The 56,727-nt window shown below is 34.9% G+C and carries 52 protein-coding genes and 1 riboswitch (1 of these 53 cut by a window edge); of the genes, 33 read left to right on the top strand and 19 right to left on the bottom strand.

Going from position 1 to position 56,727, the window contains the following annotated elements; all coding sequences use genetic code 11:
* Positions 1-221: 221 nt before the first annotated feature.
* Both QA612_RS16135 and QA612_RS16130 read right to left on the bottom strand, forming a co-directional pair.
* On the bottom strand, positions 222-1,265 hold the full coding sequence (locus tag QA612_RS16135) for a hypothetical protein (RefSeq protein WP_278284843.1): 1,044 nt from the start codon (positions 1,263-1,265) through the stop codon (positions 222-224).
* A 222-nt stretch (positions 1,266-1,487) separates the two neighbouring features.
* Complete coding sequence (locus tag QA612_RS16130) at positions 1,488-2,090, bottom strand: TetR/AcrR family transcriptional regulator (RefSeq protein WP_278284842.1); 603 nt, start codon at positions 2,088-2,090, stop codon at positions 1,488-1,490.
* Between the two features lie 250 nt (positions 2,091-2,340).
* On the opposite strand from QA612_RS16130, the gene QA612_RS16125 reads away from it, so the two are divergent.
* Positions 2,341-2,781, top strand: coding sequence for a small multi-drug export protein (locus QA612_RS16125; RefSeq protein ID WP_278284841.1), 441 nt, complete (start codon positions 2,341-2,343; stop codon positions 2,779-2,781).
* 1,378 nt (positions 2,782-4,159) lie between these two features.
* On the opposite strand, the gene QA612_RS16120 is transcribed toward QA612_RS16125, so the two are convergent.
* The 3 genes from QA612_RS16120 to QA612_RS16110 all read right to left on the bottom strand — a co-directional run bounded on the left by QA612_RS16120 (position 4,160) and on the right by QA612_RS16110 (position 6,380).
* Complete coding sequence (locus QA612_RS16120; protein ID WP_278284840.1) at positions 4,160-4,684, bottom strand: hypothetical protein; 525 nt, start codon at positions 4,682-4,684, stop codon at positions 4,160-4,162.
* Positions 4,685-5,010: 326 nt separating this feature from the next.
* A complete protein-coding gene (locus QA612_RS16115) occupies positions 5,011-5,283 on the bottom strand; it encodes a DUF4190 domain-containing protein (RefSeq protein WP_278284839.1) in 273 nt (90 codons plus the stop codon).
* Positions 5,284-5,807: 524 nt separating this feature from the next.
* The gene (locus QA612_RS16110) at positions 5,808-6,380 is read right to left on the bottom strand and encodes a TetR/AcrR family transcriptional regulator (protein WP_278284838.1); all 573 of its coding nucleotides are present in this window, start codon (positions 6,378-6,380) and stop codon (positions 5,808-5,810) included.
* 128 nt (positions 6,381-6,508) lie between these two features.
* Between QA612_RS16110 and QA612_RS16105 the strand changes: the two genes are divergently transcribed.
* On the top strand, positions 6,509-8,584 hold the full coding sequence (locus QA612_RS16105) for an efflux RND transporter permease subunit (RefSeq protein WP_278284837.1): 2,076 nt from the start codon (positions 6,509-6,511) through the stop codon (positions 8,582-8,584).
* 2 nt (positions 8,585-8,586) lie between these two features.
* Complete coding sequence (locus tag QA612_RS16100) at positions 8,587-10,446, top strand: YhgE/Pip domain-containing protein (RefSeq protein ID WP_278284836.1); 1,860 nt, start codon at positions 8,587-8,589, stop codon at positions 10,444-10,446.
* Between the two features lie 204 nt (positions 10,447-10,650).
* Here the strand turns inward: QA612_RS16100 and QA612_RS16095 are convergent, their stop codons facing one another.
* Positions 10,651-10,965, bottom strand: coding sequence for a winged helix-turn-helix transcriptional regulator (locus QA612_RS16095; RefSeq protein WP_278284835.1), 315 nt, complete (start codon positions 10,963-10,965; stop codon positions 10,651-10,653).
* A gap of 167 nt (positions 10,966-11,132) precedes the next feature.
* Here QA612_RS16095 and QA612_RS16090 point away from each other — a divergent pair, with 167 nt between their 5' ends.
* The 3 genes from QA612_RS16090 (at position 11,133) to QA612_RS16080 (ending at position 13,585) form a co-directional block, all read left to right on the top strand.
* A complete protein-coding gene (locus QA612_RS16090; RefSeq protein ID WP_278284834.1) occupies positions 11,133-11,972 on the top strand; it encodes an aldo/keto reductase in 840 nt (279 codons plus the stop codon).
* 328 nt (positions 11,973-12,300) lie between these two features.
* Positions 12,301-12,888 (top strand): class D sortase, encoded by a 588-nt coding sequence (locus QA612_RS16085; RefSeq protein WP_278284833.1) that lies wholly within the window; start codon positions 12,301-12,303, stop codon positions 12,886-12,888.
* A gap of 292 nt (positions 12,889-13,180) precedes the next feature.
* On the top strand, positions 13,181-13,585 hold the full coding sequence (locus tag QA612_RS16080; RefSeq protein WP_278284832.1) for a response regulator: 405 nt from the start codon (positions 13,181-13,183) through the stop codon (positions 13,583-13,585).
* 120 nt (positions 13,586-13,705) lie between these two features.
* Here the strand turns inward: QA612_RS16080 and QA612_RS16075 are convergent, their stop codons facing one another.
* The gene (locus QA612_RS16075; RefSeq protein ID WP_278284831.1) at positions 13,706-13,969 is read right to left on the bottom strand and encodes a hypothetical protein; all 264 of its coding nucleotides are present in this window, start codon (positions 13,967-13,969) and stop codon (positions 13,706-13,708) included.
* Positions 13,970-14,057: 88 nt separating this feature from the next.
* Positions 14,058-15,518, bottom strand: a complete 1,461-nt coding sequence (locus QA612_RS16070) for a peptidoglycan DD-metalloendopeptidase family protein (RefSeq protein WP_278284830.1) — start codon at positions 15,516-15,518, stop codon at positions 14,058-14,060.
* A gap of 208 nt (positions 15,519-15,726) precedes the next feature.
* Here QA612_RS16070 and QA612_RS16065 point away from each other — a divergent pair, with 208 nt between their 5' ends.
* From QA612_RS16065 to QA612_RS16050, 4 genes are all read left to right on the top strand, one after another.
* On the top strand, positions 15,727-16,899 hold the full coding sequence (locus QA612_RS16065) for a YibE/F family protein (protein WP_278284829.1): 1,173 nt from the start codon (positions 15,727-15,729) through the stop codon (positions 16,897-16,899).
* Positions 16,900-17,016: 117 nt separating this feature from the next.
* Complete coding sequence (locus tag QA612_RS16060) at positions 17,017-18,021, top strand: DUF3231 family protein (RefSeq protein WP_278284828.1); 1,005 nt, start codon at positions 17,017-17,019, stop codon at positions 18,019-18,021.
* Positions 18,022-18,406: 385 nt separating this feature from the next.
* On the top strand, positions 18,407-18,553 hold the full coding sequence (locus QA612_RS16055) for a hypothetical protein (protein WP_278284827.1): 147 nt from the start codon (positions 18,407-18,409) through the stop codon (positions 18,551-18,553).
* A gap of 479 nt (positions 18,554-19,032) precedes the next feature.
* Positions 19,033-19,869, top strand: a complete 837-nt coding sequence (locus QA612_RS16050; protein WP_278284826.1) for an aldo/keto reductase — start codon at positions 19,033-19,035, stop codon at positions 19,867-19,869.
* Between the two features lie 104 nt (positions 19,870-19,973).
* Here QA612_RS16050 and paiA read toward each other — a convergent pair whose 3' ends face one another.
* Positions 19,974-20,492 carry a spermidine/spermine N(1)-acetyltransferase gene (paiA, locus tag QA612_RS16045; RefSeq protein WP_278284825.1) on the bottom strand — a complete coding sequence of 173 codons (519 nt, stop codon included), beginning with the start codon at positions 20,490-20,492 and terminating at the stop codon, positions 19,974-19,976.
* Positions 20,493-20,513: 21 nt separating this feature from the next.
* On the bottom strand, positions 20,514-20,966 hold the full coding sequence (locus QA612_RS16040; RefSeq protein ID WP_278284824.1) for a MarR family winged helix-turn-helix transcriptional regulator: 453 nt from the start codon (positions 20,964-20,966) through the stop codon (positions 20,514-20,516).
* Between the two features lie 274 nt (positions 20,967-21,240).
* On the opposite strand from QA612_RS16040, the gene QA612_RS16035 reads away from it, so the two are divergent.
* The 8 genes from QA612_RS16035 to QA612_RS16000 all read left to right on the top strand — a co-directional run bounded on the left by QA612_RS16035 (position 21,241) and on the right by QA612_RS16000 (position 32,015).
* On the top strand, positions 21,241-21,573 hold the full coding sequence (locus QA612_RS16035) for a PadR family transcriptional regulator (RefSeq protein WP_278284823.1): 333 nt from the start codon (positions 21,241-21,243) through the stop codon (positions 21,571-21,573).
* Positions 21,566-22,783, top strand: coding sequence for a DUF2812 domain-containing protein (locus QA612_RS16030; RefSeq protein WP_278284822.1), 1,218 nt, complete (start codon positions 21,566-21,568; stop codon positions 22,781-22,783). The genes QA612_RS16035 and QA612_RS16030 overlap by 8 nt, the downstream gene beginning before the upstream one ends.
* A gap of 146 nt (positions 22,784-22,929) precedes the next feature.
* Positions 22,930-23,571 carry a GTP pyrophosphokinase gene (locus QA612_RS16025; RefSeq protein WP_278284821.1) on the top strand — a complete coding sequence of 214 codons (642 nt, stop codon included), beginning with the start codon at positions 22,930-22,932 and terminating at the stop codon, positions 23,569-23,571.
* Between the two features lie 139 nt (positions 23,572-23,710).
* Positions 23,711-24,415, top strand: a complete 705-nt coding sequence (locus QA612_RS16020) for a response regulator transcription factor (RefSeq protein ID WP_481804450.1) — start codon at positions 23,711-23,713, stop codon at positions 24,413-24,415.
* Positions 24,408-25,823: a HAMP domain-containing sensor histidine kinase gene (locus QA612_RS16015; protein WP_278284819.1), complete on the top strand. Its 1,416-nt coding sequence runs from the start codon at positions 24,408-24,410 to the stop codon at positions 25,821-25,823. Before QA612_RS16020 ends, QA612_RS16015 begins: the two co-directional genes overlap by 8 nt.
* Positions 25,824-25,998: 175 nt before the next feature.
* Positions 25,999-26,466 (top strand): MarR family winged helix-turn-helix transcriptional regulator, encoded by a 468-nt coding sequence (locus QA612_RS16010; RefSeq protein WP_278284818.1) that lies wholly within the window; start codon positions 25,999-26,001, stop codon positions 26,464-26,466.
* The gene (locus QA612_RS16005) at positions 26,463-29,888 is read left to right on the top strand and encodes an efflux RND transporter permease subunit (RefSeq protein ID WP_278284817.1); all 3,426 of its coding nucleotides are present in this window, start codon (positions 26,463-26,465) and stop codon (positions 29,886-29,888) included. Before QA612_RS16010 ends, QA612_RS16005 begins: the two co-directional genes overlap by 4 nt.
* A gap of 885 nt (positions 29,889-30,773) precedes the next feature.
* A complete protein-coding gene (locus QA612_RS16000) occupies positions 30,774-32,015 on the top strand; it encodes a coiled-coil domain-containing protein (RefSeq protein WP_481804449.1) in 1,242 nt (413 codons plus the stop codon).
* A 378-nt stretch (positions 32,016-32,393) separates the two neighbouring features.
* Here the strand turns inward: QA612_RS16000 and trhA are convergent, their stop codons facing one another.
* A complete protein-coding gene (gene trhA, locus QA612_RS15995) occupies positions 32,394-33,041 on the bottom strand; it encodes a PAQR family membrane homeostasis protein TrhA (RefSeq protein ID WP_278284815.1) in 648 nt (215 codons plus the stop codon).
* A 144-nt stretch (positions 33,042-33,185) separates the two neighbouring features.
* Here trhA and QA612_RS15990 point away from each other — a divergent pair, with 144 nt between their 5' ends.
* Positions 33,186-33,773: a DUF1836 domain-containing protein gene (locus QA612_RS15990; protein ID WP_278284814.1), complete on the top strand. Its 588-nt coding sequence runs from the start codon at positions 33,186-33,188 to the stop codon at positions 33,771-33,773.
* A gap of 92 nt (positions 33,774-33,865) precedes the next feature.
* Here QA612_RS15990 and QA612_RS15985 read toward each other — a convergent pair whose 3' ends face one another.
* Complete coding sequence (locus QA612_RS15985) at positions 33,866-35,275, bottom strand: Na+/H+ antiporter NhaC family protein (RefSeq protein ID WP_278284813.1); 1,410 nt, start codon at positions 35,273-35,275, stop codon at positions 33,866-33,868.
* A gap of 186 nt (positions 35,276-35,461) precedes the next feature.
* Here QA612_RS15985 and QA612_RS15980 point away from each other — a divergent pair, with 186 nt between their 5' ends.
* Together QA612_RS15980 and QA612_RS15975 are read left to right on the top strand one after the other, a co-directional pair.
* Complete coding sequence (locus QA612_RS15980) at positions 35,462-36,466, top strand: glycosyltransferase family 4 protein (protein WP_278284811.1); 1,005 nt, start codon at positions 35,462-35,464, stop codon at positions 36,464-36,466.
* Between the two features lie 25 nt (positions 36,467-36,491).
* Positions 36,492-37,364 (top strand): pirin family protein, encoded by an 873-nt coding sequence (locus QA612_RS15975; RefSeq protein ID WP_278284810.1) that lies wholly within the window; start codon positions 36,492-36,494, stop codon positions 37,362-37,364.
* A 63-nt stretch (positions 37,365-37,427) separates the two neighbouring features.
* On the opposite strand, the gene QA612_RS15970 is transcribed toward QA612_RS15975, so the two are convergent.
* Positions 37,428-39,260 carry an LTA synthase family protein gene (locus QA612_RS15970; protein WP_278284809.1) on the bottom strand — a complete coding sequence of 611 codons (1,833 nt, stop codon included), beginning with the start codon at positions 39,258-39,260 and terminating at the stop codon, positions 37,428-37,430.
* Between the two features lie 287 nt (positions 39,261-39,547).
* Between QA612_RS15970 and QA612_RS15965 the strand changes: the two genes are divergently transcribed.
* The 3 genes from QA612_RS15965 (at position 39,548) to QA612_RS15955 (ending at position 40,974) form a co-directional block, all read left to right on the top strand.
* On the top strand, positions 39,548-39,781 hold the full coding sequence (locus QA612_RS15965) for a YozQ family protein (RefSeq protein WP_278284808.1): 234 nt from the start codon (positions 39,548-39,550) through the stop codon (positions 39,779-39,781).
* A 24-nt stretch (positions 39,782-39,805) separates the two neighbouring features.
* On the top strand, positions 39,806-40,060 hold the full coding sequence (locus QA612_RS15960; protein ID WP_278284807.1) for an alpha/beta-type small acid-soluble spore protein: 255 nt from the start codon (positions 39,806-39,808) through the stop codon (positions 40,058-40,060).
* A gap of 272 nt (positions 40,061-40,332) precedes the next feature.
* Positions 40,333-40,974, top strand: a complete 642-nt coding sequence (locus tag QA612_RS15955; RefSeq protein ID WP_278284806.1) for a GDSL-type esterase/lipase family protein — start codon at positions 40,333-40,335, stop codon at positions 40,972-40,974.
* A 90-nt stretch (positions 40,975-41,064) separates the two neighbouring features.
* Here the strand turns inward: QA612_RS15955 and QA612_RS15950 are convergent, their stop codons facing one another.
* A complete protein-coding gene (locus tag QA612_RS15950; RefSeq protein WP_278284805.1) occupies positions 41,065-41,250 on the bottom strand; it encodes an alpha/beta-type small acid-soluble spore protein in 186 nt (61 codons plus the stop codon).
* 419 nt (positions 41,251-41,669) lie between these two features.
* Between QA612_RS15950 and QA612_RS15945 the strand changes: the two genes are divergently transcribed.
* From QA612_RS15945 to secY, 8 genes are all read left to right on the top strand, one after another.
* Positions 41,670-41,792 carry a hypothetical protein gene (locus QA612_RS15945; RefSeq protein ID WP_278284804.1) on the top strand — a complete coding sequence of 41 codons (123 nt, stop codon included), beginning with the start codon at positions 41,670-41,672 and terminating at the stop codon, positions 41,790-41,792.
* A gap of 120 nt (positions 41,793-41,912) precedes the next feature.
* Entirely contained in the window at positions 41,913-43,154 is a 1,242-nt protein-coding gene (locus tag QA612_RS15940; protein ID WP_278284803.1) for an IS4 family transposase, read from the top strand.
* 372 nt (positions 43,155-43,526) lie between these two features.
* Complete coding sequence (locus QA612_RS15935) at positions 43,527-43,724, top strand: hypothetical protein (RefSeq protein ID WP_278284802.1); 198 nt, start codon at positions 43,527-43,529, stop codon at positions 43,722-43,724.
* Positions 43,725-43,837: 113 nt separating this feature from the next.
* Positions 43,838-43,966, top strand: coding sequence for a hypothetical protein (locus QA612_RS15930; RefSeq protein WP_278284801.1), 129 nt, complete (start codon positions 43,838-43,840; stop codon positions 43,964-43,966).
* Positions 43,967-44,824: 858 nt separating this feature from the next.
* A riboswitch (SAM riboswitch) is annotated at positions 44,825-44,951 on the top strand.
* A 200-nt stretch (positions 44,952-45,151) separates the two neighbouring features.
* The gene (locus QA612_RS15925) at positions 45,152-46,465 is read left to right on the top strand and encodes an O-acetylhomoserine aminocarboxypropyltransferase/cysteine synthase family protein (protein ID WP_278284800.1); all 1,314 of its coding nucleotides are present in this window, start codon (positions 45,152-45,154) and stop codon (positions 46,463-46,465) included.
* A gap of 117 nt (positions 46,466-46,582) precedes the next feature.
* Positions 46,583-47,902, top strand: coding sequence for a homoserine dehydrogenase (locus QA612_RS15920; protein ID WP_278284799.1), 1,320 nt, complete (start codon positions 46,583-46,585; stop codon positions 47,900-47,902).
* Positions 47,903-48,018: 116 nt separating this feature from the next.
* Positions 48,019-48,993, top strand: coding sequence for an aldo/keto reductase (locus QA612_RS15915; protein WP_278284798.1), 975 nt, complete (start codon positions 48,019-48,021; stop codon positions 48,991-48,993).
* Positions 48,994-49,310: 317 nt separating this feature from the next.
* Entirely contained in the window at positions 49,311-50,612 is a 1,302-nt protein-coding gene (secY, locus tag QA612_RS15910; protein ID WP_278284797.1) for a preprotein translocase subunit SecY, read from the top strand.
* A gap of 116 nt (positions 50,613-50,728) precedes the next feature.
* Here secY and QA612_RS15905 read toward each other — a convergent pair whose 3' ends face one another.
* The 5 genes from QA612_RS15905 to QA612_RS15885 all read right to left on the bottom strand — a co-directional run bounded on the left by QA612_RS15905 (position 50,729) and on the right by QA612_RS15885 (position 54,556).
* On the bottom strand, positions 50,729-51,982 hold the full coding sequence (locus QA612_RS15905) for an MFS transporter (RefSeq protein WP_278284796.1): 1,254 nt from the start codon (positions 51,980-51,982) through the stop codon (positions 50,729-50,731).
* A gap of 21 nt (positions 51,983-52,003) precedes the next feature.
* A complete protein-coding gene (locus tag QA612_RS15900) occupies positions 52,004-52,900 on the bottom strand; it encodes an ArsR/SmtB family transcription factor (protein WP_278284795.1) in 897 nt (298 codons plus the stop codon).
* Positions 52,901-53,130: 230 nt separating this feature from the next.
* Entirely contained in the window at positions 53,131-53,691 is a 561-nt protein-coding gene (locus tag QA612_RS15895) for an isoprenylcysteine carboxylmethyltransferase family protein (RefSeq protein WP_278284794.1), read from the bottom strand.
* Between the two features lie 216 nt (positions 53,692-53,907).
* Positions 53,908-54,264 (bottom strand): spore coat protein, encoded by a 357-nt coding sequence (locus QA612_RS15890; RefSeq protein WP_278284793.1) that lies wholly within the window; start codon positions 54,262-54,264, stop codon positions 53,908-53,910.
* Positions 54,265-54,280: 16 nt separating this feature from the next.
* Positions 54,281-54,556, bottom strand: a complete 276-nt coding sequence (locus tag QA612_RS15885; RefSeq protein ID WP_278284792.1) for a hypothetical protein — start codon at positions 54,554-54,556, stop codon at positions 54,281-54,283.
* Between the two features lie 819 nt (positions 54,557-55,375).
* Between QA612_RS15885 and QA612_RS15880 the strand changes: the two genes are divergently transcribed.
* Positions 55,376-56,727 carry the 5' portion of a 3-hydroxyacyl-CoA dehydrogenase/enoyl-CoA hydratase family protein gene (locus QA612_RS15880; protein WP_278284791.1) on the top strand. 1,039 nt of this gene lie beyond the right edge of the window, so the window shows 1,352 of its 2,391 coding nt (coding positions 1-1,352); its start codon is at positions 55,376-55,378; the stop codon falls past the right edge of the window.

The raw sequence follows: 56,727 nt of genomic DNA, 5'->3' as shown, positions 1-56,727 counted from the left end.
AGGGACTTTGTCCCACTTGACTTCAAGAATTTAATTTATTTGTATAACAGCTACTGCACAGTAGACTTTATACTATGAAGCAGCAATAAGGAAAAAACATTGAGATAATCCGGAAGTATTCTGCTATACAGGTTGTTTGAAAAACATATATATAGAAAGTGGAGGTAATAAAAAAGACTCTTGTAACAATTGTTACAAGAGTCTTTTATCTTAACAAATCGTCAATTTCCGATTTTCATTTTTTCTACTTTTTGAAACTCACTAATAGTATTCGTGTGATTTTGTTCACTCATATGAGAACCTAAACCATGGCGCTGGAAACGATCCCAAACCATATCAGCAGTATGGAGTCTGTTAGGCTCTTGATGATTATCATTAGTACGATGGATATCTTGTTTTTCTTGTATACCTTCAATCATTTTAGCCATTATCCTCACTCCTTCATATATTAGTTCCGGATGTAAAAAGTCTCCAACAAAACTTACTACGTTAGGTAATATAAACATATCATTTATGGCATTAAAGTTCAAATAAATACGATAATCTTCCACAAAACTTTCTTTTAGTATGTAAAGTCTATCATTTGCTGATAAACTTTCAAAACCAGGATAACGTTTTACAACATTGTCAATATAACCATTTTGATAAAACCATTGATATTGCTGGGATCGTTGCTTTAAATCTAATTGATCAAATATTCTCCAATGTAATACATGACCATACTCATGCATCAAGGATTGTGCGCAACGTTCTGGAATAGTGAGTAAACGTAAATTTTCTATGAGATGATCTTGATCATCAGGGTTCATTGACATCATTGGATCACTACTAAAAACTAGTTTATTTGCGTAATCTACATATTTATTATACTCTAGCTCTATCCTATTTTTAGTATCATCAGGTAAAAGTAATATAATTTCATTACCGTCGAGGTCCCTATACATTATAGCTGAAGAAGTGCCATCAAGGTTAGCTTTACGGAACCTGAAATATAGATTCATGACCTTTACTTCATTAAGATTAGCTCCTTTATTAAATGCAATCTTATGGCCCCCTAGTACTTCAAATTTTGGTCTTGGCGAGAAACCATAAAAAATATCTGTTTCAGAATCAATTAATTCTATTAATAAAGCTGTTTTTTCTCTTATATTCTTTACCCTTTTCTTCTCAAGTTCAAAATTATCTAAAGAGATCTTAGTCAAGTCTATTTCTCCCATACCTAATTCACCTTGTTCAACTATTTCTCCAACTAATTTAGAACCCATTTTTATGTACCCCTTCCACTAAATACCTATTCTACATTTTACAGGATTCGAGAAGTTATTAATAGGCAAGTTTATATATTTACATTTAGAAAGGTGTTTATAAAAAAGGGTTTACTATACATTTCAATCATAATATTCATTAGGATGATACTCTTCACACCCTATATGAGATGAGCTTTCTCGTTTAGGAAGTTCGGTAATAATCAATAACTTTAGACTCTTTTAATCCATTGTAGAGTGGTTAGAAACAACCGAATCAATGCATGGGTCTATTAAATCTCTAAAATATTGATCCATTTGTATTGGAGTATAGGACATATCATTTTTAACCCACCATTTTAACAAGCTGAGCAAGGTGCTGGAAATATGATTTGACAAGATTTTTATAGGTACCTTGGGTGCTTTTCCTTTAGGTAGCTTCGACTGAAGGTATTCCTCAATTCCATCATTCCAGTATGCTTCCACTTTTTCAAAAAACAAATCGCCCCCCTCTGATTTTAATAATCCTTTCATTATCTTGCTGTTCTCCTGTATATGTTCAAAAAAATCTACTACTGATATCAATCTTGGGTTTTCCTCATCATGTTCAATATAGCTCTTTATATATTGGTTAAGTATTTCCAATAAATCCTCTACACTGCTAAACAGCAATTCATCCTTGGTAGCGAAGTGTGAGTAAAAGGTTGACCTTCCTACATTAGCCCGATCAATAATTTCCTGAATAGTAATTTTACTGTACTTTTTTTCCTCCATAAGTGATGATAATGCATCGTGGATAGCTTGACGGGTTTTCCATACTCTTCTGTCGTATTCATTAGATTTCATAATACTCCTCCCTCATTTCGGACAATTTCAGTAATTTGTTTCATAACGTACATTTCTTTAAGTTTGATGATTTACTACTATATTATAAATCATTTACAATTAAATCGAACAAAATGTTCAGTAATGAATTCATTGTACATTAACTTTTGAAAGAAAGGAAGTATGTATATTTCTTTTAATTAATTATATTGTAATGACGTTTTGAAAATAGTTTACTTTGAGATTTATATTTGAAAGGAGTTATTGTTTGATGGAGATATTAAAATACATTAGTAAAGCAGCTACAACATGGTTTGCAGGTTTTTTTCCACATTTTGAAATATATCTTGCAGTTCCTGTAGGGTTATCAGTAGGGCTTAGTTGGTTTGATGCATTTCTTTGGGCATCACTTGGCAATTGGATGGTGATTCCGTTGATTGACTTTTTTTATACTTGGCTAATGAAATTTAAGTTTATGAAAAAATTTAGTGAAAAGTCTCTGAGAGGAAAATGGCGAATACGAATGGAGAAGTACGGTGCTTTTTTCATATTGGTTCTTACTCCAATTACCGGTGTTTGGGTTATAGGAATAATAGCCAAGGCTTTGAAATTTAACAGAGTACAATTATGGCTATACAGTGGTATTAGTGTAGGGGTGACAGGGTTTGTCATAGCTATATTAGCAAATATGGGGATTCAATTTTTTTCATAGTTTGATAAAAATTAGTAAATAATCTATCTGCTGGTTCTTTATCAATACCGTAAATCAAAGGGAGAACCAGCCCATCTTTGTATATAAATCAATACCCATATAGTTTCCCATATTTAACAATTATTTCTGATAATTATAATAATAAGAGAGAGATTGTTCTAATAATTGAAACTTGAGTCAATTTCATCATTCTTTATTTCATTATAAATCACGAACATTTATACTAATTGGAAAGGGGTGAATTTTAAAAATTATTTGTTTTAGTGAATTTTATGCTCCTATGTAATCACAGAAGAGGAAGATATAAAACCCTAGTATTTGTTAAACAATTTTATTATCTATTTCAAATTTAATTTCCTAAGGTGATATTGTCAAAACTTTAATAAGGGTGGTGGAAATATTAATAGTAAAAAAATATATTTTTTTGTAGTAGTTGCTGCCATAAGTATTTTAATAAATGGATATTTTATTATTAATCTATTCACTGATAAAAAAAGTAGCTTAGAAGAATATGATAGTGATCTTCAAGAATCTTATATTAATACACATTTATATTTTTATAGGGTTAAAGAAGCTGTAAATATAATACTTGAGGAAGATGATATTGCTGAAAGGATAGCTGCAAAACAAAATCTTGGTTACGCATTTTCTTATAAAGAAAACTTCTTTAATCTAGAAACATCAGCTAGAAGCCTTTCAGATAAAGATTATTATTATCAACACCATAACAGCACATCATTTATAAATGCTGTTGAACATTCCCTAAGGAGCATAGCTAATCATTCTGAATCATTATCAGAGAGTGAAAGAGACTATTTAGAATTTATATCTAACATTTTCTCTGACATTGAGGGACTTTTATTAGAATACGACAAATTATGGAATACTGACGAACCAAATCCAGAAATGACAAGTGATCATGAGTGGATAAAAATAGTACATGAGGTATTAAAAATCATTGATACAGATTATCCTTTGTTTTTTGAAGGTGAGAATATATGAGTTTGCCGTCGAAAACAGTTGAGAAGAGGGCAGAATGTAGAAACTGAATTTCGGATAGGTAATCAGTTGGAAACCTTTGATGGTGTTGATGAAGGTAATGGTAATGGTATATAAGTATTAAGGATTATTGTTAAAATCCATTCTTGCTAATTTTCATATTAAAACGGTTGAAACTTCGTAAAGAAGTAATCGTAAATGAAAGTAAGAGTTTCGATTAATACTTGCTGGGGGGGTTACTATGAAAAAAGTAATCGTGATTGTCCTATTTTTGTCATTAATGGTGTGGGCAGCTATAAGTCTCACTAGATCAGGCTGGATTTTGTAAAAAAAGAAGATAACACATGGAGAGATATAGTAAAGCCACGTGTGAAAAGATTTATTTAAAATCTCGTATGATGTACATTAGACGTTCCCGGATACCCTTTTTTTTATCTGTGATTTCTGTAGAAAGGAGGGCACCGTCTACCCACAGTTGGTATACATATAAAATGACAGCCATTATGACAAAAGCGATGAACACTTCGAAAGGTCCGTGCTTTAGATCTTTCACAATTCCTAGTGGAACGATGAGAAATTGATGCAATCCAAATGCGAAAAAGGCATCAACTGCAATATTCACTATCAAATAAAGCCATATTCGTCCATAGGTAAGAGCAAAAATCCATATGGTTCCTACTAGAAAGCTGCCATAGGTAAATGGTACGAAGGTAATCAGCCAATCGGTAATAGTCACTTTTTGTTCCAACCAACCTTGTGTATAGGCCATTTCACCATGCAATGTAAATAACAGGGCGGAAAAGGTAGCAACTGGTGTGTATCGTTTTATTATTTCCTTCTTCATCAAAACCAGTGTTAACCATGGGAGAAGGAATAGTAATCTAACGACAAGTACAGCTAACATAACAACCACCCATTCCACTTAATTTTATGAAAACTGGTGTAGGTAATTCTAAAATTCCCCAGTGACGATGCTAAATGTATTATTTTCTGAAATTTATTGCCCTATACATTGGGGATAAAAAGTAAAGTAGTGGAAAATTAATGAAAGGCATCAATATACGTGAGATGAAGAAATGGGGATATTCTAAGTATTAAAGAAAAGATTTGCTTGAGTACGGGGAAGAAAGAAGACATGAATAGGGTGTTAACCTATTCAAGGGCTATTTAAAATAATCTATGCAAAAAAAAACTCACTCATTACTTTGTAATAAGTGAGTTTCATTTTGCTTATAGGCTTCCTAGGAATCCAAGTCCTATCCAGAACATGAACTTAAGTGCAATTGTTATAATACCAAGAATTAAAGCAGCTTTAGCAACACCTTTTTTAACTTCACCTAGCATTCCAACGATACCAAAAATGATTGCTAAAATTCCAAATACATAGGGGATGAATGGAATAAGGTTTAAAACCACTCCAAGAATACCCATTACTAAACCTGCTGTAGCCAATCCGTTTGAAGGTGCTTGCTGCACAACTATTTTTTGAGTGTTTTCAGACATATATCTTCCTCCTAATATAATAATGTTCATTCGCCCTACAAAAATAGAAAGACTAAATCATCATAAAAAACATTAAACGAAACCTTCAGTTCATATACTCACTTATTAAAACGTTGACCTATCACTTTTATTTATATGTATTTACACTATGACAATAAGTATAATAGCTTAAATAAAAATGAAAATAGAAAATAAAATGACAGATAAACTCTATTACTAATTATGAGTATATTTATACAGTTGTTTCTTTTTCACTTATAGTCCTCGTTTTGATTTTTTACTAGATAAGTTCTTTTTATTATATGTAGGGAAAAATGATTAGTATAAAATCTCTATAAATTTATCATAATTTACATAAAATTTCAATATTTCATGTAAAATTGTGGCGAAAAATAGTCACAGTTCCTATGTTGTAGTCATTTGTACCTACTTAGTGGATAGTAAAATATAATATAAAATATCTGTATAAGAATCTATAATCTTCCTAATTCTACATTATCCTAACTAGAATCTTTTATTAGTAGTTACTCACTGAAAGAATCGATTCCGTTCTTCGTAAGGTTGAAAATTATATTTGCCATTTCCTTTGGAGGTTTGTCCATTCCATTACTTAGCCAGCTTTCGATTACACTAATACATCCACTTATAGCAAATAGGCTCCCGTATTTAGAGACGTCTTTGTGAATGTTTGATTCAGAGACCCAATTCTTTACGGAATGATTGTATGCCACGGTCATAATTCTATTTTTAAACGAAATATCCCCATGGTCACTAAATAAGGTTTCACACATATCCCTATTCTTAGAAACATAAAGGAGAATTTGCTCAATCATTTGTAATGCTTCTTCATCTTTATTGTTATCATAAGAATGCAGCGTTATATTCATATCCTCAATGAATTCATCCTCAATTTGCTTTAAAAGGTCATATTGATCTTGAAAGTGAGAATAATATGTAGACCGATTAATATCTGCAACTTCGCATATTTCCTTTACTGTAATTGATGAGATTGGTTTTACCTTCAAAATTTTCATTAAGCTTTCCTTTAGAACCATGCGAGTATATTTTTTCCGACGATCCATTTTTTCAGATGACATGATATTTCCCCTTTCGTTATAGTAGATATCCAACATTTTTAGATTGTACTGTTGGGTACTAAACATATTATAATAAACTGTTTGTTGAATATCCAACACGGTGTCATTATAATTGTAGAGTAGATTGAATGCAAGAGGGTGTGGTTCTGATCGACATAACAGCAAGAATAATGAAACATAAAAAAGCAATAGTAATAACATTTATGATAATAGCTATCATTTCTTCCATTGCGTTCCTTTTTGTGTCTATTAACTACAATATGGTGGACTACTTACCTGAGGAAGCTCCCTCTACTATTGCAATGGATATAGTAGAAGAGGAATTCAGCGGTTCCGTTCAAAATAATCGAGTTATGATACACGATGTTTCTGTGCAAGAAGGACTAGATTTTAAAGAGAGGCTTGCAGCCATTGATGGAGTTTTTGATGTTCTCTGGTTAGATGATGCCGTTGATTTGAAAATACCATTGGAAATGGTAGACACGGAAGTGATTGAATCTTACTACAAAGATTCGAATGCGCTGTTTTCCTTTAGTGTCCGAAGTGGTGATGAGGTTGAAGTAACGGATGCCATTTACGAACTTATTGGAGAAGAAAATGCCATGACTGGAGAAGCTTTAGATACAGCTGTTTCACAAAAAATGGCTGGTACAGAGGCTATGTATGCTGCAGCCCTTCTCGTACCTATTATTATCTTCATTTTAGTTATATCAACTACATCCTGGGTAGAACCAGTGTTTTTCCTTACTGCTATTGGTGTCTCTATCTTAATTAACTTAGGTACTAATATTTTTATAGGAGAAATATCTTTCGTTACGCAGTCTGTGGCACCAATATTACAATTAGCAGTGTCATTGGATTATGCAATTTTTCTTCTACACAGTTTTTCAGATTATCGTAAAAAAACAGATAACGTAGAAGAAGCAATGCAGCTTGCTATGAAAAAATCCTTTCCTGCAATCACTGCAAGTGCGGCAACAACCTTCTTTGGTTTTATCGCACTTACGTTTATGAAATTTGGAATTGGTGCTGATTTAGGTGTAAACCTTGTAAAAGGAATCCTTTTCAGCTTTATTAGTGTGATGGTATTTTTACCAGCACTCACTGTCCTATTTTATAAATGGATGGATAAAACGGAGCATAAACAATGGATTAGTAATTTTAATGGATTAGGAAATAAAATTGTAAAAATTAGAATACCTAGCTTAATCATTGTATTCGTCATTCTCATTCCAAGCTTTTTAGCACAAAGTAACACAAATTTTACGTATGGACTTGGTGAACAACCAGAGCATACAAGAGCCGGTGCTGATTTTAAGATCATAGAAGATGCATTTGGTGAATCTACTCCTATTGTTTTATTAGTACCTAAGGGTGATCTAGTTAAAGAGGTGGAACTTGTTCAAGACTTAACAGATTTGACAAATGTAACTAGCGTGATCGCTTATGTAGATGCAATAAGTCCTGTTATACCTCCAGAATACATGGATGTATCCATTAGAGACCAATTTTTTTCGGAAAATTACAGTCGAATTATTCTATATACAGATCTTCCTAATGAAGGAGATTTACCATTTGCTTTAGTGGAAACAGTCCAAAGCATAGCCGCTTCCTATTATGGCGATGACGTGTACTCACTTGGTGAAAGTGTAACCCTGTATGACATGAAAAAGACAGTAACGAGAGACAACACAGTTGTAAATATTTTGACGGTAGTTGCTATTGCAATTGTCTTAATTGTTACATTTAAGTCAATATCTATTCCAGTCGTCCTATTGTTGACTATACAATCAGCTGTGTGGATAAATCTTTCCGTTCCGTATTTCAGCAATACAGATCTTGTTTTTGTAGGGTACTTGATTATCAGCACGGTACAGCTTGCAGCAACAGTAGACTACGGAATTCTATTTACGGAAACATATAATGAGCATCGGAAAGAAATGCCAGCATTACGAGCAATTAAGAAAACAATAGATGAAAAAACCTTTTCCATTTTCGTCTCAGCATCCATATTATCCAGTGTAGGATTTATTTTATGGATCACTTCCTCGAATCCAATTGTATCCTCCATAGGAATACTTTTAGGTAGAGGGGCGTTGCTTGCCTTTCTTATGGTTCTTTGTTTCTTACCAGCGATGCTGTTAGTCTTTGATAAATTTATTAATAAAACGACCTATAAAGCAAATTATTTTGAGGAGAAATGATCATGAGAAAAAAACGATTACTTCTTGTTTCCATGGCGATTTTACTTTTCTTCCCTTCATTTCTTGTCCATGCAACATCGAATAACGAAAATACAGACGGAATTACGGAAGAAGAGGAAGCACTGATCGATACAGACGGGGAATTTGAATCGAAGGATGAAGTAGTATATGCCACAATGAGTGCTACAGGAGAACAACAAGAGATCTATGTAGTAAATATATTAGATGTAACGAAAGCAGGTACGATAGTTGATTATGGAAAATATAACGCTGTAACAAATCTAACCGATTTATCTGAAATAGAAGTGATAGATAACAAAGTTATTCTTCAGGCTCCAACAGGTAAATTTTATTATCAAGGAAATATGACAGATGAACAATTGCCGTGGGACTTTACTATTTCCTACTTTTTAGATGGAAAAGAGATAGAACCTGAGAAGTTATCTGGTAAAGATGGTCGGCTACAAATAATGATCAAAACCTCTGCAAACGAAGATGTGGATAAGACATTTTTTGAGCATTATTTGCTTCAAATATCACTTACCATTCCATCAGAGGTTATGAGAAATGTGGAAGCCCCAGATGCAACCATTGCAAATGCGGGGAAAAAACAGCAGATCAATTTTACAGTCATGCCTGAGCAAGAGGAAGTCCTTCGTTTTGCAGCAGATGTAACTGAATTTGAAATGGATGCCATTGAAATAGCAGGTATACCATCTTCAATGGCAATCGATGTAGATGTTAATGGGATGACAGATGATATTAAAACGTTAGCAGATGCAATACGAGAAATTAATGATGGTGTTTCGGAACTAAAATCTGGTGTGACTGATTTAAATAAAGGTGTGAGAAGCTTACGGGACGGTTCGGCTCAATACAATGATGGAATGAACGAAGTAAGTGGTGCTTCCTCAGAGTTGATTGATGGGTCTGCTCAAATTAATGAAATGATTCAGCTAATTAGTAGTTCTGTAAGCGAAGGTCTTGGAGAAATAAATATTCCAGAAATAGATGTGGATGAATTAGAGCAACTCCCAGAGGAGCTCAAAGAGTTAGCAAAAACCCTTCAAAGGATTGCTGACGAGCTAGATAACTTAGAAACGAACTATTCAGAGGCATATGACGAATTAGATCGTGCCATGGAGAACATCCCAGAATATTCTATTTCTGATGAAGAAATAGAGGAATTGTATGAAAGTGGAGTAGATAGAGAACTAATTGATCGTTTACTTGAGACGCACGAAGCTAGTGTAACAGCATTAGAAGCCTATAGAGAGGCCAGCGAAAGGTTTGACAGTATTGAAGTTTCCTTTTCCGATATTAGTAATGTTGTAAGAGAGTGGAGTGAGTCGTTAGATACTATTGCAAGTGAAATGGCTACTGCCTTGGAAGAAATGGATAATATGAATTATCTTGAGGAATTAGAGGAAGGTTTAAATGAGTTCTCCTCTGGTTATGAAGAGTTTCACTCAGGTCTAATTAGCTATACTGACGGAGTTTCTGAGTTAGCAAGGTCCTATCGTCATATCCATACTGGCATTGTGGAGTTAGCAGATGGAACAAGTGAACTTGAATCAGGAGTCGGGGAGCTTGGTGATGGAACGGATAAGTTATATGAAGCTACGTCTGATATGCCTGACCAAATGCGTGAGGAAATAGATAAAATGATTGCAGAATTTGATAGATCTGATTTTGATCCTGTATCTTTTGTATCAGACAATAACGATAAAATAAACACAGTGCAGTTTGTAATTAAAACAGAAAAGATTCAGATTGATTCAGATAAAAAAGAATCCACAGAAGAAGAGGAAGAAAAGGGCTTTTGGGCTAAATTGTTAGACTTGTTTTTCCTACGTTCATAGTAGAAGGGTAGTCCTCCAATGAAAGTGGAAATTTCACCATGGGGAAATCATAATAAGTCAAAATGAAAACCAGTGAAATTCTTGTATGTAACATAAGATGTCTACTGTAATGAACAAAACCTAGCAAATTTCTGCTAGGTTTTGTTGTTTCATCAACGAAAAGACTCTAATTAATAGAAGTTATCCAATTTTAATAAAAAGAAGTTACGCCCATTCTGATCCCCATTTTTTCATTTCCTTGAGTATTTGTCTTAAGGCATGCCCTTTTTCTGTAAGTGAATATTCTACAGTTACGGGAACGGTAGGATATACGGTCCGTGTCACAATTTGTTGTTCCTCTAAATTTCTCAATGTATCTGTTAAAGCCTTCGGACTGATTTTCTGAATGTTTTTTTGTAATTCTCCAAAGCGCTTCGTACCATTAAAAAGCTCCCTTAAAACTAGGAAAGACCATTTTCCACCAATAGCACTTAGTGCTTTTTCAATGGAGCATTCAATATGTAGTTCTTTTGTTTCCATTTCTATTTCCCCTCCTTATAATTGATACGATATAGTTACTACAAAAACTATAGTAAATAACTCCTTTTTTATTATAGCAAAAATATTTCAGTAGTTGTTATATGATAGAAGACAATTTATACTTTTGTATAGTATCAGACTTTAACATAATGAGGGAGCTGAACAGAATGGTAAAAAGCTTACAAAGTACAACGACATTACATAATGGTGTAAAGATGCCATGGTTTGGACTAGGCGTATTTAAGGTTGAAGATGGAGAAGAAGTTGTAAATTCTGTTAAGACGGCCATTGAAGCTGGCTATCGAAGCATTGATACTGCAGCAATTTATCGAAACGAAGAAGGGGTTGGTAAAGGAATAGCTGAGGCTAATGTCCCTCGTGAAGAGTTATTTATTACATCAAAGCTATGGAATTCAAACCAAGGCTATGATGAAACCTTAGCAGCTTTCGATGAAACGATGGAGAAATTAGGATTAGACTACTTAGATTTATATTTAATTCATTGGCCAACACCTGAATTAGGAAAATACGTAGAAACTTGGAAGGCTTTTGAAAAGCTTTATAAGGATGGTCGTATTCGTGCAATAGGAGTAAGTAACTTTCAGATTCACCACCTAGAGGATATTATGGCTGAGTGTGACATTGTTCCTATGGTAAATCAGGTAGAGTACCATCCTCGACTTACGCAAGGAGAACTACATGAGTTTTGTAAAAAGCATAACATTCAGCTTGAAGCATGGTCTCCACTTATGCAAGGGCAGTTATTGGATAACCCAACTTTAGAAGAAATTGCTAACAAGTATAACAAATCTACTGCTCAAATTATTTTGCGTTGGGACCTTCAAAAAGAAGTTGTTACTATTCCTAAGTCTGTAAAGCCTCATCGAATAAAAGAAAATGCTAATATCTTTGATTTTGAGCTTAGTGCAGAGGATATGGAAAAAATAAACGGTCTTAATGAAGATAAACGAGTAGGTAGGAACCCAGATGAGTTTAATGTATATTAATAGGGATACAGAGGCATAAGAAAAAAGGAAGATACTGAATTTTCGGAAAAAAATATTTTAATAATGTTGAAAAAAGCTATTACCTAGAAGAGAATTTCTCTTTAAAGGTAATAGCTTTTTTATTATTAAACTACAACAGAAAAGGGCTAAACGCATTAGCACTTTAGAATCCTATTGCATTAGCTGTAGGAGTGAAACATTGAAATGTGACATTATATAGTACTTCATAAAAACTCTATATTTAGCTGATATGATTCAAGTGAAACTATATAATGTAAGAACCTATTATGAATACAGCTAAAAAACATGTTGAAGGAGGGACTATTCGTTGGGTAAGTGGATTGGTATTACTTTGATTTTAGCAAGCATTTACTTTTTAGGTGTTGGTGGGTATCAATTTTATGAGATGAATGCAGAAAAAAATAGTGCGATGAAAGAAGCTCAGAATATTGTCTATGCTGAAAGTAGGGAAAGGGGCAATTTAGAGGATGGTTTATCCTCAATCATTGAACCGGAACGAGGAGATATTATTGGAATATTTGCAATGCCTACATTGGATGAGGAGTACCCTATTGTAGAAGGCACTGATGAGGAAGAATTAAAAAGTGGTGTGGGTCATTTTATTGGAACTGGATTTCCTGGAGAAGAGAAACAAATTTTATTATCCGGGCATAGAGATACAGTTTTTCGCAACCTAGGAGAACTACAAGTAGGAGACATAATTGAAGTGAAGATGAGCTATGGTACTTTCCAATACGTTATAGAGGAGACATTTATTGTGGATAAGGATGATCGGACAGTTATTGATTACGAGATAGATGATGAAGTATTAACTGTTTCTACATGCTATCCGTTTCGATATATTGGTGATGCACCAGAACGATATATTATTAATGCGAAACCGATTGAAGTCTAGTTTACCCTGAAAATAGATGTTATCAAACTTAATTGTATTAGCAAATAAAGGGCAGGTTAAACATTCGCTACACCCCACTTCGTGCCCCACGGTAAAGAAGACATTGTGAAGCATGAACAGATGTCACACTTATGCCTGTGGTGAAAGCGCCTGCCTGTAACGAATGAACCACCTTTGGGAGAATATTTTCATCCCCCCATGGTGCAAGTGTTTCTTGCATGAGAGATCTAGTAAAAAAGATTGACACGTTATTATTTATTTTGAGGCATTGGAAAGTGAGTTGGGGAGTGAAATGACAAAACGAATATTAATTGTTGATGATGAGAGGGAAATGAGGATGTTACTCTCTATTTGTTTGATGACTACCCCTTACATTGTTGATGTAGCTACGAATGGAAAAGAAGCGATTGATAAAATCACTTTCAATCAATATCATCTTGTTATCTTAGATATTATTATGCCAGGATCAGAAGGGTATGAACTATTAAAAACAATTAGGAGTCATACTAAGAGGCAAGTTCCCATTATTCTAATGTCTGTAATAGGAGATACAGAAAGAACAATAGAAGGGTTAAAGCTTGGTGCAGATGATTATATTGTAAAGCCATTTGACCCCATGAAACTCCTAGAAAAAATAACGTTACTTATAGATGAAAAAAGTAGGAGAGCCAATGTTGATGAATATCTTTTACCGTGAATTAAATAATCTCATCATTAATCGAATAACTTTATTGAGAAAATACTTACTAATAAAAAAAGGAATCGAGGACTAATGTCTTCGATTCCTTTACTTTAGAATTTAATAAGTGAGAGAATTTTACTTACCATTTTGATTCATCATATTACTGTTCATCATACCACCGTTGCTGTTACTGCTCATCATGCCTCCATCACCATGACAGTTATTATACATTTCTTCTAACTGCTCCTCATCTGCCTCCGGATGCATTTTTTCCATAAATGGCAGCATATCTGAAAAATTGAATGTTTTTCCCTCTTCAGAATTAGATGCTGCAAAGCCGACGGTTCCAACACTTAGAACAAGAACTGCTACAGAAAAAGCAATAAGTTTTTTCTTCATAAAACCATCTCCTTTCCTTATTATAAATTTAATTTTACCCACTACATATGAAGATGGTATGAAGAAAATAAAAATGTTCGTAAAAATTTTATCTACTAGGTAACACATCCATCGGATTTAAAAGATTACCGTTATAATAAACTTCGAAATCAAGGTGTATCCCAGTAGAAATACCGGTTGATCCCATTACACCAATTTTGCTTCCTTGACTAACCACATCTCCAACTTGAACGTTCATTGAAGCTAAATGAGCATATTGTGTTCGATATCCATTATTATGATTAATTGCTATCGTATTTCCATATCCATTAATCCAACCTACAAAAGTAACGGTCCCATTATCTGCAGCTAAAATGGAGTAATCATTAGGGCGAGCAATGTCAATTCCTTTATGAAAGCTTCCCCACCGCATTCCTTGATACGTTGTAATAACTCCACCATTTGTGGGCCAGGTAAAGTTACCAGTACCTCGAGAAGGGACCTCTTTTGTACCTTCTACAACGATTTTATCCGTTTTTTCTTTCACTATTGTTTCTTGGATTACTTCTTTCTCTTCGATTTTATTATTAGTAGTAATCATTTTGTATACCACTTCTTTACGACCTTGATTTCCCTCTTGCTTTGTGTAAGTCTCCCCTTTCCATAAGGATGAATCCTTTTCTACAATCGTGTTATATTCCATTGCCTCTTCTTCTTTTAAAAATCTAGTAATGATTACTTCTATTAAAGGTTCATTTGTCTCAATCGTTAGTTCGGTGCCTATTTGTAGCTGCTCCTCACTATGGATAGTAGGATTTATTTCTAGTAATTCCTCTATTGTCATATTATATTTCTTTGCTATTTTCCCTAGTACGTCTCCTGCTTGCACTTCATATGTATCTAACACTTCACCTCCAATAAAAATTTCTTTTTCGATTTCTCTAAAGGAGGTGACTTTTTTAGGCGAGACAGTTGTTTTTTTGAAATCAATAGATGGTTCAATGGTTATATCTTGAATAAATGATTCTCCTACTGATAGAACCTCTTCTAAATTTTCTATTTCCTCTTCCATCATATTGTCATCTACGTCAATAAATTCTTCTATAAGCTCATCTACTATTTTGTCTGTATCTGTGTCTATGGGAATATAGCCAATCACCTTATTCTTTATTTGAACCGCTTTTGCTTCCGTTACAATTTGGAAATGATCTTCTACAATACTTTTATTTATATCATTTTCAGGGGGAGGATCGCTTATGGAACGAAAAACTCTTTCCTCCACCCAACGCAGATTATTGTCAAAGGTTAAATCAATTGTGGAATACACTTGTTCATTCTTTTCTAATAATTCATTGAAAAACTGCTCTACTTCATTTTTATCAAAGAATACACCAATGTGCTCATCATCACTATACAAATGATAAACAGAATCGATGATAAATCCTTGTGCATCACTTTCGGTGAAGGACTTTGTAGGAAAAAATAATAACCCTAAGAGTAACAAGGGCAAAGGTACTATATGCTTTAAAATATTAAATCTACCTGATTTTTTATTAGTAAGTATAGCCACTTACATACCTCCATTCAAAAGTGTTTCTCTTTTAAAAACAATAGGGAGAATTTATGAAGAAAAGATGAAGTTTTAAGAACAATCATGTAACAAATCTATTAAATATATTAAAAGATAGTTACTTCATAGAAACTTAACAATTTCATGTGATAGTAATGAAGTTTAGTAAAATCACGTAAGTTAATTTCAAAGTAAAGGAAGTCTGTATATGAAAATAGTTTTTTCTGTATTATTGTTCATTTCACTATTTTTTGTAGGAGCACCACAAATTGAAGGTTTCTCCGCTAGTAACTATGATACTTTTCAACATACAAATCAGAGTACTTTTGAGACATTAAGAACGAAGGGAAAAGTTGTAGAAATAATAGAAGAAAATGAAGGAACGGATGATTTTACTGGTATGGAAATGTCATATCAGCGAGCTATAGTGGAGGTCCTTTCTGGAGATTACGAAGGGGAAACGATCATTGCAGAAAGCTATAATTACCCTGGAGATGGAGATCTTTGGGTAAAAGAGAATGATACAATCATTATCCAATTGAATTTGATGGATGGGAATGTTTTTAGTGCTGATATTGTTGACTATACAAGAGACTTCCCAAGCTATTTACTTATAGGGCTTCTAATCGCATTGCTTTTACTATTTGGTAAAAAACAAGGTGTTCGATCAATTTTGACGCTAGGGTTAACGTTATGGATTATTTTTCAATTTATGGTACCTTATCTATTTGCTGGCTATAATCCAGTTGTTTTAGCTATTATTACAGGGACCATTGTTACTGTAGCTACTTTTGTCATTATTAGTGGTTTTTCAAGAAAAACTCTTGCAGCAATCACAGGTACAATTGGTGGTCTAATTTCAGCTGCAGTTATTTCCATCATTTTCTCAAAAGTTCTGAATTTATCAGGCCTTCACGGTGAAGAGGAAAGGATGCTCTACATTACTACTTCACAGGATATTCAATTTGATTTTCAAGGTATTCTTTTAGCTGGCATAATAATTGGAGCTTTGGGAGCTGTAATGGATGTAGCTATTTCCATTGCATCGTCTATGGATGAGGTTTGGAAGACGGATAAATTAATTAAAAAGAAGCAGCTATTTACATCAGGAATGAATGTTGGAAGAGATATTATGGGGACAATGGCAAATACATTAATATTGGCTTATGTTGGTGCTGCTCTTCCTATTCTATTAGTTCTTTATGGTTTTGAAAGTCCTATGTCGGAATTAATTCATATGGAATTTTTAGCGGTAGAAATCCTAAGAACTGTGGCTGGAAGTATCGGATTGATTTTATCCATTCCAATTACTGCTTTAATTGCTGCGATGTTAATTAGAAAAAATGAGAAAAGTGAAATTCCAGAGAAAGAAGCAGCCTAGCATTCGGATGATGTGGAAAAAAAGTTTGCATATAAAATTGTATTTATAACAATCCTAATATTAATTTAAAGGTAGGTTGACAATTAGTTAAATATATTTAAGGGAGATTGTAATAATATGTCTACTAATAACATTCCGTTGACGTCTTCAGAATTGAATAATTTATGGATGTCCTATCAGGAAAAAACGATGGTGATGAGGTTCTTTGAGCATTTTCTTGAGCATGCAGATGATAAAGAAGTCCAACAATTATTGACGGAGGCATACGATGATTCTAGCGATACAGTAAGTTCAATTAAGTCTATTTTCAATAAAGAAGAAGCAGCTATCCCTATAGGTTTTACGGAAGAGGATGTAAAGGAGGGGGCGCCAAAGCTATTTGACTACCTTTATGAAATAATGTTTCTACATATGATTTCAAAAATAGAGGTTAACCTTTATGCATTATATTCTACTATGTCCTACCGTCAAGATATCCGATCATTTTTCAGTCAATTAACAGTAAGTTCACAAAAGATGTTTGATAAATGCTGCCAATTTTTGTTGGAAAAAGGTGCACTTGTTCCACCACCCTTTGTATCCATGCCAAAAGAGGCTTCCTTTGTTCGGAGTACAGACTATTTATCTGGATTTCATATAGTAAAGGAAACACGTTCACTAAATACAACAGAGCTTTCTTTAATTCATCATGCTATCGAGACCAATTTAGCAGGAATGCAGCTTATGTTAGGTTTTGCCCAAGCTTCATCAAATAAAGAGGTTAAAGATTACTTTATTAAAGGGATGAAATTATCAAAAGACATCGAGACAACTTTAGGAGAGTATTTGCGTAGAGATTATATAGAACCTCCAGCAACTCATGCAGGTAAAGCAACAAATTCAACTGTTGCTCCATTTTCACAAAAAATGATGATGTATTTAACGAATTTATTAAGTACATTTGGCCTTGGAAGCAACGCAATTGGTGGGGCATTTAGCTTGAGAAGTGATCTGCCAATGACAATGGCTAGACTCTCTACAAAGGTTTACTCCTTTGCTAAAAATGGGGGAGAAATCATGATCAAAAATGGTTGGATGGAGGAGCCGCCAAAAGTAGAGGATAGGCAGCAGTTAACAAAGTAATTAATGGGTGAAAATAAGCATTTCCAGCTACTAAAACTTATATATTTATGTTAAACGCACATGTATTGACAGTGCGTTTTTTCTTTTTCAGGAGAGAGTACCCATGCATGTTAGAATTTGCACCATGGGGAATGAAAAATGTTCTTACACTGCAATCACATCTTATGATTTTGTAACTTTGCAGTCGTTTAGTAGGGTCCTATTGTACTGCAAATTGCCTAAACGCTGTTTGCAGTCACGGAGGAAGTATCCCCCGTGCCTGCAAAGAGTAAAAAGGAGGTTTGCGGGAACGGAGGAAGTATCCCCCGTGCCTGCAAAGAGTAAAAAAGAGGTTTGCGGTCACGGAGGAAGTATCCCCCGTGCCTGCAAAGAGTAAAAAAGAGGTTTGCAGGCACAGAGGAAGGATCCATCGTTCCTGCAAAGAGTGAAAAAGAGATTTGCAGTCACAGAGGAAGTATCCCCCGTGCCTGCAAAGAGTGAAAAAGAGGTTTGCAGGCACAGAGGAAGTATCCCCCGTGCCTGCAAAGGGTGAAAAAGAGGTTTGCAGTCACGGAGGAAGTATCCCCCGTGCCTGCAAAGAGTGAAAAAGAGGTTTGTGGGAACAGAGGAAGTATCCCCCGTGCCTGCAAAGAGTGAAAAAGAGGTTTGCAGTCACAGAGGAAGTATCCCCCGTGCCTGCAAAGAGTGAATAGGAGGTTTGCAGGAACGGAGGAGTCAGCCAATGAGCCTGAAAAGGGAGCAAAGGATTAGCGAAAAGCTTCTTCCCTCATACTCTCGCGTTGAACCTATTAAGGTTAGCTATTTTCAGGGTATCTAGCCAAGTTATTAGAAAAAACAAAGTTAGTATAACGATTATATAGTAACTATACTTAGTAATAGTTACTAACAAGCCTTTCATTATATTAAAAATATTTCAGTAGTTGTTATATGGGAGAAGTAAATTTATACTTTTCTATATAAGCTAGAAAATTTCTCTAAAAGTAATAATATTAGGAGTTGGAGGAACTGGAGATGAATAACTTACAAAGCACAACCACATTACATAATGGTGTTAAAATGCCTTGGTTTGGTTTAGGGGTATTTAAAGTGAAAGAAGGAGAAGAAGTTGTTAATTCTGTGAAAACAGCAATTGAGCTAGGCTATAGAAGTATAGATACAGCATCAGCATATGGAAATGAAGAAGGTGTTGGTAGAGCAATAGCTGAATCCAATGTTCCTCGTGAAGAGCTATTTATAACTTCAAAATTAAGAAATGCAGATCAAGGATATGAAGAAACTTTAGCGGCATTTGAAAAAACAATGAGTAAATTAGGGTTAGACTATCTTGATTTATACTTAATTCATTGGCCAACTCCGAAGTATGGTACTTACATCGAGACTTGGAAAGCCTTTGAGAAACTATATAAAGATGGGCGCATACGAGCAATTGGAGTAAGTAACTTTCAAAGTCACCACCTAGAGGACATAATAAAGCAGTGTGAAATTGTTCCGATGGTAAATCAAGTGGAGTATCATCCGCGGCTTACACAAGTAGAGCTCAATGAATTTTGTAAAAAGAACAAAATTCAGTTAGAAGCATGGTCTCCATTAATGCGTGGCGAATTACTAGATCATCCGACTCTAGTTGAAATTGGGAAAAAACACGGGAAGTCTACTGCACAGGTGATTTTACGATGGGACTTACAAAATGGCGTCGTAACGATTCCAAAATCGATTAAACGTCACCGGATAGAAGAAAATGCAAATATTTTTGATTTTGAGTTAAGTGAAAGTGACATGAATAAAATCAATTCGTTAAATGAAAATAAACGAGTTGGCCAGGATCCAGATTTATTTAATAAACGATAACTTTCATTCATATAATAACAGAACATTTTAAACCCAAATAAAAGTATCTTTCCCATTGAAAAAAGGCACGAAGAATTTTCTTCGTGCCTTCTATTAATAGATTTCTAAATAAGTGTTTTAACCATTATGAAGTCCGTTTGTTCTTCCTCCCCCATATAAAAAGAGTGAGTTCCGGTTTGAACAAAGCCCATTTTCTTATAAAAAGAAATAGCATTTTCATTTTCTTCCCAAACACCTAGCCAAATTTTCTTTTTATTACGTTCCCTCGCTAATTCCAATGCTTTATTTAGTAGATATTTCCCAAGCCCTTGTTTTTGATAGTTATTTTTTATATAAACCCTCTCGATTTCAAGTGACTCCTCTCCCATTTTTTCAGACTGAGCATCGTCGGTATTGACCTTTAAATATCCAGCCACTTCATCATTAACATAAACAAAAAAGAATTCAGATGAGACAGTGGACAATTCCTTTTCCAACTGTTTTATGTTAAATGCCCTTTCTATATAGGCGTTCATATTTTCAGGTGAATTCTGATTTCTAAATGTATCCTGGAATGTTTCGACACTAACTATTTGGAGAATCTGTAAATCTTCGAGAGTACAATTTTTAATCTTTATAGTCATTTTTAATATCTCGTTCCTTCCTTAATAAGTTCTCTTGTTTCCTTTTTTTACATATTCCCAGTCTTTCTCTATATTTTTTCTTACTCGATGTAGAAGGTGGAAAAGGCTTTCTGTATCTTCATCGGAAAATCCATCTAATGCAACGTCATTTGAGTGATCATTTTCTCTTTTAATAAAAGGATAAACAGATTTTCCTTTCTCTGTAGGGAGGAGTTTTTTTATTTTTTTGTTATGTTCATCTTCCTGTTTTTCAATAAAACCATTCACTTCCAATTTCTTAATAGCACGAGCTGCTGTTGTTCGATCAACTTTTATCATCTCAGCTAACTTTTCTTGAATGATACCAGGATTTTCACATATTCGGACAAGGTACAAATACTGACCCTTTGTAAGGTCATAATCTTTAAATTCTATATTACTTATGGAATCTAATGCTCGTGCTATCATTCCAATTTCACGAAGAATTTCCTTCATATTTACCTCCTAAGCACTTTTTGTTGTAAATGCAATAAAACTTTTATACATCCAATTTAGCTGATTATTGTTGTATTTGCAACAAAAAACAAAGGTGGATGGGGAACAAGTAAACTAATTTCTAAATAAATTGTCTATTGCACTATATGTCACGTCGTGATATAGTCGTATCATGATGTATATCACATCGTGACCTATTGTGGAAATCCCTTTACGAATGCTCCTGCTTAGGTGCTGTACATTTAGGTATCTTTTTCGGAAAGAGGCGGAATAAATGAACATGGATAAAGTAATAAAAAAGTATATTCCTATGACAGAAACAGCCTATTATATTTTACTTTCATTGACTAAACCACGACACGGATATGGCATAGTAAAGCATGTGGAGGAAATTACAGGTTCTCGAATTCGGCTTGGATCAGGAACTGTGTACGGGACACTGACAAAAATGCAGAAGGATGGAATCATCACAGTATATGCAGACGGCCATAGGAAAACGGTGTATGAAGTAACGGAAACTGGAAAACAACTCATTGTGGTGGAAATGGAGAGACTGAAGGAATTACATGAAAATGCATTGAAGTATGGGGAGGCCTTTTATGATTAAAAAAGTGTTTAGACCTTTTTGGAGCTATGATGTTCAGAAAACGGAGGCATGGCTCACTGAAATGGGGGAGAAGGGCTACCAGTTTGTTGGGTTTAATCGTCATACTCGGCAATTTTTCTTTAAAGAGGAACAGCCAAGTAGGAAGATTTATGAAATTTGCTACGACAGTAAGGGGAATGGAGAGTTACCTTCCTCATTAAAGGAAGATGGTTGGGAGAAGGTAGTCCAAAAGAAAAAATGGTATGTGATGGTAAATGAAAAGACAAAAGAAGAAATAAACACCTTTTCAAACCGTGAAGGTATTATGAAACGAAATCGTATAAGCTATTTTATTTTTATAGGTATATTAGGTCTTTTTGGCTTAAATATTCTTAACTTAAGTTTCATATTCGGTGTAATATATTTTAGCAATGAGCCCTTTGAAATAACAGTGGAGGAAAGTCCCCTATGGTTCATCACATATTCGTTTTATGCCTTAGGAATAATTCTTATAATGATCTCTATTTATTCCGTTGTAAAAATAAGCAAGACCAATAAACGATTAGATTCTCTAGGACTTAAAAGTCATTCTAATGATGAAAATCAATTTGTAGAATATAATAGGCCAGTTAATAAACAACAAGAAAAAGAATGGAAGAAGGAAGGGAAGTTAGTAAAACGGAGAAAACTAAATTGGATGTATGCTCCGGATAAACTTGAAAAGTGGTTAGAAAATATGGAGGAACAAGGGTACAATCTTTATCGTGTAAATCAAACAGGGACTGTATTCTACTTCTTATTAGGCAAGCCACGAAAAATTAGCTATTGCACGGAGTATCAAAATGTATCAAAGGTAAGTTCTGAAATCATCCACAGGGACAGCGGTTGGAATCACGTGTTTTCAACAAAATATAGTATTCAAAAATGGAACATTTGGTCGAAGGAATACAACGAAGCAGAGGAAAAGCCTCAATTATATAGCGATGGAGAAATGCATCTTAAACAAGCTAGACGTATAGCAGCTACTTATACGTTCATGTTTCTCCCTTTAGTTCTTATTTATGTGTTTATTACGAAAACAAATATAGAACTGTATTTAAGAGACGACAATGGTACTACTCCAATAGAAATATTTAATTTAATTGTATTTCCAATCATCATCATCCTATTTGGATCCTATTTTATACGAACTCTACTATACTATCGACGACTAAAAAAACAATACCAATAAGCCCATTGACACAAAATCGTACGGAACCATGTTCCGTACGATTTTGTGTCAATGCGTTCATTTTGTGTTCATATTTCCATGCTATAGTTTCATTAGTGATAGAATTATTGGAGAAATGGATGTAATTAAAGGAGTATGATGAAGTAATGGAAGAATTTAAAAAGTGGAGTTCTTTTTTATTACCTTACAAGTTTGCATTAGATGAATTAAAAACGAAAATTAATATTATGGTTGAAGAAGCAAAATATATGAAAGATTACAGCATGATTGAACATATTAAAACGAGACTAAAATCTCCGAAAAGTATTATTTCTAAGCTAGAGAGAAAAGGCTTCTCTCCAGTAATAACTGAAGCGAAAAATCATTTATTCGATATTGCTGGTTTACGTATTGTATGTTCCTTTTCGTCTGATGTATATGAAATTTATAATATGCTATTAAAGCGAAAGGACATAAAAGTACTAGAAGTAAAGGACTATATTCGATTTCCGAAGCCGAATGGCTATCAAAGCTTACACATGATCATAGAAATACCTATTACGCTTTCTGATCGAGTAGAAAATGTTTACGTAGAAATTCAAATTCGAACATTAGCGATGGACTTTTGGGCTAGCTTAGAGCACAAAATATATTATAAGTATAATAAAGAAATTCCTGATCACTTGAAAATAGAATTGAAGGATGCTGCAGATACAGCTAAATTAATGGATGAAAAAATGAGAACGATACGTGACGAAGTTCAACTATTAGAAAATTCCAAGGGTTGGTTATTAACGCCTAAAAATTAGTAAGAAAGGGATTGAATTTCTTGGCTAGATTACAAATAAAAAAGAGGCAATCAATAGAACAAATCGTTTCTAATTTACAGAGGCAAGGAGTAAAAGCAGAGCTTTGTAAAAGACTGATTAGAGAAACTTAATGAAGTAGGTGATTACGTTGAGGAAGCAATTAAAGGTTTTGGTTGTTGAGGATGATTCAAATATAAGTAATTTATTACAGCTATACCTTGAAAAAGAAGGATATATCGTTATTTTTTCTAGCGATGGAGAAGAAGGCTTATCAAAGTACTATGACGAAAATCCTGACTTTGTTATTTTAGATATTATGCTCCCGATCCTAGATGGATGGGAGGTTTGTCGGGAAATTCGTAAAGATAGAAACGTTCCTATTCTAATGTTAACTGGAAACGGGGAAGGCTATGACAAGGTGAAAGGCTTAAATTTAGGAGCAGATGATTATGTAGTTAAGCCATTCGATCCAAAGGAAATTGTTGCCAGAATAAAAGCGATATTAAGACGGACTAGCCCTCACATAGAAGCGAAGGACAATCTTGAGTTAAAAGGAATGTCCATAAATATGAGAGAGTACAAGGTTTTCAGAGATGGAATGGATATAAATCTTCCACCAAAGGAATTAGAGCTACTTTATTTTCTTGTTAGTCAACCAAACCAAGTATTTACTAGGCAGCAATTAGTTGAAAGTATTTGGGGATTTGATTTCGAGGGAGATTATCGGACTATTGATGTTCATATAAAACGAATACGGGAAAAGATTGAAGAAGAGTCTTCAAGCTGGTCGTTAAAAACAATTAGAGGCGTTGGTTATAAATTTGAGGTGAAATTGGATGATTAAACGTCGTGGGATGTTTATCAAATTATTTTCTACGTACTTATTTATATTATTTATATCGTTTATAGTAATTGGACTTGTAGTTACGTCGTTTATTCAAAATGAAATAATCAATCGCTATCATAATGCATTTGACCACCAGAGTGAGCAGCTTGTTGACTATTTTGAATTAGCAGATAGGGAGGGATGGGAGGAAGATACTTTTACTTCCTCTCTTCAATTTGCAATGGATCAAGAGGATAGAATGGTATTCCTAGTTGATTCAGAAGGAAATATCAAATACAATTCAGAACTTTTTGAAGCATATGATACAGAATTAAATATATTGGACATCGTATTAGAAGAGGAAGAGGTTTCAAAACGATTAAATAAAAATGATCATATTGTCTATTTAATGATGGCACCTATTGAATTAAATGGGGAGAATCCTGATCATACATTAGTGATGATTTTTCATGAGTTTGATACAGAATTAAAACAAATGAAATTTCTTATAAATATGACGATTCTTATTGCTATTATTGTAGCTGGAATTATCATTTTCTTTACATCTAGAAAGATGACTTCACCACTGAGAGAAATGAATCATAGTGCTCTTCAGTTTGCCAAGGGTGATTTTTCTCATCGAGTGACTATCAGAACGAAGGATGAGATTGGCCAACTTGGAGAAACCTTCAACTATATGGCAAAGGAATTAGGGAGCATTGATCAAATGAGAAAGGATTTTGTTGCGAATGTTTCTCATGATTTACGATCACCTCTTACATCAATTCGTGGCTTTTTAGGTGCTCTTATGGATGGAACTATTCCGAGTGATCAGCAATATAAATATTTCTCCATAATGAAAAACGAAACAGAAAGACTAATGAAACTTGTTGAAGATTTATTAGAAATGGCAAGACTCGAAGCAGATCAAGTTGAAATGAATCCTGATTCTTATAATATATCAGAACAGATTCGTTTAATTATTGCGAAAATGGAGCCAACAATTTCAGAACACCAAATAGAAATTGAAATGCTTGGTGAAGAGGAGGACGTATTTGTTGTTGCCGATCCTTACCGGATTGATCAAGTATTAATTAATTTACTTCAAAATGCCATTCAGTTTTCCAATACATCTGGGAAAATTGAAGTGAATATTGAAAAACAAGGGGAATATGCATCCATTTGTATTCGAGATTATGGCATTGGAATGGCAAAGGATAGTGTAAAACATATATGGGAAAGGTTTTATAAAAAAGAAAAATCTCGTTCTAATAAAGGTGGTACTGGTATAGGATTATCTATTGTAAAACACATTATTGATTTACATGAAACCACCATTCATGTAGATAGTGAATTAGGGAAAGGAACGACCTTTACTTTTACATTACCGTTAGCAAAAGAAGGTTTATATGATAAAAACAGTTAAAAAAATATTAAGTAAGAAAAGTCCGTAAACCTTTATATACCAAGGTTTGTGATGGTGAAACTTCCTATTGAAATATGGAAGTTTTTCTATTTGTTCATCTTATGTTCATAAACAGATGTTATCTTTGTTAAGTAAATTAATTGTTAAGAAACTTAACTATCAATGGTGGGGTGTTATGAATAAAGAGGAAATTATTAATGAGTTAGAAGACGTTATATTGGATATTAACCTTTTTATAAGACAGCAATTAGGAAGTGAAATTAGCAGTGCATTAGAAGCAAAAATAGCTAGTTTATCCTCGAACCAGTTAATGACGTTATTTTTAGTAGCAAAGAAAGAGTTAAATCATGTGAAGGATATAGCAAGCTATTTAAACATTTCTACCAGTGCTGTTAGTCAAATCGTTGGTAAATTAGAGAATCAAGGTTTTCTACACCGAGAAATTAATCAAGCTAACCGCAGAAGTACAATCATCACTTTAGGATGTAAAGGAACAGAGTTAATTAATGAGATGGATCAAATTAAATCTACTATCTTTCAGCAATACCTATCAAAAATGGAAGTAGAGGATCTTCTCTTATTAAAAAATAGTTTTAAAAAATTTTTAACAGTATTAGTTGAAAGTAAGGAGGATCACGATTGAACATAACGAAGTTTTCCATTAAAAGACCAGTATTTACTATTGTAACGATGATTCTATTTTTACTCTTAGGAACAATCTCTTTAACGAATATCCCACTAAAGCTAATGCCAGACATTGATCCACCAATTGGAGCAGTGGTAACAAGTTATCAAAATGCAGGTCCTGAAGAGGTATTAGAGAAAGTTTCTAAACCTATGGAGGGGAGCTTATCAACAGTTCCAGGGTTAAATAATATAAGTTCAATCTCTATGGAAGGGGCCTCCATGACTATTTTAGAATTTTCGTGGGCAACCTCTATGGATGATATAGAAAATGACATTATCAGTAGGATGAATCAGACTCAGCTACCAGATGGAGCTGGATCACCGAACTTTTTAAAATTTGATCCATCCCAAATGCCGATTATTCAATTATCTTTATCTTCAGATGAGGAGAATTTTGATGAACTTGCAGATGATTTAGCATTAGAGCTTTCAAAACTAAATGGTATTGCTTCCATCGATATTACAGGTCAAGCTCTTGATGAGATCGTTGTTGAATTAGATCAGTATGCCTTAGAAGAAAATGGACTTGACCAATCAGATGTTGTTTCAATGATTCAAGCTCATAATGTTACCTCACCAGGTGGAATGGTAGAAAGTAATGATTTACAGTATACAACGCGTGTTTTATTTGAAATGACAAGCCTAGAGGATATTGAAAATACTGTTCTAACTATTAATCCAGAAACAGGTGAAGAAGTTACAGTAGCAGATGTAGCCTCTGTAGAATTACTTCCAGAAAATACAGGGTCCATTACTAGAACAAATCAAGAGCCTGCAATAATGATGAGTGTACAACAGCAAGCAGACGGAAATTTAGCACAGATTTCTACTGCTTTTAATGAACGTTTAGATGAGCTTCTTGATGAAAATAAATACCGTGACATTGAAGTAGCTGTACTATTCGATCAAGGAGAATATGTACAGGAGGCTATTTCGAGTGTTTCATTGGCACTTATTGTTGGTGGTTTGTTTGCCATTCTTGTTCTATTCGCATTTCTAAGGAGCATTAAGACACCACTGATTGTGGGGATAGCTATTCCATTTTCTGTTATTGTCACATTTGTCTTACTGTATTTTACAAACTTATCTTTAAATATAATGACATTAGGTGGTCTTGCTTTAGGTATTGGTATGCTAGTAGATAATTCGATCGTTGTTATTGAAAACATTTATCGTCACCTATCTATGAAAAAAGATCCTAAGACCGCAGCTTTTGACGGTACAAAAGAGGTTGGTGGTGCCATTACAGCTTCCACATTGACTACCATTTCTGTTTTCTTACCAGTTGTATTCATTTCTGGTATTGTGGGAGACATTTTTATGGAGTTCGCTTTAACGGTATCCTTTAGTTTATTAGCCTCATTAGCGGTAGCACTTACTGTTGTACCTATGATTGCTAGTAGATTATTAAAAACACCGAAGGAAAACATCGAAGAAAAGCGTCAGCGTAGTAAATTTATAGAAGTAGTAAGTAAGTCAATAAAATGGTCATTAAAACACCGTTTCGCAGTATTAACCATCACATTTTTACTATTAGTAGCAGGTGCTGTTGGTATTTCTCAAGTTGGGATGGAATTCATTCCAGACACGGATGAAGGTTTCTTCCAAATTGATGTTGAAATGGAAAGAGGCACCCCGTTAGAGGATACTCTCACAGCTGTTGAAAGTATTGAGGAGATCCTTGATGACGAACGGGACATTCTTAACTTTATGAGTACCATTGGCTCTGGAGGAGCTGAAGCTGCTCTATTTGGTGGATCTGGCTCCCATGAAGCATCTATTTTTGTTGCAATGGTTCCACTAGCCGATCGTACTATTTCTACTATTGATTTTGCAGATTCTATCCGTAGAGATTTGGAAAGAGCAGCGCCAGATGCTGAAGTTTCATTGCAGTTAGATGCCATGATGGGTGGAGCTCCAAATACTGTTACATTTAATGTAACGGACGCTGATCCTCAGAGGTTAGAAGAGGTTGCCTTTGACATTACAGAAGAATTTGAGGATATTTCTGAATTTCACGAAGTAACTAATGATCTTACAGACACTGTTACAGAGATTCAATTCCTTGTTGATGAGGAGGCTTCTCGACAATATGGCTTTGTGCCGGCTCAAATTGCTCAAATGATTAATCAAAAAATGAATGGGGCTTTTGCTACACAAATTGTTACAGAGGAAAACGACATTTATGAAGTGCATGTCCGTTACGGAGAAGAATTTACACGTAACATTGACGATGTGGAAAACCTTTTACTACGAAGTCAAACTGGGGAATATGTTGAACTAAGTGAAGTTGTAGATGTAGTGGAAGGGGAAGGACCGGTAACAATTAATCGAATTAATCAAGAATCTTCTGTTCAATTTACATTACACTATGGTAGCCAATATAACCTTGGAGAAATGTCTCGACTTGTCCAAACTACGATTGATGACATGGATATTCCAGCTGAGTCATCCGTAACGTATACTGGGGATCAACAAATGATGGAGGATGCAATGAGTGATTTAATATTAGCACTTATCCTCGCCTTAGTATTTGTATATTTAGTTTTAGCTGCACAATTCGAATCCTTTAAATATCCATTAGTTATTATGTTTAGTGTACCATTAGTCATTATTGGTGTTACATTAGGCTTAACGATTACATTGACACCATTAAGTATTATGGCCTTTATTGGACTGATCGTACTAGCTGGTATCGTTGTTAACAATGCCATCGTGTTGGTTGATTATATTAATAAACGAAAGGAAGCTGGCCTACGAAGCTATGATGCCATTGTTGAAGGGGTTAAAGATCGTGCACGTCCAATCTTAATGACTTCGATCACAACCATTTTAGGTCTTGTCCCATTGGCATTAGGTATGGGTGAAGGAGCAGAAATTCAACAACCGATGGCAATTACGGTTATTGGTGGTTTAATAAGCTCCACTTTCTTAACACTAATCTTTATTCCGGTTATCTATAGCTTTATGGATCGAGATACACGCCATTTAAACCGTAAATACGTAACACCTGATGGACAATTGATTCCAGCATATTTATTAGAAGATAGATATACGAAGGAAGATGGTGAAGGGCGTAAACAATATGCTTTACCACCAGAAGAAGATAAAAAGAAACTAGAAGAAGAGATAGAAACAAATGATTTTTATCATAATATTACTACTGAAAACTCCATGACTGAAGATGTAGAGATTGATGAGGAAAATGGAGCAAATGATCCTATTGATCAGCCGTTTATGTATGATGATGAAAACCCGGCATTAAGAAAACAAACGGATCGTAAAAAAGACATTACAAGAGAAGATGTCCTTGATTTATTAGAAGACGTATTGGAGAGAGAACGTAATCGTGATATAGGAAAGAAAGATGAAGAGTAATTCATAAAGTAATTCTTTGGATAACTATCAATTAAATTGGCGGTTATCCTTTTCTTTTACACCATGGAGGATGAAAATCTCTTTCTAAGGTATATTCCCTTCCCACATTTGTGATCTTCCACCGTTTGTGGGAAGAATATCGTCTTCATTCATCCCGCATTTGTGATCTTCCACCGTTTGTGGGAAGAATATCGTCTTCATTCATCCCGCATTTTCGTTTTTCCATCGTTTGCGGGAACAATAGTGGCTTCATTCATCCTGCATTTTCGTTTTTCCATCGTTTGCGGGAACAATATCGTCTTCATTCATCCCACATTTTCGTTTTTCCATCGTTTGCGGGAACAATATCGTCTTCATTCATCTCGCATTTTCGTTTTTCCACCGTTTGTGGGAACAAAAGTGGCTTCATTCATCCCGCATTTTCGTTTTTCCACCGTTTGTGGGAACAATAGTGGCTTCATTCATCCTGCATTTTCGCTTTTCCACCGTTTGCGGGAACAATAGTGAGTCTTCTTTCGTATTTTCAGGGTAAACCTAAATCAATTCTCATCTAATAGTTAATAGTTAAACAAATATTTTTCCCTGAATTTATTACAGCATTTTACAGCAACTTTAACAATTAATAGGAATATTTCTCTATTCATGAAATGAAAACGTAATATTTGTATTACATTTCTGTCACTTTACGGTGATATACTTCAATAGTGTTGATAGATTAATAGTTTTTACTTTATATGAAAATTTATACATAAAATAACAGTGAGTATTATAATTCGTCATTATTCATTTTTTTCTGACAGGTGGGACAAGCTTTGATAGCTTTCCTATAAAGAAAAGTTGTTAAATGATGACAAGAAAATTAGAAAACGTAGGGGGAAGAGAGTGTTGAAAAAAGGAATAGTAGTAAAGGGTATTCTTATTGTTGGTTTGCTTAGTTCATTAACTGTGCCAACTGCTTTTGCTGAGACTACAAATGATTTGCAAAATCAACAGTCTCAAATCCAGGAAGAAAGATCCACTATTCAATCGGAATTATCAGAGGTAGAACAAGAAATTGCTAGTGTATTAGATGAGCTTGATCAATTAACGGAACAAATTGAACGGGTTAATCAAGCAATGAAGGATAATGAAGAAATAATTAAAGAGACAGAAGAAAATATTGAAGCTGCAAATGAAGAAGTAGAAATTTTGCAAGAGGATATTACTGATTTAGAAGTAGACATTGATGCCAGATTAGACTTGTTAAAGGAACGAGCTAATTCCTTTCAAAAAAGTGGTGGAACTTTAAGTTACATAGAAGTTATTTTAGGTTCGAAAAGCTTTGGAGACTTAATTGAACGAGTATTCGCAATAACACAAATAGCGAAAGCAGATGCTGATTTTATTGAACGTTTAGAAACAAATAAGGCGGAGTTACAAAAAAAGCAGGATTCTGTTGAGAAAAAGTTAACAGAGCTTAATGAAATGAAAACAGAGCTAGTAGGAATGCAACATCATTTAGAGGATCAGATAGAACAGAATGAGGAATTGAAGAAAGAACTTAAAGATAAAGAAGAACAAAACGAAGAACTAATCTCTTCATTATTAGAACAAGATAATGAACTAGCAGCAAGAGAATCTGAAATAAGGAATAGAATTGAAAGAGAAAGAGAAAGAGCTAGACAAACAGAAACACGAAATCAAACTACTTCCACGTCGAGCACTTCGACGAACAATAGACAAGTTGCCATACCTAATGGGACTGTAAACGATGTAATCAATGCAGGGAAAAAATATATTGGAAATTCCGTTTATGTTTTTGCTGGAGGAAGAACAAGTTATGATATTCAAAATGGTAGATTTGATTGTTCAGGTTTTGTTAGATGGGCATTTTCGCAAGTTGGCGTTTCTTTAGGGTACAGTACAGATTCCATGACTACAGCTGGTAGACAAGTTCCAGCTAGCGAAATGAAGCCTGGTGATCTTGTGTTTTTTAATACTTACAAAACTGATGGTCATGTTGGTATTTATATAGGTGGTGGAAAGTTTATTGGATCACAAAGCAACACTGGAGTAGCAATTGCTGATATGACAAGAGGCTACTGGAGAGATCATTTTAATGGACGAGTAGTTCGAGTAATTGAATAATATTATGAATTAAAAGTATTAATCGCATGTGATTGGAATAAAATCACATGCGATTTTCTTTTTTAATTGAGTCAATTTCATTATTCTTTCATTCATTATAAATCACGAACATTTATACAAAAAGCTTATATTTAATTCGATCTCCGCTTCAGACGTATCAACCTCCACACTAGACATTTTGTATACAGCTAAAGCACATGGTCATGTCTCTACCTCTACTAGTATTGCTCTGTTGTTATATGCGTCGAGACTACTCGAAGCTTATTCGTGAAGCTTATGCTCGTCGCTAGAGTCGCCGTCATTCTTCATTGTAATTGAAAATAATATTGGTCTTTTTCAACAAAATTTCATTTATGAATCATTTATCTGTTATTGCAATTAAATAACGTACAGAAATATGGATAAAAAGTGACTTAAGCTTCCTAGTAATATAAAAATATGGAAGATTTCGTGATAGCCCCAATGTTTAAAAGATAAGCACTTCGGTTTTACACCATAAATGATGCCTCCAATTGTGTATAAGACACCACCTAAAATTAGCAAGAGAAGACCGTTGGTATGAAGGCTTGCACTCAATGGTGAGCTAAAGAAAATGACGACCCACCCCATGGCAATATAAAGACTTGTTGACAACCATCTTGGACAATGGAACCAGATAAGCTTAAAAAGGACTCCGAAAATAGCTAGTATCGTAATTAAGCCAAACAAAACCCAACCTACTGTACCATTTAATGTGATAAGACAATAAGGTGTGTATGTCCCTGCAATTAAGACATAAATCATAGAATGATCCACCCTACGTAAAAAAGCAATAACGTTATCCTTTGCTATAACCATATGGTATGTGGCAGAAGCGGAATATAAAAGAATTAAACTAATGCCAAAAATAATTACGGATGTTATTGCTAGAAATGATGGAGTATGAACGGATGCCTTGATTGTCATAGCTAATAGTGCAATAAAAGATAATAATGCTCCAACTAAGTGGGTTAACCCATTTATCGGTTCGCGAATGTACGTGTGCATTTTTAAAACCTCCATATACCTTTATGTAGTTATTAATACTACTTATAATAATATACGTATAATATCATGTAGTCAAGTTTTACTTTTCTGTGGTTTGTACGTATAATATACGTATATAAATAGAGGGAAAAGAGGTTCTTACATATGAAAAAAATAGATGAAATTCTTGAGGAATTACAGTTAAACGAAAATATTCAAATAGAAGAAATTCCTAATATTGATTTATACATGGATCAGGTTATTCAATTATTCGAAAAAAACTTTTCTAACTCAAAGAGGAAAGAAGAGGATAAAGTTTTAACAAAAACGATGATAAACAATTATGCGAAAGGTAAGCTCTTTTATCCTATAGAAAAAAAGAAATATTCTAAAGATCATATCATGCTCATTAGTCTTATTTATCAAATGAAAGGTGCACTTTCCATTAATGATATAAAAAAAGTGTTAGATGGATTGAATAATAAAATTACGGAGGAAGAATTTCAGCTGGACTCCTTTTATAACAAGTATATTGATCTTTCATTAAAATACATGGATAAGTTTCAGGATGATATTCTCGTTCATGAACAAGATGCGAAACAAGCAATAGATAAGCTACAAGAGGAAGGTTCAGATTATTTATCACATATATTACTTGTTACTTCACTTGTGAATATGAGTAATTTATATCGTCGTGTTGCAGAAAAGCTTATTGATAGTATGGAAAATTCCGAGGAGAATGAAAAGAAATAATAGTAATGTCTTAATTGCTCGGTATGAAGGGAGGGAAGAGGTAGTTAGTTTTGTCATTAACTATACTACCTCTAATTGAATGATTATTAAGATCAAAGAATAAATGACGCCCCTGTATATAAAACTGTTGTTATTCCAGCTGCTATGAGAGCTGGTTTTAGTTTGAATCTTGCGTAATCCATAACAGAAAGGCCTAATATTTTTGCAATTGTGTTCGTGTCATCACTTAATGGTGAAGCAAGTGCTCCAAAAGATCCACTGGCAAAGACAGCACCAATAATAAGGGGAATCGATACATCAGCAGCCAAGGAAAGACTGATCCCCAGTGGCATAAGTATACCCCATGTTCCCCAAGCAGAACCGATAAAATAAGATATTGTAGCTCCAAAAACAAACAACATTGGTGTTATAAACATATCTGGAATCCAATCTGTATAAGCAGTGACAAATTGAGAAAAACCTAGATCATCTGTTACGGAGGATAGACCCCAAACAACAGATAAGAGAACAATTACAGACATTAAGTCGTTACCACCTTCAATAAAACTTGCAATAATTTCGCTTAATTTAAATCGCTGTACTAAAAATAATGCAATCGAAACAAACACGGTAATTAATAGGGCAACCACCATTGCTTGTAATACATCGGCTCCGATAAATGCTTCTGCTAACGTTAATCCTTCTTCATTTCCGTCCCACCATGTGAGAAATAAAGTTAAACCAATGACTAAACACACTGGAACGATTAAATTCCACGGCTTATCTGGTAAATCTCTTGATACTACAGGATGACAATCGTGCCAATCCTCTGCCTCTTCAACTTTCTCCTCATCAATTTCCGTTGGACCATCCGTATGGGAAGGATGAAAAAAACTTAAGTAAATACCTAACAAAATGATGACGAAAGCAAAAAAGTTAAAAGGGATGCTTTGAATAAACAAAGAGTACGGATCAGCTGTACTTCCTACATTTTGAATAGATATTTGAATAACGGAAACCATGTAACCTACAAATGCAGTGGCAACAGGAATTAATACAATAACCGGAGTAGCCGTTGTTTCAATAACAAACCCCAATTCCTTTGTGGACATTTTTACTTTCTTTAATAATGCCTTCATTATTGGAGCAATCGTTACAAAACGAAAGGTAGGAGCACTGAATGTTCCAATTGTTGAAATGTACGTTAAAATGAGAGCTTGTTTTTTCGTTTTAATTTTTTCAGATGCAACTTCAACAAAACCTTTAATTCCACCACTTATTTTAATCATTCCAACTAAACCAGAAAAAGCATACAAAAAGACAACGATTTTAATATTGTTTTCATCAATTAATGCTTGTACTACGTAATTTAGCATGGTTTGTATTCCCCCTAATATTGTAGGAGAAATAATGTACGAACCAACAAGTAGACCGATGATTAAGCCAGGTAAAACTTGTTTTGTAATAATTGCAATAGGGATGACAAGTAAAAATGGAACAATTGACAACCAGCTTCCTTCCATCAGTATCACCTTTTTATATCAAATTTTTTCAGTATTATTTATTAGAATGTGGAAATTCGCATTGAAATATGTAAGGGGTCATCTTAAATAAAAATGATAATTTATGATAAAGTAGTGTTGATAGAAATGAAATCATTTGTTCGAGGATAGAATAACTTATAAAAGATTATAAAAGGATTGACTAATATGAAAATAGTTTTAGCAACACCTAATTACGATCAGATTCGTGGGAATACAGTAACAGTTGATCGTATAGGAAAAGGCTTAAATAAAGTGGGTGTACATACAGAGATCGTTTCTTCAACAGATCGTTCTAACTATAATAAGGACTTAGTAGCAGATATTTTCCATGGGTTTCATGCTTTTCGGTTTTATACGTTTATGAAGCATTCCGTTAGTGATTTGAAGCCATATGTACTTACATTAACGGGGACGGATTTAAATTATGATCTATATGATAATAAGAGACGGGAAGCTGTCATTCAAACATTAGCTGAAGCTGAGGCTATTCACGTTTTTAATGAAGAGGGAAGGGAAAAACTGTTAACAGAGATACCTTATTTCAAGGAGAAGACATTTGTCATTCAACAAGGCGTTAGTCCATTCGCAAGGATCGCCCCACCTATCCGAAAAGAGGAAGGGACGTTTTTATTTGTTCTCCCTGCAGGTATTAGAAGTATAAAGAATATTCCAGGTGCCATTAATATGCTTTCAAAAGTCCAGGAAAAGCTATCAACGATTCGACTTTGGATAGTAGGACCAATATTAGACGAAGGGGAGGGGGAAACTGTGAAAGCTTTGATTGAAAAAAAACAAAACTGGATTCGGTACTTAGGTCATGTTCCCCACGATAGAATGGGAGGCATATATGATCAAGGGGATGTTTTATTAAATACTTCTTTTGCTGAAGGACAATCCTCTGCCATTTTAGAAGGGATGCTTTCTCGTTTACCGGCACTTATTTATGATAACGAAGGAAATAGAAGCATTGTTAAGCATGGGGAAACTGGATTTCTCTACCGAAATGAAAGTGAATTTATCTACTTAGTTAATTATTTGTTTGAAAGTCCTCATATTAGAAAAAAAATAGGTGAGGCGGGGCAATCGTATGTTTTAAAGAATCATTCATCTAATAAAGAAGTGGAAAAGCTTCTTTCTATATATGAAAGAGTATTAGGAACCAGGATCTAATAAAAAGAAGGAGTGTTCTGAATAAATGGATTCTCGCTATTTTCAAAGGGAAGTAAAAGATCGTTGGAAAGTAAGTTACGAGGAAATGACGTTCCCAGCAGTGCAGAAAGGTTGGATACTTCCTCCAGATCCGGAACGTTCTAAAGAGTTTGATCCCTTTATTTTACTTGCAGAGGACTGGTTTAAACGTGGTGCTTTCTCTGATCATCCTCATCGCGGTTTTCAGACAGTGACATATGTCATTGATGGAAGACTTGAACATATTGATAACAAAGGTGGTCAAGGTATATTAGAAGCTGGAGATGTACAATACATGAATGCAGGAAGTGGTGCTCGTCATGCAGAGGAAGCGGTAGAGGATGATATTGCACACACATTACAGCTTTGGTTAAACCTACCGGATCATTTAAGAAGCACCACTCCAAGCTATCAAGATGTTCTTTCAGAAGATTGTCCTATCGTTCCTTTTGACGGGGGACTTATTAAAGTTTACGCTGGAGAGCTTCATGGCGTAGTAGGAACGATGATGCCACTAGTACCTTTTACTTTGACAGAACTTTCTTTTAATCAAACTGGTAGTAGTTTATCCTTCCAATTACCAGCTACTCATAATGCCTTTCTCTATGTTCTATCAGGTGAGGTGAAAGTTGGAAAGGAAGAAGAATCTTTATTAAAATCTGACGTTGCTTTACTCAGTTATAAAAACAAAGAGGAAAATGGAGAACTTAGCGAAATATTTATTCAGTCGAATGGACGATCGAAGGTATTAATTTATTCAGGTGAACCAATAAAGGAAGATTATGTAGCGGGCGGGCCATTTATTGGGAAAACAAGAGAAGATATACAGAAAGCATATCGGGAATATCATGAAGGGAAATTTGGACCAAAAGCAAAGTAACATCATTTAAAAAACTCACAGAGATTAAATAAATTTCTCTGTGAGTTTTATAATATAAAGAGTTTAATTTAAAAATCGGAATAGATCTCCATAGACAATTTTATCTGAATAAAAAAGTTCTGCTGTACCTTTCTCCCTTAATGGATCACATATTTCTAACTCCACGATTTCACCAGTACGAGAATCTAAGCATGTTTCATTAGTATATATTAGGTCATCCGAAACAACCGATCCGTCTCGTAACACTGCCAAGTCTCGTCTATCTTCCGCAAATAAATCGTTACCGAACATAACGTGATCTTCTTCATGAATACCTAACAAATTTAGTAATGTTGGCATCACATCCACCTGCCCTGAAACAGTATCCATTATGGCTCCCTCGTGACCTGGAATGTGTACAATTAATGGGACTCTCTCTAGTTTTACTGCTTCATAAAGATTAATGTTTGTGTCTAAAAATTTACTAAGTTCACCATAATGACTATTTGCAATTCCATAATGATCACCATACATGACGAGCATCGTATTTTCGTAAAGGCCGGCTTCCTTTAATTTATCAACAAGTACTCTCATCGCTTCATCTGTATAACGTACAGTGGGAAAGTATTGATTTACAATTTCACTATTAGAATCAAATGGATCAATAAAATGATCCTCTTCTTCTAAATGAAACGGAAAATGATTTGTTAAAGTAATCATGGTACTGTAAAAAGGTTCATTGATCTCAGTTAAATAGTCCATCGATTGTTCAATGAAATCAATATCCTTCATTCCCCATCCTACAGAGTTTGTTATGGAAATATCATAATCACTAAAGGAATAGTAATCTTTATAGCCTAAATTAGGATACATGACGTCACGATTATAAAATGTCTTATCGTTAGCATGGAACACAGAGGTTTGATAACCGTGGTTTACTAACGTTTCAGGTAATGCACGGTACTCATTACTATCATGCGTTAAGAAAACAGCACCTCTACCTAATGGATATAAAGAGTTGTTTATTAAAAATTCTGCATCTGACGTTTTTCCTTGACCCGTTTGATAATAAAAATTCTCAAAATAATAACTTTCTTCAATAAGTTCATTTAAAAATGGGGTGATCTCTTCTCCATTTAATGTTTCCCCTATTACGAAGCTTTCTACAGATTCCAGGGAAACGACAATTACATTCATATCCTCTGCAATTCCAAACATTTCAGAATTAGGAAGTGCTCTATTTTCATCAAGATGTTCTTGGATCGTTGTCCAATCATCCTTTTCAGCAAACACAGTTTGAGCTGACGTCTGAGTTTGGACAAATGCATCGTAAAGATAAAAATTATATATACCCATCGATTGAATTAACTGGTTTCGATTAAAGGTTTGCTCTTTTTCTATTGTACTTACTTGTGAAATAGCAATAGTTGTAATGACCGCAATAGATACAATTGCCCACTTTGTTTGTTGAAAGTGGACTTTTTTAACGAATATGGAAGCTTTTTTATTTAAGGAAAAATAGCCAAGAACGGCGAGATCAAGAAAATAAAAAATATCGTACCATTGTATTAAAGCAAAAATACTTGTACTCAAATCTCCCATGTTAGAACTCATTAAGAGCATTGGAAGAGTGATGATATCACTAAACTCTCTGTAATATACAACGTTTGAGTATAGAACGATGGATAGCAATAAGCTTAGTACAAAAAAGTACATAGTCTGTATTTTTTCTTTTAAAAATAACCCCATTCCGAACAATATAATTAAAAATAGCAATGGGTTTAATGCGAAAAGTATTATTTCAATGTATCGATTAATTGTAATATCAAAAGTAATAATGGATACAATAAACGTCTTTAACCAAACAAGAAGTAAGGAAATAAGCATTAGTTTATGGTTATTGACGAAGGTTTTCATATAATGCACCCTCTCATTTATGTTAAGTTCCAGTTAAATGGAAAAAACAACATCGTCATACCATTATAAGATAAAGTAGTTTTTCAATCAATGATAGAAACATATTTACATAAATTTATAGAGTTTCTTTATAGTAAAGGTTTTTTGTCAAATTTTAAGGCTTAACTTACTGCGGATAAAGAAACTACATTTGCTGAACGGAATAAAACAAAAAATAAAGAGGAGAAATAAATAAAATAACGTTTTTTGTAAAACATAATGGAAGATAGAAGATAGGAGGAGTAAAAATGAAAAAGAAAAAGGAAGGTCAAACAAAATCAGAAGCTATTGCAAATAAGTCATATGAACCATCAGATTATAAAAGTAATGATGAAACGGCTAAAGGTCTAGCTATGACACACGAACAGGTGTCTGACGCATATACAGAAGGTACCATCGACGGGAAAATTGATGAGGTAGATAAAAAAGGTAATTTGAAAAGTCATGATGGCGATGACTTATCTAATGAAGGATATGAGTAAGGAAGCATGATAGGAGGTAAATAAATGGCAAGAAGAAATAAAATTCTTGTTCCTGAAGCAAGGGAAGGGTTAGATCGACTAAAAGCAAAGGTCACAAATTCAATGGATCCTAATACTACAAAATACGAAGTAGCAAAAGAACAAGGTATTTCCCTTGAAAACGGGTATAACGGAAATATAAAAGCGAAGGATGCTGGGAAAATTGGGGGCAGCATTGGCGGTAATATGGTAAGGGAACTAGTGAAAATGGGTGAGGAACAATTAAATAAGAAAAAATAAGCTGGATCTGGAGGGTCGACTATAGAAAAAGATCCTCCAGTTTATAACAATTGATGAAAACCATTGTAAGTACAGATGGTTTTGTATTAAAAGAATATAAATTTGAACAAAATTTTAAAAATATTCAAAGTTTATTCCTATAATATTTCCATTCATAAATAAAGTATAGTATCAGATTGTCTTTACAACATATTCATTGGTAAAAATATTAATCATTTGCCTTTCCTGAGGTCAATAGTTTTCCGAATAAGGTCAATAAAGGAGCATCAATTATGAATAGGAAAAAAAGAGTTGTTTTCGTAGGGAAATCGAGTCATGTAACAGATACAGTACATGAGAAAAGTTATAATAATGAGAGTTTTGTAAATCTAGTTCATGATTATTTAAGTACGGCATATCCATACAGTCACATTGAGGTCATTAATAAGTGTAATCATGATGAATCCCTTACTGACATGGCATTAAGATGGGAGCAAGATGTTCTTACTCTTCAGCCGGAAATTTTATCCCTATCTATTAGTACCCAGGATATAAAGGATCTACAGATGGAGTTTGATGTAGGTAAAGTTCAACAAATATATGAAAATTTACTTTTCCAAGCTAGAGAGAAAACGGGAAGTAACATTATTTTAATTCAGCCACCGTTAGTCTATGAGCATTTTAACGGATCAGAGTTAGAAAGAAATATGCAATACATAAATGCTATTGGGGCAGTTGCAGAAGCTCTTGGTGTTGTGATTATTCGAACACACGAAGTTTTTAAAAATCATAAGGAAGCTGGAATACAGTTAACGACAGATGGAAAGTCATTAAATGCAAATGGAAGTATGTTAATGGCAAGAACATGGATAAAAACATTAGAAACAATATCTACCCCATCCTATCAAAATGCATTTCGAAATATCTCCATTTAACAGCTTTTAGGGATTCATGGTGTTTAGATTCATTATAGTGAAAAAACGCGTAGAATAAATCTACGCGTTTAGTGCCAAGATATTTTTTTATTAAAATTTTTGTTGTTCAGCTTGTTGAACTAGGCGTTTAGTAATTTCCCCACCTACAGAACCATTAGCGCGTGAAGTAGCATCGGCTCCTAATTTTACGCCGAATTCTTGTGCAATTTCATACTTCATTTGATCCAATGCTTGTTGAACTCCAGGTACTAGAAGTTTGTTATTGCTTCGTGCCATCTGTATCACCTCGCTTTTTTTTAGGTTACTCCTAGTATGGTGGTATAAGCTTTACATATGCAGAAAGAACGGTGGCAATATTTTCTTCTGTTTCTTAAGTGTTTCTATGCTGGGATTAGTCGCTTTTTTTTGCAGTGCTTTTAGATCAAAGAAACGTTTTAGACGACAGGAAGAACGTCAGGGAAGACTTCTATTCAAGTCGAACTTGCATCATGAAGGGCGGATTCCACTGCTGAACTAACACTTATTTTCAGAGTAGACCGCCCATGCAAGAAAACAGTTGCACCATGGAAGATGAAAATTTCCTTCCACAGCAATCACATTCTTATGAATTTGTAGCTTTGCAGTCGTCTAGTTTGGTCCTAATATACTGCAAATTGTATAAACACTGCTTGCAGGCACAGAGGAAGAGTCCAGCGTTGCTGCAAAGGGTGAAAAAGAGGTTTGCAGGCACGGAGGAAGGGTCCAGCGTTCCTGCAAAGGGTGAAAAAGAAGTTTGCAGGCACGGAGGGAGTAGCCCAATGGCCTTGCACGGTTTTTAAAATTTAACAAATTTTCAATAAAATGTATTTACAAGCATTAAAAAAACTCCTATTGTAGAAGGTGTGTTGACCTTGTTTTGTTCCCTAAAACAAACAAGTCTACTACAAAGGAGTTACAAAATGAACAATAAAAGTATAGGTCGGGAAATGCTAATTTGTCAATGTTTATCTCTGCTACCATTAGATGATTTCGACTGTCCTCTGATGGATTATGAGAAGTACAAGCTCTCTACGAAATCTCTATTAAAAACGTTTGTATCGGCCCAACTCGATCAATGGAGTTCTTATGCACATATGGAAGAAAAGCTGGAAGCCTACCCAAAGTTGCGGGAAAAAATTGGTATATCCGGCATAAGCGCCTCTCAACTCAGTCGCCGCATTAATGATCTTCCAACAGAGTTTACCCAGAAGCTGTTTATTAATGCTGTACAAAAACTAAAGCAGGTTACACAAAACCGAAAAGGACTCCCTGATGGTATTGGGCGCTTAAGCATTATTGATTCCACTGAGATTAGACTACCCAAACAACTATGCGACTGGGCTTATATTTCAAAAGAGTATCATGCAGTTAAAATGCACACTAGGCTTCAAATAGTCTCGCCTGATGTAGTGTTTCCAGACAAGATTGTACCGTCCACGGGTATTGTTGGGGATGTGGAAACATCTGATCTTTTGATCGAAGAATCAGACAGTACTTATTTAACAGATCGCGCTTATCCTTCCAAAGATAATCTGATGTCATGGCAGAAAAAGAAGATAAATTTTCTTGTTCGGCTTTCAAAATCTTTACGTCTTATTACATTGGAGAAGTATACACCTACAAATCCATCTATCATAAAAGACGAAAAGGTCCTGTATGGTGTTTCTGATATTCCTCTTCGGTATGTCGAATTCTTGGATGAAAAAGGCCGTCAGTATCGAATTTTAACGACCAGGTTCGACCTTTCAGATGAACAGATTATGGATCTATATCGGCATCGATGGATGATTGAATTGTTTTTCAAATGGATAAAGCAACATCTAAAGCTGACAAAAATATGGAGTACAAAACCACAAGGTATATGGAACCAGATGTTTTTAGCATTAACAGCTTATGTTGTTACGATGATCGTAAAGCTCCAAATGGAGTCATGTAAGTCACCATGGGAGTTCTTCAGGCTCATGCAAACACATCTCTACAAGACAGTTTCATCTTTTAAAAAAGCACTCAGGCGTAAAAAGAAAAGTAATTCAAAAGGTCGACAGAAAGTTCCAATACCGGACAGGAAGGCAGAGCCCAATTATGGTAAAGTCACAATAGTTAAACTGAAGTCCAAAGAAACTCAAGAAAGAACACAAACACCTAAATTAGGTAATTATTAAAAATAGGAAAAAAAAGGGAACAAAGGTCATGATAATGCCCTGTTCACTTTTTTCAATTTTACAGAGAAAAACCACTGTAAAAATTATCTATTTATTGGATTTTAATACAATCATGCAAGGCCATTGGGAGTAGCCAGCGTTGCTGCAAAGGGTGAAAAGGAAGTTTGCAGGAACGGAGGGAGTAGCCAGCGTTCCTGCAAAGGGTGAAAAAGAGATTTGCGGTAACGGAGGGAGTAGCCAGCGTTCCTGCAAAGAGTGAAAAAGAAGTTTGCAGGCACAGAGGATGGGTCCAGCGTTGCTGCAAAGGGTGAAAAAGAAGTTTGCAGGCACAGAGGAAGAGGCCAGCGTTCCTGCAAAGGGTGAAAAAGAAGTTTGCAGGAACAGAGGAAGGGTCCAGCGTTGCTGCAAAGGGTGAAAATTAGATTTGCAGGTACAGAGGACAGTCCAGCGTTGCTGCAAAGGGTGAAAAAGAAGTTTGCAGGCACAGAGGAAGAGGCCAGCGTTGCTGCAAAGGGTGAAAAAGAGGTTTGCAGGCACAGAGGAAGGGTCCAGCGTTGCTGCAAAGGGTGAAAAAGAAGTTTGCAGGCACAGAGGAAGGGTCCAGCGTTGCTGCAAAGGGTGAAAAAGAGGTTTGCAGGCACAGAGGAAGGGTCCAGCGTTCCTGCAAAGGGTGAAAAAGAGGTTTGCGGGCACAGAGGAAGGGTCCAGCGTTCCTGCAAAGGGTGAAAAAGAGGTTTGCGGGCACAGAGGAAGGGTCCAGCGTTCCTGCAAAGGGTGAAAAAGAGATTTGCAGGTACAGAGGGGGTAGCTAGCGTTCCTGCAAAGAGGGCAAAGGATTAGTGGATACCTTCTTAGCTACCGCATTTCATGATTTTCCTGCTTTCCAGGCTTCTAGAACGTTTCTTATTTTCAGAGTATACCGCCCATCGCCCATGCAAGAAAACATTTGCACCATGAGAGAAGAAAATATTAATCAAGTTGGTTCATCCGATACTGGTGACAGCTTTCCACGGGCAAAACTTCAACCTCCACACTTCGCACTATCGTGCCGAATTGTCGTGTCTTCGCCTATTGATTTTCCCGTTGGAGTCGTCACCTTTCACTCCTGAAATAACGTTTATTTTAAGGGGGAGACCGCCGGTGCAAGTGGTATTTGCACCATGAGGGATGAAAATACTCTATCTAGCGGCTTCATTCTTACCGTATCTTTGTTTTTCCACCGTTTGCGGGAACAATAGCGGCTTTATTCTTACCGCATTTGTGTTTTTTCATCATTTGCGGTAACAATAGTGGCTTCTATCTTCCCGTATCTCAACTTTTCCACTAATTGCGGGCGTATAGAACTCTTCTTGAGTACCGCTTTTCATGATTTTGAGGTTTTGCAGTCGTCTAGACCAGTTCTATTTACAAGGCAGACATCTCATGTAAACAAATTTTCACTATAGGATAAGTAAATGTACTTACTAAGACGTTCAGAGTTATAGGCAGTAACTATCACCACATGTATACCACTGAAGTCGCCATACACTACTGAGCCAATATTTATTTTCAGGATTTCTATTCTAATCTTAAAGGAAGTTTAAAGATTGGCACAAATTTAAAAATAAAATTGACATCCTATAATAACGATGTTATGATTTCTTACAACTTCATAAATAGTAATGATTAAATCCTTATCAAGAGTGGTGGAGGGACTGGCCCGACGAAACCCGGCAACCAGTATGGGACGAAGTATTTCTTCGATCTATGCAAGGTGCTAAATCCTACAAAGCGACAATAAGCTTTGGAAGATGAGAGTGTGTAGAATTTAGCTAATTTTCATAGTTGAATTACAATAATCCATTCACACGTTTTCCTCTGCTGATTGATCAGTAGAGTTTTTTTAATACATAATAAGTCTGAAAAATCGGAAAAATAACTTGTTTTTAACAAAAGTACACTGGGACTACCTTTGAGAAAAGCTTATATAAAATCATTATCCTGAGGAGGAATTATTCATGGCAGAAGAAAAGAAAGAAGAAACGTACAACCTTGAAACACTACTTTTACACGGGGGACAAGAGCCAGATCCAACGACTGGATCAAGAGCAGTACCTATTTACCAAACAACTTCTTACGTCTTTAACGATACAGCTCATGCGGAAAACTTATTTGCATTAGCTGAAGAGGGGAACATTTATAGCCGCATCATGAATCCTACAGTCGATGTTTTTGAAAAGCGAATAGCACTGTTGGAGGAAGGGGCTGCAGCAGTAGCAACTTCATCTGGTATGGCTGGAATCGCATTATCTATATTAAATATTGCAGGTGCAGGGGACGAAATTGTGGCAGCCACAAACCTCTATGGTGGAACGTACAATCTATTTTCCATTACGTTACCTCGATATGGTATTAAAGTTCATTTTGTTGATCCTACAGATCCTAACAATTTTAAAGAGGCAATTAATGATAAAACGAAGGCTGTGTTTGCTGAAACCATTGGAAATCCTAGTTTGCATGTACTGGATATTGCTGGAGTGGCTGATGTTGCTCATGAGGCAGGTATTCCACTCATTATTGACAATACATTTGCTACACCGTATAACTGTAAGCCAATAACTCACGGCGCAGATATTGTTATTCATTCTGCAACGAAATGGATTGGTGGGCACGGAACATCTATCGGGGGAATTGTTGTTGATGGAGGGAATTTTGATTGGAATTCTGAGAAGTTCCCAAGTTTTACGGAACCAGATCGAAGCTATAATGGTATTTCCTATGCAAAGGATATTGGAGCTGTTGCTTTTGCCATTAAGTTCCGAGTTCAGCTTTTACGTGACTTTGGATCATGTTTAAGTCCATTTAATGCATTTCAATTCTTACAAGGGTTAGAAACGCTACATTTACGTGTTCCGCGTCATAATGAAAATGCATTAAAAATGGCCAAATATTTAGAGGAACATCCTGCAGTCGAGTGGGTCTCTTACCCAGGTCTTGCCTCTCATCCATCACATGAGCATGCTACTGAGATTTTTAAAGAAGGCTATGGTTCGGTATTGAATTTTGGAATTAAAGGTGGACGTGAAGCAGGACGGAAGCTAATAGACAGTGTTGAGCTATGGTCTCATTTAGCTAACGTAGGAGATGCAAAGAGTTTAATTATTCACCCAGCTACAACAACACATCAGCAATTATCTGCTGAGGAAATAAAAGCGACAGGTGTAACAGAGGATCTCGTTCGTCTATCTGTTGGTATTGAGAATGTAGAGGATTTATTCCGAGATTTAGATCAGGCGTTAGAAAAAGCGACTGGTGAAGGGAAAGGGAAGTAGTTGTAACAATTTAAAAGTAAAAATCTATCTTAAATGAAAGCTATTATCAGGTTAGCCTAGTTATAAAAATCAAAAGTAATTTTGCGTAATAAACATGTACAAGGGGGATGAAGGTAAATGAGTCAGTCATCATATAAAATTGCAATCATCGGTTTTGGCACCGTAGGAGAAGGTGTATATAAAACCATCATGAAGTATGAAAAGAAAATAGAGGCGTTACTTGGTCGTTCCTTAGAAATTCCCCTTGTATTAGTTAAAAATCAATATAAGAACCGAAATGTACGAAAAGGTACGATGATTACAGATGAATTTGATAAACTATTTCAGCACGACAGTCTACATGCAGTTGTTGAAGCTTCTCCAGATGCTGAAACTAGCTATCCCTATGTGGTTCAGCTATTAAACAAAGGGATATCTGTCATATCTGCCAATAAAGAATTAATTGCGAACCATGGAAGGGAGCTTCATAATATAGCTGCTAAAAATAAATGCATTTTATTATACGAAGCTGCTGTTGCTGGGGGAATTCCTTTATTAAATACCCTTCGTCATACATTAAAGACGAATACAATAAAGCGTTTGGATGCAATCGTAAATGGAACGTCTAATTTTATGTTAACAAAGATGAGGGAAGCGTCTGTTAGCTTTGAAGATGCATTAGAAGAAGCTCAAAGAAAAGGCTATGCCGAAGCTGTTCCCGACAAGGATGTAGATGGTTGGGATGCTTATTTTAAAACGAAAATAATGACCCAGTGGATATATGGCTGTGAATCTACTTGGACATCTGAGAAACCAATTGGTATTCGTGGGGTAGATACGGAAGATATTATGTTAGCAAAACAATTTCATGCTAGGATAAAGCATGTAGCAACAATTAATAAAAATGGAAGTAACGTGGAATCTTCTGTAAGACCTTGCCTTGTATTTGAAGATCATCCTCTTTTTAACGTTGAAGGAGTAAATAATGCTATTCAGATTGAGGGGAGTATTGTAGGTTCTATCGTGCTACAAGGACCTGGTGCTGGAGAATTCCCTACAGCTAGTGCTATCATCGAGGATTTAGTAAATCTTCTAACGGGACGTCATGAGCCAGAGAAGCAAGTGGGAATTGAATTTTTACACGAGCAATCACATGAAACTCTTGTTGGAAAAACAAGTGAAGAAAACGAAGAGTTAAATGATGGAAAAGAAGCTGGTTTGTGGTTTGTTACAAGTGAAAAAGATGTCTCTAACTTTTTAGTCACTACTGGGGCTACTGTCGTAAAATCCATCTTAGAAATAGGAAAAAAATATGGGACTCTTATCTATTCATCTAATGAATGTATTAAGGAAATAACGAGTCAGTTGGAAAAAAGTGATCATGTGTATCCTGTATTATTAGGTGAATCTTCTAATTGGACAAATGAATTAAAAGAGAATTTAAGTGTATTAGTTTAGATAGCTATTTGCACCGGGCTTTTTCGCCCGGTTTTTCGTGTGAAGTAAGTAGTGTATCTATTTACACTAAATTTTTTTGATAGTGATCACTAATAAATTTGGGAAAGGTGATGGTTATGAACTACAGAAAATTAGGAAAAACAGATTTAACTTTATCAGAGATTACATTTGGTCCAATGAGATTTGAAACAGAAGAGAAAAATGGAAAAAATGCATTAGATCAAGCGATTGATTTAGGAGTAAATACGATTCATTCCAGCTATGAATATAAAACGATTGATCTACTGGGATCTTGCTTAAAAGAACATCCAAAGAGACATGAATTGAATCATATAATTAAAGTGTCTACTCCAGAATTTGATCAACCAAAATTTGATAAGCAATTATTTCGAAAAAGAATAGAAGATGCACTACGAACCTTACATACAGATCGAATTGATGTTGTTCAACATTTACAACGTGGAGTATCACAGAAAGCTGTTTTCCATAAAGAGGGGAATGCAAAGAGAATTACTATGTTTCCTGAAGTGCTTGAAGAAATGTTAGATATCTTCGATGATATGAAAAAAGAAGGGAAGGTAGGCTATCTAGCTTCATTTCCAATGACTACAGAATACGGAGCAGTAGCCATTAATAGTAAAAAATTTGATGCATTAGTTGGCTATTACAATGCAATAGAGACAGATTTTGAACAATTTTTCCCAGCTTTAGAGGAAGAAAAAATGGGCTTTATTGCGATTCGCCCCTTGTTAAGAGGATTGTTAACTGATCGACGTGCTAATCGGAAGGATTTACCTGCTGATGACACATTTAAAGGTGCAGATTGGGATGATGCATATGATTTGCTTTCCAAAATTAACTCCTTCTTACAAGAGATGGATATGAGTTTGGAAGCTTTTGCTATTAAGTTTTGTTTAGCAGACCCGAGAGTGACAACTTTAGTTATGGGCTTGAATAATCCAACGCAGGTAGATGTGGCTGTTCAACAAGCAGATGGTAATTATTTAGATGACGAGGTCGTACGTCAAGTGATTAATACGATTAATCGGCATAAGAAAGAACGAAAAACGTGGTCTCCATTTAATAAATAACCTAGCTAGTATGTAAAACCTTTATTCAGTCTAGTAAATATTTATCTTTCTAAAACGAAAAACCGCTAGACTTGGATAAATGTTTTCTATTAATTTTTTACATAAAAATAAAGCGTTTACATTGTTGGTTTTTCAGTGTATTCTTATTTTTAGATAGAAAAATAAAGGTTTGTCAAAATATAGTAATTTTAGTAAAGTTGTTACTATTTTTGTCAAATTTAAAAAAATATCAAATATTTATAGTTTTTATGATATTCTATTAAAAAGACCAAGAGATGTTTGTTCGGTCTATACATTGAAAGGTTGAGGTGCTGCACATGTTTCGTACGATTCGCAATATTATTCGCGTGGGTGACCTACGCAACAAGATTATTTTCACATTATTGATGTTACTTGTGTTCCGAGTAGGAGCACATATACCAGCTCCTGGTGTTGATCCATCAGTACTAGATTTTGGTGATCTAGCAGCATTTGGATTTTTAAACACATTTGGTGGGGGAGCTTTGGAAAACTTCTCAGTATTTGCAACTGGTATCATGCCGTATATTACTGCATCCATTATTGTGCAGCTATTGAGATTAGATGTTGTTCCTAAATTTGCAGAGTGGTCAAGAGAAGGAGAAGCCGGTCGTAAAAAGCTAGCTCAGGTTACTCGTTATGGAACGATAGGAATCGCTTTTTTACAAGCATTAGCATTATCCATTGGGTTTAATAACTTAATGCCAGGTCTTGTACCAAATCCAAATGTTATGACTTATTTACTTATAGCAGTTGTATTAACAGCAGGTACTGCTTTCCTTATGTGGCTAGGGGAGCAAATTACTATTAAAGGAATAGGAAATGGTATTTCGATCATTATCTTTGGTGGGATAGTAGCTGCCTTTCCACAAGGAGCAAACCAACTTTATGGTATGTACATTGTGGAAGCAGGAGATCAGCTATTCTTAAACATTGTAACTATCATTCTTATTTTACTAGCGATTATTGCTATTATTGTTGGTATTATATTCGTTCATCAAGCTGTTCGTAAGGTTCCGATTCAATATGCGAAGAAAATTGCTAGTGGAGGTCGACCAACTGGAGGTCAATCCACACATATACCATTAAAGGTAAATGCAGCAGGGGTAATTCCAGTTATCTTTGCATCAGCACTATTCTTTATGCCACAAACGGTTGCTGGAATTTGGGGTGGAGAAGGCGGATTTGCCGCTACGATCATTAACATATTTGCCTTAGACTCACCTTATGGTATTGCATTTTATGCTATATTGATAATCGCCTTTGCTTATTTCTATACATTTGTTCAAATTAATCCAGAACAAATGGCTAATAACTTGCAAAAGCAAAATGGATTTATACCAGGTATTCGCCCTGGGAAAACTACTGAAAAGTATATCGTGCGAACACTTTACCGTTTAATATTTGTTGGTTCATTGTTCTTAGCAACAGTAGCAATTATTCCTTTAATTGTTACAGCGGTAATGGGTCTGCCACCTGCAGTACAAATTGGTGGAACTGGACTACTAATCGCAGTAGGTGTTGCATTAGATACTATGAAGCAAGTTGAAAGCCACTTAATTGATCGACGCTATTCCGGATTCTTAAAGAAATCCTCATAAACACATGAAATAATGAAACCTCAAAAACGTTTTCGTTTTTGAGGTTTTTTAGTGTTCTAATAAACTCTAGTAGCAGGTTACTAGTTTGCTAATAATACTACGTAGTAGGACTAATTTTAAGTTGCTGTTTTCTCAGTAGTAATTTGTTTGGGATCTACTTTTTCCTCTAACGGTATATTTAATTGATAGAAAATTTTAGAATTCCACGCAATGAATGTTGCAAATATGGTTAATCCACCTAATGCCACAAATAGTATAGTAAAACTATATGTTTCTGCTAATACTCCACCTAATCCTGCACCTAACGGAATACCTGATTGGGCTAAAAGAGCTCGAACGGTAAATACACGTCCACGTATATTTTCGGGAACTCGTTTTTGATAGAATGTCGTATTATTAATTGTAAACATTACAGCGAATAGTCCTTGTAGCATAGAGACAACTAATGCTAACCATATATTAGTGACAATTCCGAGTAATACGAGCATTAATCCCCCTAAGCTTAAGCTTCCTAACATAACAAATCGTAGGTTTTTCGGTTGTTTGAAAGAACCTGTAATAAAAGAACCAAACACCATTCCACAAGAAAATAACGACATAAATAAACCATACTGAAATTCAGTACCATGTAAATGCTCCAATACGTATGGTAAAAACAATGGTTGTGCTGCTCCAGAACTAAAGTTAATTGTCATCATTAATATTCCAATCCAAAACAACACTGGGTAAAATTTATAAAATCGAATCCCTTCTTTAAACATTGGCAACCATGCTGGACGAACCTCTGACTTTACTAAATCGATCTTTTTAATAAATAGAAGAAGAAAACCTGATAAAGTTACTACAAGAACAAGGATGATAATAATGACTAGAGGGCCAAATAAGGTAAGAAGTAGTCCACCGAGTGCTGGTCCAATCAGCATCATTGTTTGCATTGTTCCTTCTAATATGGAATTTCCACGCTGAAGTGACTCCTTAGGAAGAATATGTGCTACATACGCCATACTAGAGGGACGAAACAATGGCTCTGCAATTCCGGTTATCATAGCTGCTATAAATAAAATGGGTAAATGAAGCTGATCCAAAAAGAGTAAAATACCTGGGATAAAAAAGACAATGGCTCTCATCCATTCAGAAATGATCATTACCGTTTTATATTGAAATCTATCAATATATGGTCCGGCTAATAGATTAGTTATTAAGCTCGGTACCATAAATGAAATCCAAATCATACTCATTGCTATTTTTGAACCAGAAATATCATAAACGAGCCAAGAAATAATAAAAGCAGCAAACGTTCCACCTAAACCTGAAGCGGCTTGTGCAAACCAAAGAAATAAAAATGAACGTTGAAGATATAAAGTTTTCATTTGATATTTTCCTCCAGAGATTTAATTAAAAATATATTGTAATACTCTTCTTTCCATCTCTTTAACACCTTGTTCTCGAAAGCTATAATAATCTTGACCTGTTGGAGAAATGTGTAGATGTACTAGCCCAGCGGAACGTAAAGCTATTAAGTGGTGATGCACTGTACTTTTTGCCAGTCCTATTGCCTGGTGAATGGATTTAAATGTTTGTGGATTATTAGCTAGTTGCTTTAGTATTTGTAATCGATTTTCATCGGATAAGGCTTGTTGTACTCTCAAAAATTTAGGTGGGATCACATTGGTGCCTTTTATATCATCAACGGAAAACTGGTAGAAATGATGATTTCGATCTTGTTGATACAGTACAATTGGACGAGCATGATATTGTGGGATTAATGTGACAGTTAAATCCTCTGAAAAACCTTCTAACTGTAACCCGTTAGTAACAATATTTATTACTTCTACCGCATCATAGTTAGAAATAAGGCTCTCTATTTCCCGCTGTTTTTCCTCTAATGAATGAAGGATGGAGGGATCTAACGTTGAAAAATAGTAATTGTTCCATTGATCTAATAGTTTATAAACCTCTACTATCGGTAAAGGAGGGGGAGTGGTTGCTATTTGTTTTGATAATTCTTCTACTAAGCCAACCTTATCCAAATCCATAGTCCATTTTAATAAGTCGTCAATCGAGTCTCCGTTAAAAATACCATATTGAATACAACGATGAATCCAGGTTAGTGTGACTTGTACTTCTTTTCTTTCCAAACTAGTAATAAACTCATTAGGAAGTAATTGAGAAACCTCTTTTCTCCATTTCGTTCCTAAATCTACTTTTTTGAATATGGACCTTTGCTCAAATACAAACAAACTTGCCATAAATTCCATTTGTGGGTTAAAAGCAGTGTATACTTTCATTATGTTCGACTCCAATCGAATAAACTTTTTATTTGTTCGATTATAATCGAACGATCATTGATTTTGCAAGGAGAATTTTAAAAAGTCAGAAAATTGTGCGGGACCATGTTCCGTACGATTTTGTGAATAGGGAGGAGGGGAGGAGTATCGTTCCTAACGTAGTCTAGTGTCCAAAAGAAAAAGCTACGAAATAGTTCCGTAGCTTTAATGTGAACTTACATATAGAATTCTTAATAGAGAAATGGGAGAAGACGGAATCGGTGTCTGCACCAATACGTATAAATATCTCCATATTTTTTTGTATAAATATTCTCTTCTAATGACATATAATAATGTAATGCCGTTCCGACAAATACAAAAGAAAAGAATATTGAAAACCAATGTCCACTTATATATAATCCAATTCCAAGTGTAATGAAAAAGAAACCTGTATGAAATGGATGCCTAGTAAAACGGAAAGGACCGTCACTGTATAATGGGCGGTTTTCTAATGGAATAATCATCCTTGTAAAGTATGGTTTTGTTATAAAGTAGGTCCAATATCGGATAAACAACCCTTGTGTGATTAGGACTAACCCGATCATTTTTGCTATATTCGATGTTCCCTCTGTTACATTACTTAAAAGATAGCTAGTAAGGATAACACAAAGAAACATAATAGCGAGTAGCCCCTTAATGTATAAGTTGTTCTTTTTTACCCCCTTTCTCTTTTTGGCTGTATCCTCATAGACAAACCATTCTAATAACCACCCAGCAATAAGTACGATAAAAATAAAGAAAGCAATATTCATAATACTACTAGCATGTTCGAAATTAATAAAAAATAACCACATTTTAAAAAATATAAGATGAAAAAATGTAATAAATAGGAGAGAGTTACTAGACCTTGACGATGAGGAATTTCAAATAGAAGATGAATTGAATCAATGGGGAGACCAGATAAAAGCAAAAGAGGCTGTCCTCAAAATAAGTTAAATCACTTTTTAAGACAGCCTCTTTCTTAAAGCTTATTGTTGTTGATTGTTTTGGTTATATGGATTTTGAGCTTGATAGCCAGTAAATTGCTGATAGGATTGATTTAATGTTTGTTGTTGTTCTGCATCAAAGCTATACCAACCCTTTTCAAACATTAAGTTGAAGAGGTTCCGTTGGCATTGCTGGGAATCGATAAAAATTTGCTGTAGATCAGAATAAAGTGCCTGATGGCTTGCTTCATTTAATGCCGTTGAGTATGAATCAGTCATATATTTTTCTGTAGATAGCATATCGTTTATATAATCACGATCTGACATTTGTGGTGTTTCTGGAACTTGCGTTTTTGGATTTTGAATTTTTGTTGAAGATTGCTGTTGTTGATTATTCATGATTTTTTCCTCCTTCCTATTGTAACGGTTTATTCATTTGTTGGTTTTGTTGGTTTAAATGGTTAAGGATAGTTTGGTAATGATTATTATGCATTCTTCCTGCTTCGTCTAAAGCTTGGGAAATTTGAGGGTCAGTGCATTGCTGTGCATAAGCATGAGCCTTTTTCATAGCCAATAAATTCCAGGAAAGCATATCGGTAACATACATATGATCCTTTGTTGTAATCACATTTGGTGGTTCAGGCATTACATTTTGTTGCCCTTGCCCTTGTGTCATATTCTGTTGCTGCATAATTACTCCTCCTCATTTGTAGTCATTAAGAGACGCTATAGATCATTTTTATTGTTCTCATTCCAATCATCTGTATACTAAGAAATCAATTGAAATTAATTTGGTCATTAAATGTTCATTATTTGATGGACTACCCTGAAAACAAGAAGCGTTCTAGAAGCCCGGAAAGCAATGAAAAACACAAATGCGGTATCCAAGAAACGTTCTAGAAGCCCGCAAAGCTACAAAATCATAAGATGTGATTGCTGTGAAAGAATATTTTCATCCCCCATGGTGCAAGTTCCACTTGAATGAAGGTCTACCCTGAAAATAGAAATGGTTCATTAGTGGAAGGCGGCGACTCCAGTGGGATCAGCACGATCCGAAAATCCTCTAGCACTTACCGAGTAAGTGCTAGGAAGTTGAGGCCGTGCCCGGAGTTAGGATGGCGACATTACTCCGTTCCCTACAGGACGTAGGCGGTACTTAGGTGTAATTGTGTCACCTGTAACGAATGAAACTCCTTGATGTAAATTTTCATCACTTATGGTGCAAGTTTTCACATTTTAGACGACTGAAAAGTAGTAAAACTAAACTGTATAGAAGTCTTTCATAAATTTAGCCTTGTTTTCCGCACAATAAATTCAAATCACAAAATTTAGAATAAATAAAAAATAAATAAAAGATTAAATTTTCTGATATTATTGTTGCGTCATTTTGAAAAATTATATATAGTAGTAAATAGATGAAAGGGCTTACGGCAAAATACAGAATGAACAATATATTTTTTTCACCAAAAAATGAATGAGTATTCATTCAAAAGACTAAAGGAGGCTATTCATGATTAATAGAATTGGGAAAGTTGCCGTTTTAGGGTCAGGTATCATGGGGTCTGGTATAGCAGCTCATTTAGCCAATGTTGGAATTCCTACACTCCTATTAGATATTGTTCCGAAAGAATTAACAAGTGCGGAAGAGAAACAAGGGTTAAACTTGGAGCACCTTAACGTAAGGAACCGATTAGCGAACGATGCATTAGAAAAATTAAAGAAACAAAAGCCTGCTCCACTTGCAAAAAAGGAAAATATTAGTTTGATCGATACTGGAAATATGGAAGATGATATGAAACGTCTTTCAGAAGTGGATTGGATTATCGAGGTTGTTGTTGAAAATTTAGACATAAAGAAAAAAGTATTTGCTGAAGTGGATAAGTATAGAAAGGAAGGGAGTATTGTTAGCTCTAATACATCTGGTATTTCCATTGAAGCAATGGCAAGTGGCCGATCTTCAGACTTTCAAAAGCATTTTTTAGGAACTCATTTTTTTAATCCTCCAAGGTATCTAAAGCTTCTTGAAGTTATACGGACAAAGGACACTTCGGATGAAGTATTTCAATTCATGAAGACATTTGGTGAGAATGTATTAGGTAAAGGTGTCGTTGAGGCGAAGGATACACCTAATTTTATAGCAAATCGAATTGGAACTTACGGCTTACTTATTACAGTTAGAGAAATGCTTAAAAGAGGCTTCTCGGTTGGAGAAGTTGACTCTGTTACTGGTCCAGTTATAGGGCGACCTAAAAGTGCAACCTTTCGAACATTGGATGTTGTTGGGTTAGATACTTTTCTTCACGTTGCTAAAAATGTATACGATCAAGTGCAGGGGGAAGAAAAGAACGTTTTCGATCCACCAGAAATAATGACTACAATGGCTGAAAAAGGGTGGATTGGTAGCAAAGCTGGAAAAGGCTTTTATTATAAGAAAAAAACAGATAAGGGAAGCGAAATTCTAGAATTAGATTTGGAAAGTATGGAGTATGTAGAACGGAAAAAGTTAAAAGCACCATCTTTACAAAAAAGTAAACAGGCAAAATCTAAAGAGGATAAGTTGAAAGCCCTTGTATATGCTGATGATCGGGCTGGTGAAATCATTTGGAATATTTTAAAACCAGCACTCATTTATTCAGCTGAGCTCTGTTATGAGGTTGCTGATTCTATCCGTTCCGTTGACTTAGCCATGAAATGGGGATTTGGATGGGAATTGGGTCCCTTTGAAACCTGGGATGCGATTGGGTTAGAAGAATCAGTGAAGCGTATGGAGGAAGAAGGAGAGACGGTACCAGCTTGGGTAAAGGAGATGCTCTCTAAAGGGTATGACAGCTTTTACAAGGGATACAACGAGTATTACCACGA

The sequence above is a fragment of the Evansella sp. AB-P1 genome, assembly GCF_029688925.1.
In the GTDB taxonomy this organism is placed as follows: Bacteria; Bacillota; Bacilli; order Bacillales; family Salisediminibacteriaceae; genus Evansella.
The sequence above is the reverse complement of the archived record's forward strand: the minus strand, read 5'-3'. Positions and strand labels throughout refer to the sequence as shown.

Bases quoted from the DNA above. Each gene is read 5' to 3' on its own strand.
- QA612_RS16135 (WP_278284843.1), bottom strand. From the start codon at position 1,265: ATGGGTTCTAAATTAGTTGGAGAAATAGTTGAACAAGGTGAATTAGGT.
- QA612_RS16130 (WP_278284842.1), bottom strand. From the start codon at position 2,090: ATGAAATCTAATGAATACGACAGAAGAGTATGGAAAACCCGTCAAGCT.
- QA612_RS16125 (WP_278284841.1), top strand. From the start codon at position 2,341: ATGGAGATATTAAAATACATTAGTAAAGCAGCTACAACATGGTTTGCA.
- QA612_RS16120 (WP_278284840.1), bottom strand. From the start codon at position 4,684: ATGTTAGCTGTACTTGTCGTTAGATTACTATTCCTTCTCCCATGGTTA.
- QA612_RS16115 (WP_278284839.1), bottom strand. From the start codon at position 5,283: ATGTCTGAAAACACTCAAAAAATAGTTGTGCAGCAAGCACCTTCAAAC.
- QA612_RS16110 (WP_278284838.1), bottom strand. From the start codon at position 6,380: ATGTCATCTGAAAAAATGGATCGTCGGAAAAAATATACTCGCATGGTT.
- QA612_RS16105 (WP_278284837.1), top strand. From the start codon at position 6,509: ATGCAAGAGGGTGTGGTTCTGATCGACATAACAGCAAGAATAATGAAA.
- QA612_RS16100 (WP_278284836.1), top strand. From the start codon at position 8,587: ATGAGAAAAAAACGATTACTTCTTGTTTCCATGGCGATTTTACTTTTC.
- QA612_RS16095 (WP_278284835.1), bottom strand. From the start codon at position 10,965: ATGGAAACAAAAGAACTACATATTGAATGCTCCATTGAAAAAGCACTA.
- QA612_RS16090 (WP_278284834.1), top strand. From the start codon at position 11,133: ATGGTAAAAAGCTTACAAAGTACAACGACATTACATAATGGTGTAAAG.
- QA612_RS16080 (WP_278284832.1), top strand. From the start codon at position 13,181: ATGACAAAACGAATATTAATTGTTGATGATGAGAGGGAAATGAGGATG.
- QA612_RS16075 (WP_278284831.1), bottom strand. From the start codon at position 13,969: ATGAAGAAAAAACTTATTGCTTTTTCTGTAGCAGTTCTTGTTCTAAGT.
- QA612_RS16065 (WP_278284829.1), top strand. From the start codon at position 15,727: ATGAAAATAGTTTTTTCTGTATTATTGTTCATTTCACTATTTTTTGTA.
- QA612_RS16060 (WP_278284828.1), top strand. From the start codon at position 17,017: ATGTCTACTAATAACATTCCGTTGACGTCTTCAGAATTGAATAATTTA.
- QA612_RS16050 (WP_278284826.1), top strand. From the start codon at position 19,033: ATGAATAACTTACAAAGCACAACCACATTACATAATGGTGTTAAAATG.
- paiA (WP_278284825.1), bottom strand. From the start codon at position 20,492: ATGACTATAAAGATTAAAAATTGTACTCTCGAAGATTTACAGATTCTC.
- QA612_RS16040 (WP_278284824.1), bottom strand. From the start codon at position 20,966: ATGAAGGAAATTCTTCGTGAAATTGGAATGATAGCACGAGCATTAGAT.
- QA612_RS16035 (WP_278284823.1), top strand. From the start codon at position 21,241: ATGAACATGGATAAAGTAATAAAAAAGTATATTCCTATGACAGAAACA.
- QA612_RS16030 (WP_278284822.1), top strand. From the start codon at position 21,566: ATGATTAAAAAAGTGTTTAGACCTTTTTGGAGCTATGATGTTCAGAAA.
- QA612_RS16025 (WP_278284821.1), top strand. From the start codon at position 22,930: ATGGAAGAATTTAAAAAGTGGAGTTCTTTTTTATTACCTTACAAGTTT.
- QA612_RS16015 (WP_278284819.1), top strand. From the start codon at position 24,408: ATGATTAAACGTCGTGGGATGTTTATCAAATTATTTTCTACGTACTTA.
- QA612_RS16010 (WP_278284818.1), top strand. From the start codon at position 25,999: ATGAATAAAGAGGAAATTATTAATGAGTTAGAAGACGTTATATTGGAT.
- trhA (WP_278284815.1), bottom strand. From the start codon at position 33,041: ATGCACACGTACATTCGCGAACCGATAAATGGGTTAACCCACTTAGTT.
- QA612_RS15990 (WP_278284814.1), top strand. From the start codon at position 33,186: ATGAAAAAAATAGATGAAATTCTTGAGGAATTACAGTTAAACGAAAAT.
- QA612_RS15985 (WP_278284813.1), bottom strand. From the start codon at position 35,275: ATGGAAGGAAGCTGGTTGTCAATTGTTCCATTTTTACTTGTCATCCCT.
- QA612_RS15980 (WP_278284811.1), top strand. From the start codon at position 35,462: ATGAAAATAGTTTTAGCAACACCTAATTACGATCAGATTCGTGGGAAT.
- QA612_RS15975 (WP_278284810.1), top strand. From the start codon at position 36,492: ATGGATTCTCGCTATTTTCAAAGGGAAGTAAAAGATCGTTGGAAAGTA.
- QA612_RS15970 (WP_278284809.1), bottom strand. From the start codon at position 39,260: ATGAAAACCTTCGTCAATAACCATAAACTAATGCTTATTTCCTTACTT.
- QA612_RS15965 (WP_278284808.1), top strand. From the start codon at position 39,548: ATGAAAAAGAAAAAGGAAGGTCAAACAAAATCAGAAGCTATTGCAAAT.
- QA612_RS15960 (WP_278284807.1), top strand. From the start codon at position 39,806: ATGGCAAGAAGAAATAAAATTCTTGTTCCTGAAGCAAGGGAAGGGTTA.
- QA612_RS15955 (WP_278284806.1), top strand. From the start codon at position 40,333: ATGAATAGGAAAAAAAGAGTTGTTTTCGTAGGGAAATCGAGTCATGTA.
- QA612_RS15950 (WP_278284805.1), bottom strand. From the start codon at position 41,250: ATGGCACGAAGCAATAACAAACTTCTAGTACCTGGAGTTCAACAAGCA.
- QA612_RS15940 (WP_278284803.1), top strand. From the start codon at position 41,913: ATGAACAATAAAAGTATAGGTCGGGAAATGCTAATTTGTCAATGTTTA.
- QA612_RS15925 (WP_278284800.1), top strand. From the start codon at position 45,152: ATGGCAGAAGAAAAGAAAGAAGAAACGTACAACCTTGAAACACTACTT.
- QA612_RS15920 (WP_278284799.1), top strand. From the start codon at position 46,583: ATGAGTCAGTCATCATATAAAATTGCAATCATCGGTTTTGGCACCGTA.
- QA612_RS15915 (WP_278284798.1), top strand. From the start codon at position 48,019: ATGAACTACAGAAAATTAGGAAAAACAGATTTAACTTTATCAGAGATT.
- secY (WP_278284797.1), top strand. From the start codon at position 49,311: ATGTTTCGTACGATTCGCAATATTATTCGCGTGGGTGACCTACGCAAC.
- QA612_RS15905 (WP_278284796.1), bottom strand. From the start codon at position 51,982: ATGAAAACTTTATATCTTCAACGTTCATTTTTATTTCTTTGGTTTGCA.
- QA612_RS15900 (WP_278284795.1), bottom strand. From the start codon at position 52,900: ATGAAAGTATACACTGCTTTTAACCCACAAATGGAATTTATGGCAAGT.
- QA612_RS15895 (WP_278284794.1), bottom strand. From the start codon at position 53,691: ATGAATATTGCTTTCTTTATTTTTATCGTACTTATTGCTGGGTGGTTA.
- QA612_RS15890 (WP_278284793.1), bottom strand. From the start codon at position 54,264: ATGAATAATCAACAACAGCAATCTTCAACAAAAATTCAAAATCCAAAA.
- QA612_RS15885 (WP_278284792.1), bottom strand. From the start codon at position 54,556: ATGCAGCAACAGAATATGACACAAGGGCAAGGGCAACAAAATGTAATG.